Consider the following 56,604-nt stretch of genomic DNA (forward strand, 5'->3'; position numbering starts at 1 on the left):
CGTCCTCGACCTCGCCCGCACGCGCGGCGACGGCGGCGTGCAGGAGCAGCTCTCGACCTTCTTCAAGGCCCCGATGGTCAAGAACGGCCATGGGCCGGAGCACGCCTTCGGCAAGCAGGAGCAGATGCTCCGCGACTGGCTGGGCGTGCACTAGGCCTCGTCGCGACCAAGGGGCGGCTTCCGGAGCGAGACGATGCCAAGCGAGAACCAGCCGCCTCCCTCCGGCGCTGCCCCCGAGGCGCTGCGCGACCTCCTGATCGAGATGAACGACCTCAAGCGCGTCCGCTCGGCGGGGCGCGAGGGGTCGATCGCCGAGCGGCTGTTCGCGCAGGGATGGGGCCTCCTCACCGGGGGCGCCGCGCCCGATGACGTCGCCCTCGACATCACCGCCGTCACCCTCGCGGCGACGCGCCTCTGCGATCTCGACGCGGCCTTCCTGACCGCGGCCGGGCTGTCGGAGGAGGCGGCCTCGGCGGTGCTGGTGGCTGGCTTCGACGCCGTCACCGGGGAGCTCGACCCGGCTCTGCGCGAGCGCCTGCGCGGGCGGCTCGCGCCGCGACCGGCCGGCAGGCCCGGACCGCTGCCGGGCTTCGTCGCCGCCCTGGCGCAGCAGCCGCGGGCGGGCGTCACCTGTCCCGGCCGCGCCCGGATCCTGCTGGAGCCGCCGGAGAACCACGCCGAGCACTGCCTCATCGTGGCGGTCTACGGGGTCTGCCTCAGCCCGTTCTACCGGGCCGACCCCGGCACCGTGTTCCTGGCCGCGATGGCGCACCATTTCCACAACGCCGCGATGCCCGATGCCGGCTTCACCGGCGAGATGCTGCTCGGCGACCATCTCGGGCCGATCATGGCGACCACCACCGCCTGGGCGCTGGCCGAGCTCGCCGAGCCCCTGCGGGGTCAGGTGGAGCGGGCCCGCGCGGTGCTGCCCGACGACGCCACCGCGGAGGGCCGCGCCTTCCACGCGGCGGATTGCATCGACCGTGTCCTCCAGATTGCCCAGCATCTGCGCGGGGCCTCGACCACGATGGGGATGGTGCTCGACGAGTGGGAGCTGGTCCATGCCGGCCCGGTGAAGGGCTTCCATGATCGTGTCCTCGCCGACATGCGCATCCCTTGATCGCCGGACCCCGCCGCCCATCTGCCCGGGCGGCTCCGAGAACCATGATCCCGTTCGAACTCCATTCGCCGGACACCGGCAACCCGCTGAAGGCCGACGGCCCGCACGCCTTGCGCGATGCGGAGACCGGCGCCCGCTGGCCCGTGATCGACGGCATCCCGTACCTGCGGATCAACCGTGAGGCCCTGGTCGAGCGGGTTCTGGCCCATCTCGACGCCGGCGAGCCCGACGAGGCGCTGGCCGCGCTGCTCGTCGATCAGGACGATTGGTGGAACGGGCCCCCGGCCGATCCCGCCGGGGTCATCCGCCTCATCAAGGAGCGCCGCACCGCGACGCTGCGTGACGCGGTCCAGGGTCTCGGCTGGGGCCGCGTCGGCGACTATTTCCTGCATCGCTGGAGCGATCCGACCTTCCTGGCCGGCCTGTCGCTTCTGGAGGCGCACTGGAACGAGCCCATCTGCGTCTTCGAATTCGCCTGCGGCATCGGCCATTACCTGCGGGAATTGCAGCGGCGCGGCTGCAAGGTCGCCGGCGCCGACGTGGTCTTCGCCAAGCTCTGGGTCGCGCGCCACTGGGTGGTTGACGAGAAGGCGCAGCTCGTCTGCTTCGACGCCGGCTCGCCGCACTGGCCCATCCCGGGCGCGCCGGTCGACCTCGTCGTGTGCAACGACGCCTTCTACTTCCTCGACGACAAGGCGGCCCTGCTGGAGAACCTCCGCCAGAATGCCGGCGACGACGGCTGGCTGGCGCTGAGCCACATCCACAACCGCGACTGCCCGGGCTTCTCGGCCGGCCGGGCGGTGACCGCCGAGGAGATCGCCGAGTATTTCCCCGACGCCCTGGTCTACGACGACGCGGAGCTCACGCGGGCGCTGGTGGAGGCGCGGGCGCCTGGCCCGCAGGAGCCTGGGGCCTTGCGAACCTGCGAGGCGTTCTCGGTGGTATGCGGCCCCGGCATGCGCCCGGCGCCGCGCGCTCTGGTCGACGGGCTGACCCTGCCGAAGCCCGGCACGGTGCTGCGGCTCAACCCGCTCTATGCGCCCGAGGGGGACGGCTACGTCATCCGCTGGCCCTCGGAGCGCTACGAGGCGGAATACGCCTCCCGGGCCACCTACCCGCTGCGCTCGCCCGGCCCCGAGCATCTGACCTTCGACGGCACGCTCGATAGCCCGGAGACGCAGCGTATCCGGGTGCGCGAATTCGTCGACCTGCCGGAGCGGTGGTGATGGACGCGGTCGGCTGGGGCATCGTCGGCTACGGCTGGGTCGCGCGCGACTACATGGAGCCGGGCATCCGCGCCGCCGGGCACCGGCTGGTGGCGGTCTGCGATCCGAACCCGGAATGCCGCGCCGCGGCCGAGCGGGCGGGCGCCCGCAGCCATGCCGATCTCGCCGGTCTCATCGCCGAGCCCGGGGTCGAGGCGGTCTACGTGGCGACGCCGAACCATCTCCACCGCGGCGCCGTCGAGGCGCTCGCCGCCGCCGGCAAGGCGGTGCTCTGCGAGAAGCCCATGGCGGCGACGCTCGCGGACGCGGAAGCCATCGCGCGTGCGGTCGAATCGCAAGAAATCTTCTACGGCACGGCCTTCGATCAGCGTCACCACCCGGCCCATCGGACGATCCGCGCCCAGGTCGCGGCCGGGCGGCTCGGCACCGTCACCACGGTGCGGATCGTCTACGCCTGCTGGCTCGGGCGCGACTGGTCGGAGGCCGGCCAGCCCAACTGGCGGATCGATGCCGCCCAGGCCGGCGGCGGCGCCTTGATGGACCTCGCCCCGCACGGGCTCGACCTCGTGGATTTCCTGCTCGACGAGCCGATCGCCGACCTCGCGGCCCTGACCCAGAGCCGGGCCCAGGACTATTCCGTCGATGACGGCGCCCTGCTGATCGGGCGGACCGCGGGCGGCGCGCTGGCGAGCCTGCACGTCGCCTACAATTGCCCCGACGCGCTGCCCCGCCGCCGCCTGGAGGTGGTCGGTACGAAGGGGATGCTGATCGCCGAGAACACCATGGGCCAGACGGCCGGCGGATCGCTGTCCTTCATCGACGGCGCCAGCGGGCGCGTCGAACCGCTCGTCTTCGACGCCGACAGCTCCCCCTTCACCGAGCAGGTGCGCGCCTTCGGCTCGGCCCTGCGCCGGCCCGAGGAGCGGGGGGCGTACTCGGCCGCACGCGATCTCCACACGATGCGACTCGTCGCCCGCGCCTATGGGCAGGGGTAGCGACCGCAGGACAGGATGAGCAGACACCGGACAGCTACCTATCCAATCCAAGCCGCACCCTCATCCTGAGGTGCCCGCGCCAGCGGGCCTCGTGGGAGGGCTCCAGGAAGCGCTGTGCCGTCCAGAGCCCTCCTTCGAGGCCTTCGCTACGCTCCGGCAGCTCAGGATGAGGGGATGGGCAGGACGAAGGTGAGCAGGCGGTCCGAGGAACACGGGAACACGACGTGAGCAACGCAGACGGCTTCCACGACCAGGACGACCGCGCCCGGCACGCGCGGATCAAGGCGCCGCGCCCCTATCGCTTCGGCGCCAAGCGGCCGATCGAGGGGCTGCCCGAGACCCTGCCGGATCCCGTGCGCGCCTATCTCGACGTCCTGCCGGAAGGGCGCATCGTCGGCTTCCCGCTGGCGCCCCTCGACCGCACCGGCATCCCGGTCTGGTTCGTGGCCCTGTTCCTCGACGACCCGTTCTTCGTGGGCGCGATGCCGTCGGGCATCGGCTACGGCGCCACCGACGACGAGGCGCTGATCGGCGCGGTCGCCGAGATTGCCGAGAACCTGATGCCCTCGCTCGCGGTGCTGCCCCGGGCCAAGGAACGGGCGAGCTACACCGACCTCGCCCGCGTCTACGGCGCCAAATCCGTCGCCGACCCGCTGACCCTCTGCCTGCCCGCCGGCTCCCCGGTGGGCCGGGACACGGTGCTCGAATGGACGCCCAGCGTCCGGCACGCCACGGGCGAGATCGTGCTCATGCCGCTCGACGTCGCCGCCACCGACTATTTCGAGCTGTCCGAGGGCTACAAACCCTTCACCAACCTGATCACCAACGGTCTCGGCGCGGGGCCCGACGTGCCCTTTGCGCTGGGCCACGGCGTCCTTGAGCTGCTCCAGCGGGACGGCAACGGCCTGCTGTTCCGGGCTCTCGACCAGGGCGTGATGCTCGACCTCGACGGCATCGGCCCGGAGAATGCCGCGATGCTGGCCCGGCTCAAGGAGCTTGGCATCCACGCGCTGCCGAAATTCGCCACCGACCAGTTCGGCCTCACCAACCTCTACGTCGTCGGCTACGACGCGGATCCGGCGCGCACCCCGGCACCGATCGCCCTGTCGGCCTGCGGCGAGGCCTGCGATCCGGACCGGGAGCGGGCCCTCCGCAAGGCGCTGCTCGAGTTCCAGGCCGCGCGGGTGCGCAAGACCTTCGGCCACGGCCCCCTCGACATGGCCGCCACGGTGACTCCGCCGGGCTACATCGACGCCTTCATCCAGAAGGCGCTTCCGAGCCTCGATCTCGAGGAGAGCCGCGCCCTGCAGGCGATGCTCGAATGGATCGAGATGCCCGCCGCCGACCTGCGCGGCGTGCTGGCCGACACCGTCTATTCGGAGCGGAGCACCAAGCGCTTCGCGGACCTGCCCTCGACCCCGGCCGCGGACGGGCATGCCAGGGGCAAGATCGCCTGCGACCGGCTTACGGAGGCCGGGTTCGACGTCCTCTACGTCGACTGCACGCCCCCGGGCGGCGGGGTCGGCGTGGTCAAGGCGATCGTGCCGGGGCTCGAGGTCGAGACCATGAGCTACTACCGGATCGGCGAGCGCAACACGAAGAAGCTCATCGACCGCGACCACCCGCTGATCAAGTTCGGCACCGAGAGCGAGACCCTGCGGCCGGTCCGCCTGACGCCGGAGGCCCTGGAGCGTTTCGGGGGGCAGCCGCTGTTCGACGTCGCCCTGGCCGAGCGGATCGTCGGGCGGCACTATCCGCTCTATCGCGAGCCGGAATCGCACCACGCGCCGTTCCGCCTCGCCCAGCGTCAGGGGAGGGCGGCATGACGCTCCGGTTCGCCTACAACACCAACGGCGCGGCCAACCATCGCCTCGACGACGCGATCCACCTGATCAAGGCCGCGGGCTACGACGGCGTGGCCCTGACGCTGGACATCCACCACCTCGATCCGTTCTCCGAAACCTGGGCGGCGGAGGCCGGCCGGGTGGCGAGCCTGCTGGAGAAGCTGGAGCTGAGCTGCGTCATCGAGACGGGCGCCCGCTTCCTCCTCGACCCCACCGCCAAGCACGAGCCGACGCTCGTGACGGCGGATGCCGCGGGCCGCGCCCGGCGGGTCGGCTTCCTCAAGCGGGCCATCGAGATCGGCGGCATGCTGAGCGCCGAGGCGGTCTCGTTCTGGGCCGGCGTGCCGAAGCCCGGCGTCGATCCCGGCGAGGCCCGGCGCTGGCTGGCCGAGGGGCTGCACGAAGTCGCGGCCTTCGCCACGGAGGCGGGGGTCGTCCCCTGCCTGGAGCCGGAGCCCGGCATGCTGATCGAGACCCTCGACGATTACGCGGCCCTCGACGTGCCGGGGCTGAAGCTCGCCCTCGATACCGGCCACTGCCTCGTCACGGGCGAGCGCGAGCCGGCGGCGGCCGTGCGTGAATTCGCCGACCGGATCGGCACCGTGGCGATCGAGGACATGAAGCGCGGCAGCCATATCCACCTGCCCTTCGGCGAGGGCGACATGGACGTGCCGGGCGTCCTGGAGGCGCTGGAGGCGATCAACTTCGGCAAGCTGATCTGCGTCGAGCTGTCCCGCGAGAGCCACCGGGCCGACGTGATGATCCCGCAGGCGCTCGACTACCTCCGCGGCTGCCGGCGCCCCGGTCCGGTTCTGGCCGGCGAGCAGGAGACGCGGCGGCAATGGCAGTGAGAGACGAGCCGGGGCGAGACGGGACGCCGGCGCGGGAGAGGGGGCCACGCGGCGCCTCTCCCGGTTTGCGCGAAGGGGCGGCACGATGAGAATCCTCTTCCTCAGCCGCCGCTACTTTCCCGCCATATCGGGCATGAGCGTCTACGCGCAGAACCTGCTGCGCGAGTTGGTCGGCGCCGGCCACGACGTGACGATGATCTCGCAGTACCGGGGCGACGCCTTCGGCACCCGCGTTTACGGCGGCGGGCCGCCGCCGCCGGTGCCGGGTGTGCGGGTGATCGGCCTGGAGCAGCTCGGCGAGCAGACGTCGGGCGATTTCGAGCGCGACATCGCCACCATGGTGGACGCGATCGCCCAAGAGCACGCCCAGAACCCCTTCGACATCCTGCACGCGCAGTACGGCTACCCGACCGGCTGGGCGGTGCTGCTGGCCGCCCGCAAGCTCGGGGTGCCAAGCGTCGTCTCGATCCAGGGCGGCGACGGCCACTGGGTCGGCTCCTGCTGCGAGACCCACCGGGTCGCCATGTGCGAGGTGCTGGCTCACGCCAACGCCCTGCTGATCGGCGGCGCCTCCTTCGTGGACGAGGTCTGCGAGCGCCTGGGCTCGGACCCCGCCCGCTTCACGATCGTGCCCGGCGCGGTCGACACTGAGCGCTTCGCGCAGGGGACGCCCGACGGGCTGCCGGCGCCCCATGGCGGGCCGGTGCGGCTGTTCTACCATGGCCGGGTCGACCGCCGGAAAGGCGTGCTCGATTTCATCGAGGCCCTGGCGATCCTGCGCCGGCAGGGCACGCCCTTCGCGGCCACGATCTCCGGGATCGGGCCCGACGTGGACCCGGCCAAGGCGCTTGCCGCGGAGCACGCCTTCTCCGAGCGCGAGATCGCCTTCACGGGCTATGCCGAGTACGGCTCCGTGCCCGACCTCTACCGCCGCGCCGACGTGTTCGTCTCGCCGACCTACGCGGAGGGGTTCTCGAACACGATCCTGGAGGCGCTGGCGGCCGGGCTCGCCACCGTCTCGTGCCACGCGGTCGGCGTGTCGGACTGCCTGCGCGACGGGGAGAACGGGCTGCTGGTGAATCCGGGCGACGTGCCGGCGCAGGCCGCCGCGCTCACCCGGATCATCACGGACGCGGCGCTCCGCCGCCGCATCGCGAGCGCCGGCCTCGAGGAGTGCCGGCGGGTCTATTCCTGGCACGCGGTCGGGCGGCAGATCATGGAGGTCTACGCGCGGGTGCGTTCCGAGACGCCGGCCACCGACTTTGCGACGGACCTGCCCGACGATCCCAGCTGCCGGTTCCGCGCCGAGCCACACCTGCTCTGACGGGACTTCGCACTTGGGCCGTCCCATCCGGGGTCTCGTCCTGAAATGCGCCCGCGACGCGCAGGCCGCAAAGGCGCCCTCGCGCCGGCACTGCGCTCCGGCACCTCGGGATGAGGCTCGGGATTGGAGCATCCCCCCAGCCGACAGGCTCTGAACCATGCCGATCGCCCTCGCCCTGTCCCCCCATCTCGATGATGCGGCCTTCTCCTGCGGCGGCCTCCTGGCGGGCCTGGCGCAGGACGGCTGGCGCGTGGTGATGGCGACCCTGTTCACCGGCAGCGTCGCCGACCCGACGGGCTTCGCCCTCGCCTGCCAGCTCGACAAAGGCCTGGCGCCGGAGGTCGACTACATGGCCCTGCGCCGGGCCGAGGATGTCCGCGCCGCCGCCGCGCTCGGCATCGCGCCGCCCGTCCACCTGCCGTTCCGGGAGGCGCCGCACCGGGGCTACGGCGCGCCGCCGGAGCTCTTCTCCGAGACCCGCGCCGACGACGGCATCGCGGGCGACCTCGCCCCCGCCCTGGCGGATCTGATCGCCGCCGAGCGGCCCGACCTGATCCTCGCCCCCCAGGCGATCGGCGGCCATGTCGATCACGTCCAGGCGGTCCGGGCGCTGCGCGGGCTCGCCGTGCCGTCACCGATCCTGTGGTGGCGCGATTTTCCCTACACGGTGCGGGAGGCCGCGCCGAAGGCGCCGCTGGCCGCGCTGTTCGCGGGGCTTCCCGAGCCGGTGATGCGCCTCGATCCGGAGGCGCAAGCCCGCAAGCGCGCCGCCTGCGCGGCCTATGCCAGCCAGATCGGTTTCCAGTTCGGCGGCCTGGCCGGCCTCGACGCGCGCCTCGCCCGGGAGGAGGGCCTCGAGCGCTTCCGCCTGTCCGGCCCGCTCGGCGTGACCGTCCCCGGGCTCGATGCCGGCTGAGCCGCAGGCGCCGAGGGCCCTGGCCGATCCGGACGCCCTCGCGGCACGCCGCGCCCTGATCGGCAGCCCCCACATCGCCCCGATCCGGGCCCTCGCCGCGCGCATTGCGGCCGAGCGTGGCGCCCCGGTCCCGGCGCCCGACCCCCTGGATGGCGGCGTCGACGCCCGGATGCTGCTCCTCCTCGAGACGCCGGGCCCGGCGGTGCTGCGCACCGGCTTCGTGACCCGCGACAGCGCGAACGGCACCGCCGCGAACCTGTTCCGCTTCCTCGCCGAGGCCGGCATCGCCCGCGCCGACACGCTGATCTGGAACGCCGTCCCCTGGCTGATCCACCAGGAGGGCGCACGCAACCGCGCGCCCCGCCGCGCGGAGGTCGCGGCCGCCGCGCCCTATCTGGCCCCGCTCCTCGACCTCCTGCCGCGCCTCGCCGTGGCGGTGCTGGCCGGCCGCTTCGCCGGCGAGGCGGCCGGCGCTCGCGGTGCTCCGCCCCGACCTGCCGGTCATCCGGGTGCCGCATCCGAGTCCGACCTATGTCTGCACCGCGCCGGAGGTGCCGGCCCGGATCCGGCGGGGCCTCGCCGAGGCGGCGGCGCGGCTCGGGCGGATGCCCAGCTGAGGATAGAACGCCTGTCCCGGCGGCCGCTTCCCTGGTCTTGGGCGCCGGTTCGGCCTACATGCGGGGCAACGGGCCGCGGTCCGGGAGTTTCCGGCTCGGGCTGACGGCCTTCGGCCGGGCCGCGCAGCCGGAAGGGCGGACGCCGATCGGCATGAATTTTCAGGGACAGCACCGGAGCCCGGCCGAGCCGGTCGAGCCGGTTGAGCACGATGCCGCCGCGGACGCGAAGCGGAAGGTCCGGCGCAGCCGCTATGCCTGGATCGGCACGGGCGCCAGCATCGTGCTGTTCGCGGTCTCCCTCGGCGTCCTGTGGAAGCTCGTCCAGAGCGTGAGCTGGGCGGAGGTGCGCAGCGCCATCGCGGCCGCGACCGCCGAGCAGCTCGGGCTCGCCTTCCTGTTCGTCGGCGTCAGCTACGTGTTCCTCACCGGCTACGACGCGCTGGCCCTGCGCCAGCTCAAGATCAAGGTGCCGTACCGGATCACCGCGCTCGCCTCGTTCACGAGCTATGCGGTGAGCTTCACCCTCGGTTTCCCGCTGCTCACCGCCGGCACGATCCGCTACTGGATCTATGCCCGGCAGGGCCTGTCCACCGCCAAGATCGCGGCTCTGACCGTGATCGCCGGCTTCACCTTCTGGCTCGGCATGGGCGTGGTGCTGGGTCTGAGCCTGATCATCGAGGCGGGCCAGCTCGCCGGGCTCGCCTTCACGTCGATCCGGATCAACCAGGGCGTCGGCCTCGCGGCGCTCGCCCTCGTGCTCGGCTACCTCGCCTGGGTCTCGGCCAAGAAGCGCAGCATCACCGTCAAGCACTGGCGCCTGGAACTGCCCGGGGCCTCCGTCTCCATCGGCCAGATGATCGTCGGGATCGGCGACGTCTGCGCGGCGGCGGCCGTGCTCTACGTTCTGCTGCCGCAGGAGACGACGCTCGGCTTCACCACCTTCCTGGCGATCTACGTGCTCGCCGCCATGCTGGGCATCGCGTCGAATGCCCCCGGCGGCATCGGGGTGTTCGAGGCGACGGTCCTGCTCGCCCTGTCGAGCCTGCCGCGCAACGAGGTGCTGACCTCGCTGCTGCTGTTCCGGGGCTGCTACTACGTCGTCCCGTTCGTGACCGCCCTGGCGATGCTCGGCCTGTACGAGATCGTCAAGCGGGCGGGCGGCGCGCGCGATCCGGGGCCTCCGGAGGGCACGGCCGGCCCGTCCGGCCGGGCGTGGCGCGACGAGTCCGAAACCCGCTGATCCGCCGCGCCTGCCATGTCCGGTCGCCTGCGCAGCTCCCCCGCCTGGACCGGCGCCGCGATCGCCGCGGGCCTGCTCGGGCTCGCCACCGCGCTGGCCGGGCGGCTCGATCTCCCGCTGATCCTGACCGGGCTCGTGGCCGTCTGCCTGGGCGGCTGGCTCGGCGGCCGCGGCCGCGAGGCCCCGGTGCCGCGTCCGGCTGCAACCACGCAGCGCCACGCCGTCGCCGAGGCGCTCCTGGCCCACGTGCCGGATCCGGTGATCCTGGTGGACCGGCGCACCCTGGTGGTGGAGGCGAACCCCGCCGCCCGGGCCCTCCTGCCGGCCCTGCACCACGCCCGGCCCCTGTCCTTTGCGCTCCGCGACCCGGAGGTCCTCGACGGCGTCGAGGCGGTGCTGAGTTCCGGCCTGCCGCGCCGCGTCGCGCTGTCGACCCGGGTGCCCCTGGAGCGGACCTTCGAGGTCCAGATCGGCGCCCTTCCGATGCCCGACGGATCCGGCGTCAGCGCGCTGCTGTTCCTGCGCGACCTCACCTCGGCCCGGCGTCTGGAGGCCATGCGGGTCGACTTCGTCGCCAATGCGAGCCACGAGCTGCGCACGCCGCTGGCCACCCTGATCGGCTTCATCGAGACCCTGCAGGGCCCCGCCCGCGATGACGCGCAGGCCCGGGAGCGCTTCCTGGAGATCATGCGCGTCCAGGCCCTGCGCATGACGCGGCTGATCGACGATTTGCTGTCGCTGTCGCGGATCGAGCTGCGGGAGCACGTGGCCCCCACCGCCGTGGTCGATCTCGCGGCGCTGGCCCGCCAGATGGTCGACGCCCAGGGCCCGCCCGCCGAGGCGCGGGGCGCCACGATCCGCCTGGAGGAGGGCGCCGGCCCCTTCGCGGTCCCCGGCGATTCCGACGAGCTCGCCCGGGTGATCGAGAACCTGATCGAGAATGCCGTCAAATACGGCGGCGGCCGGATCAGCGTCGGGCTCGCCCGCGAGGACGATCCGCGGCTCGGGCCCCGGATCGTCCTGTCCGTGGTCGATGATGGGCCGGGCATCCCGCCCGAGCACATCCCGCGGCTCACGGAGCGCTTCTACCGGGTCGACGTCGCGTCGAGCCGCGCCCGCGGGGGCACGGGCCTGGGGCTCGCCATCGTCAAGCACAGCCTCAACCGCCACCGCGGACGCATCGCCATCGAGAGCGCGGTGGGGGAGGGGACCACCGTGCGGGTCAGCCTGCCGGAATACGGCACCGCCGCGCTGCCGCCCCCGGCCGATCAGGCCGGCCCGGCATAGGGGCCGATCCCGAGGCCGTCCTCGACGCGCCCGATCCAGGCGCGGATGGCCCCAAAGCCCGCGAGGTCGAAGCCGCCCTCATGGGCCATGCGGGTGTAGGCGACGAGCGCCACATCGGCGAGGGTCAGGGCCTCGCCCGCCAGGAAGGCGGAACAGGCCAGCGTCCGCTCCATCAGCCGCAGGGCGTCGGCGCCCCGCTCGGCGAGCTTCGGGTCGAGATCCTCCGGCGCCCGCCTGAGGTAATGGAGCTGGTAGCGGCGGACTGCGATGTAGGGCTCGTGGCTGTACTGCTCCCAGAACATCCACTGCAGCATCCGGGCACGGGGCAGGGCCGCTTCAGGGATCAGCGCGGAGCCCTCCGCGAGATAGACGATGATCGCGTTCGACTCCGACAGCACGGCGCCGTCGGGCAGGACGACGATCGGCACCCGCCCGGCGGGGTTCAGGGCCAGGAATTCGGGCGTGCGGGTCCCGCCGCCCGGGACATCCACGTCGCGCCAGACCGCCGGGATGCCGAGATGGGCCGCGACCCACTTGACCTTGAGGCAGTTCCCGGAGCCCGGGTCGCCATAGATCGTCAGCGGTTCGCTCATCCGCGCCCTCGTCGCTCCGGCATGCGGGAAGCTTGGCCGGGCGCGAGCGATTCGACAACGGGCGAAGCGGCTCGCCATCGCCCGGATCTGTCCGATATCCGGCCCGCGCGCCCTTGACCTTCCCATGATGGGAAGCCCCATCTGACCCGGCATGGATGCTTCGAACCGGATCACCGCCATGTCGAAATCCGTCGCCCTGACCCTGCCCGTCACGGGCATGTCCTGCGCCTCCTGCGTCGGTCGCGTGGAGCGCGCCCTCGCGGCGCTGCCCGGCACCCGGGACGTGGCGGTGAACCTCGCCACCCAGCGCGCCAGCCTCGTCCTCGATGGGGGCACGAGCCTGGAGGAGGTCGCGACGGCGCTGGCGGAGGCCGGCTACCCCGTCCCCGAGACGCAGAGCCTGCTGGCCGTGGACGGGATGTCCTGCGCGAGCTGCGTGGGCCGGGTCGAGCGGGCGCTGGCCGCCGTGCCGGGGGTGACCGGAGCCAGCGTCAACCTCGCCGCCGGACGGGCCGCGATCCGGCATCCCGAGGGCGTCGTGTCGATGGACGATCTGGTGACGGCCGTGGCGGCGGCCGGCTACGACGCCCGCCCGGTCGAGGCCGGCCAGCCGGCCGACCCGTCGGCCCGTCAGGCGGAGGAGGGCCGCGCCCTGCGCCGCGACCTGATCGCGGCCGCCGTGCTCTCGGCGCCCGTCGTCGTCCTCGACATGGGCGGCCACCTTCTTCCCGGGCTGCATGGCGGCCCGGTGACGGCCCTGGTCCAGGCGATCCTCGCCACCCTGGTCCTCGCAGGGCCGGGGCGGCGCTTCTTCCTGCGCGGCGTCCCGGGCCTGCTGCGCGGCCATCCCGACATGAACGCCCTGGTCGCCCTCGGGGCCGGGGCCGCCTACCTGTACTCGCTGGTCTCGACCCTGGCGCCCGACCTCCTGCCGGCGGGGGCCGCGCACCTCTACTTCGAGGCGAGCGTTCTGATCGTCACGTTGATCCTGCTCGGCCGGACCCTGGAGGCCCGGGCCAAGGGGCGCACCGGCCAGGCGATCGCCCGGCTGATGGACCTGACCCCGAAGGCCGCCCGGATCGTCCGCGACGGCGCCGAGACCGAGGTACCCCTCGACGCCCTGCGCCTCGGCGACGTCGTCCGGGTGCGTCCGGGCGAGCGGGTGGCGGCGGACGGCGCCGTCGTCTCCGGGACCAGCCATGTCGACGAGAGCATGGTGACCGGCGAGCCCGCGCCGGTGCGCAAGGGGCCGGGCGATTCCGTGGTCGGCGGCACCCTCAACGGCCGCGGCAGCCTCGACCTGCGGGTCGAGGCCGTGGGCGGCGCCACCGTGGTCGCGCAGATCGCCGCCATGGTGGAGCGCGCCCAGAGCGGCAAGCTGCCGATCCAGGCCCTGGTCGACCGCGTCACGGGACGGTTCGTGCCGGCGGTGATCGGGATCGCCGCGGCGACCTTCCTGGCGTGGCTGCTCCTGGCGCCGGCCCCTTCGCTGGGGCCGGCCCTGGTCAACGCCGTGGCGGTGCTGATCATCGCCTGCCCCTGCGCCATGGGTCTGGCGACGCCCACCGCCATCATGGTCGGCACCGGACGCGCGGCGGCGCGCGGCGTGCTGTTCCGCGACGGCGCCGCGCTCCAGGGCCTGCGCGACGTGCGGGTCGTGGCCCTCGACAAGACCGGTACCCTGACCGAGGGCCGCCCCCGGCTCACCGAGATTGTGCCGGCTCCGGGCATCGCCGAGGCCGAGGCCCTGGCCCTCGCGGCCGCGCTGGAGACCCGCTCCGAGCACCCGCTGGCCGGCGCCGTGGTGGCGGCCGCCCGCGACCGCGGCCTCGCCATGCCCGAGCCGGACCGCTTCGAGGCAGTGGCGGGCTTCGGAATCTCCGGACGGGTCGCGGGCCGGGCCGTGGCTGTCGGCGCCCCGCGCTACCTGGAACGGCTCGACGTCGCCCTGAACCCGGATCTCGCCGCCCGCGCCGAGACGCTGGCCAGCCAGGGCCGCAGCCCGGTTCACCTCGTCCTCGACGGCCGCCATGCCGCGATCCTGGCGGTGGCCGATCCCGTGAAGGCGGGGGCCCGTGCGGCCGTGGCGGCCCTGAAGGCGCGCGGCCTCGTGGTGGCGATGGTCACGGGCGACGATCCCGTCACCGCCGCCGGCGTGGCGCGGAGCCTCGGCATCGACGCGGTGGCCGCCGGGGTATTGCCCGGCGGGAAGGTCGAGGCCGTCCAGCGGTTCCGGGCCGAGCACGGGCCGGTGGCCTTCGTGGGCGACGGCATCAACGACGCGCCGGCACTGGCGGAGGCCGATGTCGGGCTGGCCATCGGCACCGGCACCGACATCGCGGTCGAAAGCGCCGACGTGGTGCTGATGTCGGGCGACCTCGAGGCCCTGGTCGAGGCCCTGGCGCTGTCGCGGGCGGTGATGGCCAACATCCGCCAGAACCTGTTCTGGGCCTTCGCCTACAACGCCGCCTTGATCCCGGTGGCGGCCGGCGTGCTGGTGCCGTTCGGCGGCCCGGCCCTGTCGCCGATCCTGGCCGCGGGCGCCATGGCGTTTTCCAGCGTGTTCGTCCTCGGCAATGCCCTGCGGCTGCGCCGGGCCGGCGCGGCGCCCGCGCTCAACGCGAGGGCGGCATGAGCGCGGCGAGTCTGACGATCGGCGAGGCGGCGCGCCGCACCGGCGTCTCGGCCAAGATGATCCGCTGGTACGAGGCGACCGGCCTGCTGCCGCCGGCCGCGCGGTCAGAATCCGGCTACCGCCATTACGGCGACGCCGACCTCCACACGCTCCGCTTCATCCGCCGCGCCCGCGACCTCGGCTTCAGCGTCGACGCGATCGCGGATCTGCTGGCGCTCTGGCGCGACCGCGCCCGGCCGAGCGCGGGGGTGAAGGCGATCGCGCAGGAGCAGATCGCCGATCTGCGCCGCCGCATCGCCGAGATGGAGGGTATGGCGCGGACGCTGGAGCATCTGGCGGAGGCCTGCTGCGGCGACGAGAGGCCGGATTGCCCGATCCTCGACGATCTCGCCGCGGACGACCATCCGCCCGAACCACGGCGGCGCAGCCGCGGGCTGGCGGGGCGGGGACCGGCGCGGGGGTCGGCCTGAGCGGACCAGAAGGCGCACTGGGCCGCCGGCGGAGGCTCGGTGGCGCGCGACGATCCCGGCTCGCCTCCCTCACAAAACGGGGCGATCCGTTGAATCCCCCTGCGAGGTCGGTGCGCGGCGCTCCCGGTTCGGGTGGGTGATCCGGACGGCCGGGCTCTGCGCGTCGTCCGGATCGGGCCCTGGGCGCCGCGCATGCGCCAAGCGCGGCCGTTGACGGCGGCGCTGGCCCCGGCTTTGCTGGTCCGGCCCACCCCAAAGGCCACGAAAGCCCCGACCCGATGCCCGTCCTCGAACGGATCCGCGACTTCGCCGACACGATGACGGCGTGGCGGCACGACCTGCACGCCCATCCCGAGCTGCTCTACGATGTCACCCGCACCGCCGGCTTCGTGGCCGAGACGCTGCGGTCCTTCGGCTGCGACGAGGTGGTCACCGGCATCGGCCGCACCGGGGTGGTCGGCGTGATCCGGGGCAAGGGCTGCGCCTCCAACCGCGCCATCGGCCTGCGCGCCGACATGGATGCCCTGCCGATCCAGGAGGTGCGCGACCTGCCCTACCGCTCCACCGTGCCGGGCAAGATGCACGCCTGCGGCCATGACGGGCACACGACCATGCTCCTCGGCGCCGCCAAGTACCTCTCTGAGACCCGGGACTTCGACGGGGCGGCCGTGCTGATCTTCCAGCCCGCCGAGGAGGGCGGGGGCGGCGGCGAGGCCATGGTCGAGGACGGCCTGATGGAGCGGTTCGGCGTCGAGTCGGTCTACGGGATGCACAACATCCCCGGCATGGCGATCGGCACCTTCGCGATCCGCCCGGGGCCGATCATGGCCTCCACCGACCGCTTCACCGTGACCATCGAGGGGCGGGGCGGGCACGCGGCGCTCCCGCAGAACGCCATCGACAGCGTGCTCGTGTCGAGCCACGTGATCATCGCCCTGCAGAGCATCGTGTCGCGCAACCTCGACCCGGTGCAGCAGGCGGTGGTCTCGGTCTGTGCGCTCGAGGCCGGCGAAGCCTTCAACGTCCTGCCGCAGACCGTGACCATGCGCGGCACCATGCGCACGCTGTCCCAGGCGGTGCGCAGCCAGATCAAGGGACGGATCGAGACCCTCGTGGCCGACATCGCCGGCGGCTTCGGCGCCCGCGGCCGGGTCGAGTACGGATCGAGCTATCCGGTCACCGAGAACCATCCCGCCGAGACCGACTTCATGGCCGATGTCGCCGAGGCCCTGGTGGGGCGAGAGAACGTCGATCGCGCGGTGGCGCCGATGATGACCGCGGAGGATTTCTCCTACATGCTCGGCCGCCGCCCCGGCGCCTACATGTTCATCGGCAACGGCGACAGCGCCTCGCTCCATCACCCGCATTACGATTTCAACGACGCGGCTGCGCCGTACGGGGCTTCGCTGTGGGCGCGCCTGATCGAGACCGGCTTGCCGCTCACCGCCTGAGCGGGCTCCCCGCCGTCCCGACCCTCGCGGAGGCCGGATCAGCCCCCGTAGCGCGTCTTGAGCAGCGTGTAGGTCAGCCGCGCGGTCTGAACCTCGCCGCCCTCGGGCCGCCCGGGCTTGGTGGAGGGGTTCCAGCCGTAGAGATCGAAATGGCCGTGCGCCTTGGTGTTCGGTGCGAAGCGGCGCAGGAACAGGGCCGCGGTGATCGCCCCCGCGAACGGCCCGCCGGACACGTTGTTGAGGTCGGCCACCTTGGAGTCGAGGAGGCTCGCGTAGGGCGCGTGCAGCGGCATGCGCCAGACCGGATCGATCGCCGCCCGGCCGGCCTGTGCCACCGCTTCGGCCAGCGCATCGTCCTCCGTGAAGAAGGCGGGCAGGTCCGGCCCGAGGGCCACCCGGGCGGCGCCGGTGAGGGTCGAGAAGTCGAGGATCAGGTCGGGGGAGTCCGCGTCCGCGAGGGCGAGCGCGTCGGCCAGGATCAGCCGGCCTTCCGCATCGGTGTTGCCGATCTCGACGCTGAGCCCGGCCCGGCTCGGCAGCACGTCGCCGGGGCGGAAGGCGCTGCCCGATACGGCGTTCTCCACCGCGGGGATCAGCAGGCGCAGGCGCAGGCGCAGGCGCGCGCCCATGACCATGTCGGCGGCGGCCAGCGCTGCGGCGGCGCCGCCCATGTCCTTCTTCATCAGCAGCATCGCGGCCGACGGCTTGATGTCGAGGCCGCCGGTGTCGAAGGCCACCCCCTTGCCGACCAGGGTCACGCGCGGCGCATCCGCCGGCCCCCAGGTCAGGTCGATGAGCCGTGGTGCCCGGGGCGAGGCGGCGCCCACCGCGTGGATCAGGGGATACTCCGTGGCGAGCGCCCCGCCCTGCGTGACGGTGACGGAGGCGCCGTGGCGCGCGCCGAGCGTCCGGGCCGCCGCCTCGATCTCGGCGGGGCCGAGATCGTTGGCCGGCGTGTTGACGAGATCGCGGCCCATCGCCACCGCGGCGGCGATCCGCTCCACCTCGGCCGCGTCGATGCCGGCCGGCGCCACGAGCCGGGCTTGGCTCCCGCCGCCGGAGCGGTAGCGGCCGAAGCGGTAGCTCCCCATCAGCCAGGCGAGCGCCGCCTCGGCGGGCTCGGGCGCGTCGTCCAGCCGGAACACGCCCTCCGGCAGCAGCCCCGGCAGCTTGCCGACGAGCAGCCGGTCGTGGGTCGCCGCCTCCGGATCGCCGAGGCCGAACAGAACCCGCGCGAGGCTGCCGTCGGGGCCGGGCAGCAGTGCGAGGCCGCCCGCCTTGGGCTTGAAGCCGATGGCCCGGGCGAAGCTCCGCTGGGTCGGTTCCAGGCCGGCTTCGACCTTTGCCCAGCTCCCGGTCGTGACCAGGCTCACCGGCACGGCCTGCGTGTCGCCGGGCAGGAGCCCGAGGGTCGTCGCCGGAATCTCGGCCTGGGTCATGTGCCTCTCGCATGCCGTCCGGATAGGCGGCTTAACCGGTGGTTAGGGTTAACGCTCTATCACCGGCCGGCCGGGAGCGTGAAGCGCGTGCCATCGCGTCCAGGCCAAATGCCGGCGGAGCGTACCATGATGACGGCCCTGATCCGGGTCACACGATCCCAGGCCAATGCCGGTGGCCGCGCCGCTCTGGTGGCGGCCGTCGTCGCGCTGGGGCTTGCCGGCTGCAACACCCGCTCTCCGGAAACGACCGGCTCGATCGGCTCGCTCGAGGGCACACCGGCCGCCGCCGCGGTGCCCGCGCGACAGGACATCGACCGGCTGGCCGAGCGGTTCAACGCCGATCCCACCGACGGCCGCACGGCGATCGCCTATGCCCGCGCCCTGCGGGCCACCGATCAGATCAGCCAGGCCTCGGCGGTGCTGCAGCAGGCGGCCCTGCGCAACCCGCGCGACCGGGTCCTCCTCGGCGCCTACGGCAAGTCGCTGGTCGAGGCGGGTCGATTCCGCGAGGCGATCGACGTGCTCGCCAACGCGCATACGCCCGCCAATCCCGACTGGCGCATCCTGTCGGCACAGGGCTCGGCCTCCGCCCAGCTCGGCGAGCAGGAGCGTGCGCAGAGCTTCTACGAGGCCGCCCTCAAGATCCGGCCGAACGAGCCCTCGCTCCTGTCCAATCTCGGCCTGTCCTACGCGCTGTCGCGCAATCTCGATCTCGCGGAGCAGACCCTCCGGCAGGCCGCCGACCAGCCCGGCGCCGACGCGCGGGTGCGGGCGAATCTCGCCATGGTCCTGGGCCTCAAAGGCCGCTTCGCCGATGCCGAGGCGGTCCTGCGCCGCGACATGAGCCCCGAGGAGGCGGCCACGAACGTCGCTTCCCTGCGCCGGCTCGCGGCCCAGCCCAATCGGCCCAAGTCGCTGTCCGGCCTGGGGGCGCCGGGCCAGGGGTGACGCGACGGCCCATCGGCCTGATACTTCGGTCCGATCTGCGCCGAAACCCGTGGCGGCCGGTCACCCCGCCGGTCCGGGCCCGCCCTCAGTGTTCGCGACCGACGATGCACCCGACGCAGAGGTCGCCTGACCCCATGCGCGGAACGGGACGGCGCACGCACCCGCTCACCGCCCTCGTGCCCGCTCCGCACCGTGCCCGACAGGAAAACGCACCTGTCACGACGACCCGGTAGCGGCCAGATTCGAAAAGTTCTATATCCCTCCCCGGCTGCGCCGCGCGGCATCACGGGCGTCCAAATCGCCCCCGCGCATCGTCCTGCCCGGGCACTCCCGGGGCGGCGCGCGCCCGTCGGGCGCTACACAGGCCGAACACGGATCTCGTAGCGCAGGTCTTGCCTGCGCGTGTTCGACAACCCGCAGCGAGGATAGAACCAGCCGTGCCCTCACTCGACAGCTTCAAGGCCCGCCAGACGCTCGAAGCCGGCGGCAAGACCTACACCTACTATTCCATCCCCGAGGCCGAGAAGAACGGCCTCGCCTCGGCCACCGCGCTGCCCTTCTCCATGAAGGTGATCCTGGAGAACCTGCTGCGCTGCGAGGACGACCGCTCGGTCAAGAAGGCCGACATCGCGGCCGCCGTCGGCTGGCTCGACCAGAAGGGCAAGGCCGAGGTCGAGATCGCGTTCCGCCCCGCCCGCGTGCTGATGCAGGACTTCACCGGCGTGCCGGCGGTGGTCGACCTCGCCGCCATGCGCGACGCCATGGTGGCGCTGGGCGGCGACCCGCAGAAGATCAACCCGCTGGTGCCGGTGGATCTCGTCATCGACCACTCGGTGATCGTCGACGAGTTCGGCACCCCGAAGGCGCTGGCCGACAACGTTGCCCTGGAATACTCGCGCAACGGCGAGCGCTACACCTTCCTGAAGTGGGGCCAGTCGGCCTTCGACAACTTCTCCGTGGTCCCGCCGGGCACCGGCATCTGCCACCAGGTGAACCTGGAATACCTCGCCCAGACCGTCTGGACGAAGTCCGAGGACGGGTCCGAGGTGGCCTATCCCGATTCGCTGGTCGGCACCGATTCGCACACCACCATGGTCAACGGCATGGCCGTGCTGGGCTGGGGCGTCGGCGGCATCGAGGCCGAGGCGGCCATGCTCGGCCAGCCGCTGTCGATGCTGATCCCCGAGGTGGTGGGCTTCAAGCTGTCGGGCAAGCTGCCCGAGGGCACCACCGCCACCGACCTCGTGCTCACCGTCACCCAGATGCTGCGCAAGAAGGGCGTGGTCGGCAAGTTCGTGGAGTTCTACGGCCCCGGCCTCGACGACATGGCGGTCGCCGACCGGGCCACGATCTCCAACATGGCCCCGGAATACGGCGCCACCTGCGGCTTCTTCCCGATCGACCAGAAGACCATCGACTTCCTGAAGGTCACCGGCCGCTCCGACGACCGGATCGCCCTGGTGGAGGCCTACGCCAAGGCGCAGGGCATGTGGCGCGACGCCCAGACCCCCGATCCGGTCTTCACCGACACGCTGGAGCTCGACATGGGCGAGGTCCGGCCCTCGCTCGCCGGCCCGAAGCGCCCGCAGGACCGGGTGCTCCTCGACGGCGCCAAGCCGGGCTTCGCCGGCTCGATGGAGACCGAGTTCAAGAAGGCCGCCGACATCGCGCGCCGCTACCCCGTCGAGGGCACGAACTTCGACCTCGGGCACGGCGACGTGGTGATCGCGGCGATCACAAGCTGCACCAACACGTCGAATCCCTCGGTGATGATCGGCGCCGGGCTTCTGGCTCGCAATGCGGTGGCCAAGGGCCTGCGCTCCAAGCCGTGGGTGAAGACCTCGCTCGCGCCCGGATCGCAGGTGGTCGGTGAATATCTCGAAAAATCCGGCCTGCAGGACCCCCTCGACGCGCTCGGCTTCAACCTCGTGGGCTTCGGCTGCACGACCTGCATCGGCAATTCCGGCCCGCTGCCGGAGGCGATCTCCAAGGCCATCAACGACAATGACATCGTGGCCGCGGCGGTGCTCTCGGGCAACCGCAACTTCGAGGGCCGCGTGAACCCCGACGTGCGGGCGAACTACCTCGCTTCGCCGCCCCTCGTGGTCGCCTACGCGCTGGCCGGCTCGATGCAGATCGACATCACCACCGAGCCGCTCGGCCTGGGCTCGGACGGCAAGCCGGTCTACCTCAAGGACATCTGGCCGTCCTCGGCCGAGGTGCAGCAGTTCATCGAGGAGAACATCACCTCGGCGCTGTTCAAGTCTCGCTACGCGGACGTGTTCGGCGGCGACCAGAACTGGAAGGACGTCGAGGTCACCGAGGCCGAGACCTTCGCGTGGAACCCGGGCTCCACCTACGTGCAGAACCCGCCCTACTTCGTCGGCATGGAGAAGACCCCGAAGCCGGTCGAGGACATCGCGGATGCCCGGATCCTCGGCCTGTTCCTCGACTCGATCACCACCGATCACATCTCGCCGGCGGGCAACATCCGCGCGGCCTCGCCGGCCGGCGAGTACCTGCAGTCGCATCAGGTGCGCGTGCAGGACTTCAACCAGTACGGCACGCGGCGCGGCAACCACGAGGTGATGATGCGGGGCACCTTCGCCAACATCCGCATCAAGAACCAGATGGTGAAGGACGCCTCCGGCGGCGTGGTCGAGGGCGGGTGGACGCACTTCCAGCCCTCCGGCGAGAAGATGTTCATCTACGACGCGGCGATGAAATACGCCGAGCAGGGCACGCCGCTCGTCATCTTCGCCGGCAAGGAATACGGCACCGGCTCGTCGCGCGACTGGGCGGCGAAGGGCACGAAGCTGCTGGGCGTCCGCGCCGTGGTGGCCGAGAGCTTCGAGCGCATCCACCGCTCGAACCTCGTCGGCATGGGCGTGGTGCCGCTGGTCTTCCAGGGCGACACGAGCTGGCAGTCGCTGGGCCTGAAGGGTGACGAGACCGTCACCATCAAGGGCCTCGCCGGCGAATTGAAGCCCCGCCAGACGCTCACCGCGGAGATCAAGTCCGCCGACGGTTCGGTGAAGCAGGTCCCGCTGACCTGCCGGATCGATACCCTCGACGAGCTGGAATACTTCCGCAACGGCGGCATCCTGCCCTACGTGCTGCGCTCGCTCGCGGCCTGACCATGCACCGGGCGGTCCTCGGGCCGCCCCCGCGACCGATGAGGCGGCGTCCCCCGGGCGCCGCCTTATTTGTTTCTCAGGGCGATCATTTCGCTTGCGCACAACCTTGTTTCGCGCGCGTGTCGCCCCATAACCGGGCTTCCGCATCCAGGATGGGACCCCGATGAAGCACCTCAGCAAGACCCTCGCCGCCGCCGGCCTGACCGCCCTCCTGTCGAGTGCGGCCTTCGCCGCGCAGGTCGAGCGCGTCCGCGGTACCGTCGACAAAGCCGACGGCAGCACGCTCACGATCAAGACCGACGACGGCAAGACCGAGACGGTGGATGTCGCGGGCGCCAAGTTCGCCTGGGTGGTCCCGTCGAGCCTTGACCAGATCAAGGACGGCGTCTTCATCGGCACCGCCACCAAGGGCGAGAACCCGATGACCGCCCTGGAGGTCGTGCTCTTCCCCGAGTCGATGCGCGGCACCGGCGAGGGCCATTATGGCTGGGACGCGATCACCGATCAGACCGCCGGCGCCGGCGCCAAGGTGAAGAGCGCCATGACCAACGGCACCGTGAAGGCCGAGACGTCGGGCGCGCCCAAGGTGAAGAGCGCCATGACCAACGGCACCGTGAAGGCCGACAAGGCGGCCTCCGGCGGCGAGCGCACCCTGACGGTGAGCTACGGCAAGGACGGCTCCAAGGAGATCGTGGTGCCCTCCTCGGCGCCGATCGTCGCGTTCGAGCCCGCCGACAAGGCGATCCTGACGCCCGGCTCCAAGGTCTTCGCCGTGGTCGCCAAGGATGGCGCCAAGGCCGACGGCAAGCTCATCGCGGTCGGCAAGGACGGCCTGACCCCGCCCATGTAAGGCCGGACGGCCCGCCCGACGCACTCCGTCGCGCGGGCCGATCAAGGGCCTGGGGGCGACGTTCGATCTTCGCCTAGCAGCCGCGTCGCGGAGGCCTTCGGCCCGCCGGGAGGCGGTCAATCGGTCCGGCCTCGACGCGCGGGGCGAAAGTCCATTCGCCGGGAAGGCCCATACAAACGGCGCGGGAACGGATTAAAATTGCTTCCTCAGCGTGCCACGCGCTGGTGCCGTGCACACAAATCGCGCATCTTCCGCCGCCGAGCGGCCCGTCAACGAGGCTGCGGCGGAGGAATCCAAGATGGGCGCTGGAGTGGCGGGCGCGATCGCGCCTGAGAGAATCCCGAATCTGTTGTCGCGCGAGCGGATCGTCGCCAAGCCGGGCTTCAACCGATGGTTGGTCCCGCCGGCGGCGCTGGCGATCCATCTCTGTATCGGGATGGCCTACGGCCTGTCGGTGTTCTGGCTGCCGCTGACCCGGGCGCTCTCCGTGGGTCAGCCGGCTCCTGCCGCCTGCCCCGACATGGGCGTGATGACGGCCCTGTTCACGACCACCTGCGACTGGCGGGTGAGCGACCTCGTCACCGTGTTTTCCATCGGCATCGTCGTGCTCGGCCTCTCGGCCGCCCTGTTCGGTGGCTGGCTGGAACGGGCCGGCCCGCGCAAGGCCGGCATCGCGGCGGCCCTCTGCTGGGGCGGCGGCTTCCTGATCGGCGCCTTCGGCGTCTACGTCCACCAGCTCTGGCTGGTCTGGCTCGGCATGGGCCTGATCGGCGGCATCGGGCTGGGCCTCGGCTACATCTCGCCGGTGTCCACGTTGATCAAATGGTTCCCGGATCGCCGCGGCATGGCCACCGGCATGGCGATCATGGGCTTCGGCGGCGGCGCGATGATCGGCTCGCCCCTGGCGGACAGCCTGATCAAGAGCTTCCGGACCGCGGATTCGGCCGGTGTCTGGCAGACGCTCGCCGTGATGGGTGTCGGGTACATCCTGTTCATGCTGGGTGGCGCCTTCGGCTACCGGGTGCCCCCGGCCGGCTGGCGCCCGGACGGCTGGACCAACCCGACCGCCAAGAACGCCATGATCGCCTCGGGCCACGTCCATCTGCGCGACGCGCACAAGACCTTCCAGTTCTGGATGATCTGGCTCGTCCTGTTCCTCAACGTGTCCGCCGGCATCGGCGTGCTGGCGCTGGCCTCGCCGATGCTCCAGGAGATCTTTGGCGGCGAGCTGATCGGCCTGCCGGGCACCGGCTTCTCCGCCCTCGACGCCGGCCAGAAGGCGCAGGTCGCCGCCATCGCGGCGGGTTTCGTCGGCCTGCTCTCCCTGTTCAACATCCTGGGCCGGTTCTTCTGGGCCTCGATGTCGGACCGGATCGGCCGGAAGGGCACCTACGCGATCTTTTTCGCCCTGGGTGGCCTCCTGTATGCGGCCGCGCCCTGGGCCGCCGGCATCGGCTCGCAGGCGCTGTTCGTCGCGATCTTCTGCGTGATCCTGTCCATGTATGGCGGCGGCTTCGCGACGGTCCCGGCCTACCTCGCCGACGTGTTCGGCACGCAGTTCGTGGGCGCCATCCACGGGCGCCTGCTCACCGCGTGGTCGATGGCGGGCATCGTCGGGCCCTTCGTCATCACCAAGATCCGCGAGGCGCAGGTCGCGGCCGGCGTGCAGGGGGCGGACCTCTACGGCCGCACCATGTACGTGCTCGCGAGCTTCCTGGCGGTCGGGTTCCTCTGCAACCTGCTGGTCCGGCCGCTGGCGCAAAGGTGGTTTATGTCCGATTCCGAGCGGGCCTCCCTGGATGTCCGCTCGGGCGCCACGGCCTCCGGGCCGTCGGGCTCCTTCGGCATCGGCCGCGGCGGCTTCAGCCCCGGCGCCGGCCTGGCCTGGGCGGTGGTCGGCATCCCGATCGTCTGGGGCATCGGCATCACCCTGTCCAAGGCGTTCATCCTGTTCCGCTGAACCCGATCGCTCGGTTGTGGCAGGCACGGCGGGTCGCTAGGTTTCCGGCGCCTCGCCGTGCCGGGATGCCTTCGTCGTGATCGACAAGTTGGACTTCCTGCTCGCGCTCGCCCGCGAGCAGCATTTCGGGCACGCCGCCGAATCCTGCGGCGTGACCCAGCAGACCCTCTCGGCCGGCGTGAAGCAGCTGGAGAACCGCTTCGGCGTGCAGCTCGTGCTGCGCGGCTCCCGCTTCCAGGGCTTCACGCCCGAGGGCGAGCGGGTGCTGGAATGGGCACGGCGCATCGTGGCCGATGCCCGGGCCATGCACGAGGAGGTCACCGGCCTGCGCCGGGGCCTCACCGGACACCTGCGCATCGCCGCCATCCCCACGGCGTTGCCGATGATCGTCAATCTCACAACGCCCTACCGCGAGCGCCACCCGGACGTGCGGCTGACGGTCGAGTCCGCCACCTCGACCGACATCTTCTCGCTGATCGAGAACCTGGAGGCGGATGCCGGCCTGACCTACCTCGACAACGAGCCCCTGGGGCGGGTGGTCTCCGTGCCGCTCTACCGGGAGCGCTACCGCCTCGTCACGGCGATCGGCGGCCCCTTCGACGGCCGGTCCAGCGTCACCTGGGCCGAGACCGGCAGCCTGCCCCTCTGCCTGCTCACGCCGAACATGCAGAACCGGCGGATCATCGATCATCAGATCCGGGAGGCGGGTGTTGACCCCGCCGCAACGCTCGAATCGAACTCGATGATCGTGCTTTTGACCCATGTCCGCACCCTGCGCTGGGCCTCGATCATGCCGGAGATCCTGGTCGATGCGCTGGGGCCCATGGAGGGCGTGCGCACCATACCGATCACCGCCCCGGACCTGGAGCACACGATCGGCCTGGTCGCTCCGCGGCGCGAGCCGTCCACACCGATGGTGACGGCCCTCGTAGCTATCGCGCGGTCCCTGGCGCGGACGCTCGATCCGGATCTGGCCGCGTCGGGGACCGCCTGAGCGGTCGGCTCCGTGCGCGGACCGGGGCGGGGCGTTCCAGGAGCCATCGGCGGGCCGCGCCGAGGGCATGCACCGGCAGCGTCAGGACAAGCCAGATCGCCAGTACCGCCCCGGTGATGAGGATCGCCAGCAGGATCCGCTGCATCGAACCCGCCCTCCGCCAGCCGGGCTGGCCGAAACCGCGGGCCGGAAATCGGCCGGCGAATCGCGCAGCGTCCGGGACGAGTGAGGGTTAACGAGTCGTGCTGGCGCCAGGCTGTCGGCCGCTCGGGCGGCGGCCGGACAGCTGCCGGGAACGCGCGCCATCGTCGCGCGAGGCGGTGCCGAACAGAAAAAGCCGCCCCGTTTCCGGAGCGGCTTCCCGTCGGCGGTCAGGCTGCGATGCAGCCAGCGACCTTACTTGATCTTGGTTTCCTTGAAATCGACGTGCTTGCGCGCGACCGGGTCGTACTTGCGCATCGTCAGCTTCTCGGTCTGCGTGCGGGAGTTCTTCTTGGTGACGTAGAAATAGCCCGTGTCGGCGGTGGAGACGAGCTTGATCTTGACGGTGACGGCCTTGGCCATGGCGCGGCGCTCCTGCAGGGTGCGGCATTCCGCGTGAGCGAAACGCAAATGGCCGGGAGAGCCCGGCCGAATACGGGCGGGTGAATGCCCGATCGGGCCCGGCAGGTCAAGAGCGTGGGCCCGATCGCTCCGTCGCGGCGAGCCAGCCGGCGAAGGCCAGGAACAGGGCGAGCAGCGCCAGGGCGAAGCCGTGCGGCGGCACGAGGTCGAGCCCGCCGCCGATCACCGGCGGACCCAGCATCAGACCGACATTGTAGAGCACCACGAAGGCCGCGTTGGCCCCCGCGAGATCGTTCGCGGGGGTGCGGTCGCCGAGCATCGCGAGGCCGACCGTGTAGAGGGTGCCGGCAATCCCGCCCCAGACGAGAAGGAGCAGGCCGAACGCCACCGGGTTGCCGGCCGCGAATGGGATCAGGGCCGACCCCGCGGCGCCCGCGAGGCCCGCGCCGAGCAGCACCGCGCCGCGGTCGAGACGGTCCGCGAGCCAGCCGAACGGGATCTGGAACAGCACGTTGCCCAGCGCGATCAGGCTGACGAGGCCGGCCGCTCCTTGCGCGTCGTAGCCGAGGCGCAGGCCGTACAGGGGCAGGATGGCGAAGATGCCGGTCTCCACCGCGCCGTAGGCGAGGGCCGCCGCCAGGGCGCCGGGGGCGAGCCGGACGTATCCGAGGATGCCGCGGCCGGAGCCCGTCTCGATCGTCGGCGACAGCCCCCGGGCCAGAAGGATCGGCAACCCGCCGGCCAGCATGAGGACGGCTCCCGTCGCGTAGGGCGCCGGTCCCTCGGTCCCGACCAGCGCCAGCAGGAGCGGCCCGACCGCGAAGCCCGCCGCCAGGACGGTGGCGTAGATGCCCATCACGAGGCCGCGGCGCTCCGGCGGGGCGGCGGCGTTGATCCAGTACTCGGAGAGGACGAACAGCGCGCCGAGCGTCATCGAGAAGACGAAGCGCAGGGGGAACCACAGGGCGAGGCCCGGCAGGAGCGGGAACAGGGCGAGGCTGACCGCTCCGACGACGAGCGCCAGTCCGAGCAGAGGCGCGACGCCGATGCGTGCTGCGAGCCGCGGGACGAACGGCACGGTGCAGATGCTGGCGATGCCCGCCACCGCGGTGTTGAGCCCGATCAGCGTGCTCGACGCACCGCGCCGCTCCATCTCGATCGAGAGGAGCGGGATCGACAGGCTCAGGCCGATGCCGACGACGGTGACGCAGGTCACGGCCGCCGCGATCGCCGCCACCTCCTCCGACCTGATCCCGCGCGGCTGGTTCTGCTGCAAGCCGTCTGGACGGCTCACAAGGCCACCCGCTCGCGCCGCCCGTAGCGCTCGTAGTGGAAGGGAATCATCCGGTGGGGCACGAAATCGGCAGCGATCTGGGCCTCCAGGTCGTCCAGGATCGCGCGGGTTATGTACGGCAGGTCGAGCTTGCGGGCGGCGTCGAGCCGGACCCAGGCCAGTTCGGTGAACTCGGCGTCGGCCTGAATCCGTCCCGGCTCCTCGGCCGCCACCCCGCGGCGGTCGATCGCGAAGAAGCGCGTGTCGAACCGGCGCACGCGCTTCGGCGGGGTGATCGCGCGGGCCACGAGATGGAGCGCTTCGAGATCGGGGAGGACGCCGTGGCGGCCGAAGCCCTCCCAGCCCGCCGGGGGATCCTCGGGAGCGCCGTGCTCGGTCGTGCCGAGCAGCAGGCCGGTCTCTTCGTAGGTCTCGCGGATCGCGGCGAGCGCCAGGGCCCGGCCGAGATGGTGCGGCGGCCGGGAGACCTGCCGGGTCAGCGCCGCCTCCGCGTAATCGGGAAGCGCCCCGGCCACCGGCATGTGGCGGTCGCCGAGTTCGATCCGGCCGCCCGGGAAGACGAACTTCCCCGGCATGAAGGCGAGGTTCGGGTTGCGACGGCCCATCAGGACCTTCGGGCCGCCCTTTCCGCGCCGGTCGATGACGATCATGGTCGCGGCGTCCCGCGGCCGCAGGCGCGCAGCGGCCGGCTTGCCCTCAGGAGCTGTGGCGATCTCGGGCTCCTGCTGCGGCAGCGGCAAGGTGCGTCTCCTCCGGCCCCGGGGCGGGGCGGCTCCGCGGTAGCGTGGCGAAGCCGTGCATGCCAAGGGCGTATTGCAGTCCGACGACGGCGCCCTTCACCGGCTGGAGCAAAACCAGCGCGAACAGGAGCGTGAAGATCGGCCAGACCCCCATCTCCACCCAGAGAGGCACGTCGTAGGCGCTCTCGGTCTCCAGGATCAGGTAGCCGACGATGTGGGCGACGATGAAGATCACCACGTAGGGCGGCAGGTCGTCGGCCCTGTGGTGGTGCAGCTCCAGGCCGCACACGTCGCATTCCGGCCGCACCTTGAGGAAGCGGCCGAAGATCCGGCCCTGGCCGCAATGCGGGCAGCGTCCGACGAAGCCCCGGGCCAGCGCGGGGATCAGGCGGGTGCGGGCCGGGATCGCATCGGCGGTCATGGAATCGGTGTACATCGGCCGGGTCAGCGGCGCGAGCCGCGGTGGCGCGACCCGGTGTTGCGGATGCCGGGGGGGCGGCCGGGCGGCGCGGGCTTGAAGGGCCGGCCGCCGGATTTCTTGCCGGGCCCGGCGTTCCGGGCGCCGGAGCGGGTCCGACCCTCGCTGAGCAGCTCGAAGCGCAGAGCCCCGGCCACGGGCGCGGCCTCGACGAGCCGGACCTCGACACGATCGCCCAGGCGGAACGTCTCTCCGGTCCGCTCCCCCACCAGGGCGTGGCGGCCCTCCTCGTGGCGGAAATAGTCGGCGCCGAGCTGCGACACCGGCACGAAGCCGTCGGCGCCGGTCTGGTCGAGCTTGATGAACAGGCCGGCCCGGGTCACGCCGGCGATCTGGCCCGCGAAGGTCGCCCCGACCTGATCGGCGAGGTGATGGGCGATCAGCCGGTCGATGGTCTCGCGCTCGGCCGCCATGGCGCGGCGCTCCGCAGCCGAGATCTGCTCGCCGATCTGCGCCAGCTCGCCGAGGGAGACGTCGCCCGCGAGCCCGTCCGAGCCGAGCCGGCAGGCGGTGATCAGCGCCCGGTGCACGATCAGGTCGGCGTAGCGCCGGATCGGCGAGGTGAAGTGCGCGTAGCGGCGCAGGTTCAGGCCGAAATGCCCGAGATTCTCGGGGGCGTAGACGGCCTGGGCCTGGCTGCGCAGGATCACCTCGTTGAGGAAGACCCCGTGCTCGGTCTCGGCCGCCGTGGCGAGGATCCGGTTGAACAGGGCGGGGCGCAGCGCCCCTTCCTTGGGCAGCTTGATGCCCACAGAGGCCAGGACCTCGCCCAGCGCCCGCATCTTCTCCAGGGCGGGCTCGTCGTGGACGCGGTAGATCAGCGGCTGGCGGGCGTGCTCCAGGGTCTCGGCGGCGGCGACGTTCGCCTGGATCATGAACTCCTCGATCAGCCGATGGGCGTCGAGGCGCTCCGGCACGATCACCCGGTCGACCGCGCCCTCGGGGCTCAGGAGAACCTTGCGCTCGGGCAGGTCGAGGGCGAGCGGGCCCCGGCGGTCACGGGCCGCGCGCAGGGCCGCATAGGCCGCCCAGAGGGGGCGGAGCGCCGTCTCCAGCAGCGGCCCGGTCGTGTCATCCAGCTGCCCGTCGATGGCTCGTTGCGCCTGCGCGTAGGCGAGCTTGGCCCGGGAGCGCATCATCACCCGGTGGAAGCCGTGGCGGCGCATCTCGCCGTCGGCGGCGATGACCATGCGCACGGCGAGCGCCGGCCGGTCCTCGCCCTCGCGCAGGGAACAGAGATCGTTCGAGATCCGCTCGGGCAGCATCGGCACGACCCGGTCGGGGAAATAGACCGAGTTGCCCCGCTCCAGCGCCTCGCGGTCGAGGCTGGAGCCGGGGCGGACATAGGCCGCCACGTCCGCGATGGCGACGGTGAGGATGAAGCCGCCGGGATTGGCCGGATCCGGATCGGCCTCGGCCATGACGGCGTCGTCGTGGTCCTTGGCGTCCGGCGGGTCGATGGTGAGGAGCGGGCGGTCGCGCCAATCCTCGCGGCCCTTCAGCGTGGCGGGCTCGGCGGCATCCGCCTCGGCCAGGGTCGTGTCGGCGAAGACGTGCGGGATGTTGTGAAGGTGCAGCGCGATCAGGCTGACGGCCTTCTCGGACCCGAGTGAGCCGAGCCGCTCGCGGACCCGGCCCCGCGGCAGGCCGAAGCGGGTCTCGCGCTCCAGGGAGACGCTGACGAGGTCGCCGTCGCGGGCCTGCCCTTCTTCGCCGGGCGGGATCAGGATCTCGCGCCCCTGCGAGCGCTTCTCGACGGGCACGATCCGGCCGCCTTGCGCGCCGGCCCGGTAGACGCCGATGATCTCGGCCTTGTTCTTCCCGATGACCTTGACGACCCGGCCGGTGTAGCCGCCCTCGGCGTCGCGCTCGACGCGGATCAGGGCGCGGTCGCCGATGCCCGGGGCCGGCCGGCTGCCCTTGCGGGGGCCGCGCGGCTGCGTCAGCACGATGGCCGGCGGCTTGCCCGTGCCGGTCCATTCCACCGGTATCGCCAGGAAATCGCCGTGGCGGTCGCGGGAGCGGATGTCGGCCAGCACGACCGGCGGCAGATGGCCCGCCGGGGCGAGGCCGCCGCGGCCACGGTCGAGGGCGCCCTCCGCCTCGATCTCCTTGAGGATGCGCTTCAGGTCGATCTTGGCGGCCCCCTTGATGCCGAAGGCCTGGGCGATCTCCCGCTTGCCGACGCGTTCCTTCGACTCGGCCACGAAGGCGAGGATCTGCTCGCGGGTGGGGAGGGGCGGAGGAGCATCGGGCTCGGCCGCGGGGGCGGTGGTGCGTCGTGCCAAAAGGGGGATGCCGAACGGTTCTACGGTAGACGGGACCCGCGTGCGGGCGCGGGACCGAGGCGTCGGTCCTGTAGGACTAACATGGGGGCCCCGCCCGCCCGCGGCAACGCCGCCCCGGCTTTCCTCAACAGGCGCGATCAGCCGGTCGAGGCGCTCGTCCGGATGCGTGCCACGGCTTGGTCCATGTCGAGACCGGGTGCGAGCAACTCGTCCAGGGTGAAGGGACAGGCGCGCGGCAGGGTCAGGTTCACCCGTCCTTCCTGCGGCGCCAGCTCCGGCGTCTCGGCCTTCCGGATGGCGAGCGTCCAGGCGCCGTCCATCCGCAGGCTCTCCGGCTCGGGGGGATCGTCCGCGAGGGCCCTGAGCTTGGCGCGACCCGCATCGCGGCACGCGCGGCTCAGGCCGTCGTCGGAGAGAAGGGCGGCCTTGATCAGCTCGGCCAGGGCATCCCTGACTCGTTCGACGCTCGCGTTCATGGGTATCCGTCCCGAAGATCGCGGGTGCGTGGCAAGCCGGATGCCAGCGCGCGCGTCATCCCGTCGCCGATGGTCTCCCGCGCTCCGCCGGGTGTAGAAGGCGCGGATGATCCCGGTCCTGACCCGCCACACTGAGGCCGTGCCGCTCTATGTTGCCGCCTGCGCCGAGTTGCGCCTGCGCGGCTTCGAGGGCGATCTGACGCTGTCGGACGCCGACCGCACGGTCTTCTCCACCGACAACTCGATCTACCAAGTGGCGCCGGGGGCCGTGGCCTTTCCCCGCAGCCGCGACGATCTCGTGCGCATCGCCAAGCTCCTCGAGGATCCGCGCTTTTCCGAGATCGTGATCCGGCCCCGGGGCGGGGCGACCGGTACCAACGGCCAGTCGCTGGGCCACGGCCTCGTGGTCGACACCTCGCGGCATATGAACCGCATCCTGGAGATCGACGTCGCGAACCGCTTCGTCCGGGTCGAGCCGGGGGTTGTGAAGGACCAGCTCAACCGGGAGCTCGCCAAGCACGGCCTGTTCTTCGCCCCGGAACTCTCCACCTCGAACCGCGCCACGATCGGCGGCATGATCTCCACCGATGCCTGCGGGCAGGGCTCGTGCCTCTACGGCAAGACCCGGGACCACGTCCTGGCGCTGACCTGCGTGCTCACCGACGGCACGGTCTGGACCGCCGAGCCCCTCGACGCGGAAGGCCTCGAAGCCGCCAAGGGGCGCAACGACCGGGTCGGGGCGATCCACCGCACCATCGATGCCGTCGTCACCGCGAATGCGGCACTCATCGCGGAGCGCTTTCCCAAGCTCAACCGCTGCCTCACCGGCTACGACCTCGCCCATCTGCGCGATCCGGCGGGGCGGTTCGACCTCAAGAGCGTGATCTGCGGCTCCGAAGGAACCCTGGCGCTGATCGCCGAGGCGCGGCTCAACGTGCTGCCGATCCCGAAGGCCGCGGTGCTGGTCGCGCTGTCCTACGTCGATTTCGATGCGGCGCTCCGCGACGCGCAGGCGCTGCTGCCCTTCGGTGCCGCCTCGGTGGAGACCATCGACTCCACGGTGCTGGCGCTCGCCCGCAAGGATCCGATCTGGGCCGAGGTGCGGGCCTTCTTTCCCGACGATCCGGCCGGACGGCCGGTGGACGGTATCAATCTCCTGGAATTCGTCGGCGACGACGCGGCCTCCGTGGAGGCCGCCCTGGCGCGGCTCACCGGCCTGCTGGAGGCCGAGCGCGGCACCGACACGAAGCGCCTCGGCTTCACCATCGCCCGGGGCGACGCCATCGAGCGGCTCTGGACCATGCGCAAGAAGGCGGTGGGCCTCCTCGGCGCCGCCCAGGGCGATGCCCGCCCGATCCCCTTCGTGGAGGATACGGCCGTCCCGCCGGAACGGCTCGCCGATTTCATCGCGGAGTTCCGGGCGCTCCTCGACGGCAAGGGGCTGCGCTACGGCATGTTCGGCCACGTCGATGCCGGCGTGCTGCATGTCCGGCCGGCCATCGACCTGAAGGATCCGGACCAGAACGGCCTGATCCGCGAGGTCACGGAAGGCGTGGTCGCGCTCACCGCCAAGTATGGCGGCCTGCTCTGGGGCGAGCACGGCAAGGGCTTCCGGTCGGAGTTCGTGCCCGCGACCTTCGGGCCGCTGATGCCGGCGCTGGAGGCGGTCAAGCGCGCCTTCGATCCGGGCGACCGGATGAACCCGGGCAAGATCGCCTCGGCCAAGGGGGAGGGGCTGACCCGGATCGACGGCGTGCCGCGCCGGGGCGAGCAGGACCGCACCATCCCGGCAACGGTCCGGCGGGGGTTCGACGAGGCGCTCCATTGCAACGGCAACGGCGCCTGCTTCTCGTTCGATGCCGACGAGGCCATGTGCCCGTCCTGGAAGGCGACGCGGGAACGTCGGCATTCGCCCAAGGGTCGCGCCTCGCTGATGCGCGAGTGGCTGCGCCGTGCGGCGGAGGCGGGGATCGACCCGGCCGCCGAGCTGGCGCGGCAGCGCGCCGGGTGGCTGCACGACGTGGCGGCGACCTTGCGGAGCGGTATCCGCCGCCGGTCGGAGGCCGACGATTTCTCCCACGCCGTCAAGGAGGCGATGGATGGCTGCCTCGCCTGCAAATCCTGCACGGGGTCCTGCCCGATCAAGGTCGATGTGCCGACCTTCCGGGCCAAGTTCCTGGCGCTCTATCACACGCGCTACGCCCGGCCGCTGAAGGATCACCTCGTGGCGGCGTTGGAGCCGCTGCTGGCGCTGGCAGCCCGGATGCCGCGCCTGAGCAACGTCGTCCTGACCAATCCGGTGGCCCGGCTGCTTCTGGCCCGGGCCGGGCTGGTGGCGATCCCGGCCCTGTCGCCCGTCGCTCTCACGGAGCGACTGGCGGATCTCGGGGTCGCCGTCGCGACGCCGGACGCCCTGGCCCGGCTGGATGCGCAGGAGCGGGCGCGGGCCGTGCTGGTGGTGCAGGACGCCTTCACCACTCATTTCGACGCGGACGTCGTGGCCGATAGCTGCGCACTCCTCATCGCCCTCGGCTTCCGGCCCTGGCTCGTGCCCTACCGGCCGAACGGCAAGCCGCTGCACGTGCACGGCTTCCTGGCGCGGTTTGCCGCCGTCGCCCGGTCCAATGCCGCGATGCTGCGCGATCTCGCCAGGCACGGCGTGCCCCTGGTCGGGATCGATCCGTCGATGACGCTGACCTACCGGTCCGAATACGCGCAGGCGCTGGGCGACGATCTCCCGAAGGTCCATCTCCTCCAGGAATGGCTGGCCGCCCGGCTCGACCGGATCGCGCCGGGCCAAGGCGGCCGCACGATGCGGCTGCTGCCCCATTGCACCGAGCGCACCAACGCTCCGGGCGCGGTGCGGGACTGGCAGGCCGTGTTCGCCCATCTCGGCCTGCGGCTCGAAGTGCCGGCCGCCGGCTGCTGCGGCATGGCGGGGACCTACGGGCACGAGGCGCGCCAGCGCGCCACCTCCGAGGCGATCTACGGCCTGAGCTGGGCCCGCCACGTGGCCGAGGCGCCCGGCTGCACCCTGCTGGCGGACGGATATTCCTGCCGGTCCCAGGCCACGCTGGTCGACGGCGTGCGGCTGCGACACCCGGCCCAGGCGCTCCTCGAGCATGTCCGTGCGGATGCCGGCGGCGCTGCGGCCTTCCATCCCGCCCGCGCCGCGGCTGCGGCGCCATGAGATCTGCCATGAACGTCGCTGTCGTCGGGGCCGGCGCTGTCGGCTGCTATTACGGGTTTCTCCTGGCGCAGGCCGGCCACGCGGTGACGCTGATCGGACGCCCCGCCCTGGTCGAGGCCGTGGGGGCGGCCGGGCTGGTGCTGGAGCGCGCGGCCGGGACGGCCTCGGTCCCCGTGCGGGCGACCGAGGCCGGCGACGGCGTGTCCGGCGCCGACCTCGTGCTGGTCTGCGTGAAGTCCGGCGATACCGAAGCGGCGGGTGCGATGATCGCAGGCCATCTCGATCCTGCCGCGACGATCCTCAGCCTCCAGAACGGCGTCGACAACGCGGAGCGGCTCGCCGCCGTGCTGGGCCGGCCGGTCGTGCCGGTGGCGGTCTACGTCGCCACCGCGATGGCCGGCCCCGGCCATGTCCGGCACAACGGGCGCGGCGACCTGATCCTCGGCGCCTCGGAGACGAGCGACCGTATCGCCGCCGCTTTCACGGCAGCCGGCATCCCCACCACGGTCTCGGCGCGCGCGGTCGACGCGCTCTGGGCGAAACTGATCACGAACTGCGCCTACAACGCCCTCTCGGCCCTGACGCAGCGTCCCTACGGTCGCCTGCTCCAGGGCGAGGGCGTCGTCGCAGCGATCACGGACGTGGTTCGGGAATGCGTCGCCGTCGCCGAAGCCGACGGGGTGTCGGTGGCCCCCGACATCCTCGACACCGTGCTGGATCTCGGTGTCACCATGGCCGGGCAGCGTTCGTCCACCGCCCAGGACCTCGCCCGCGGCCGGGCCAGCGAGATCGACCACCTCAACGGCTTCGTCGTGCGCAAGGGCGCGGCGCTCGGCATTCCGACACCGGCGAACCGGTTGCTGCACACGCTGGTCAAGCTCGCCGAGCAGAAGGACTGACGTTGCTCTCCGGCGCCCGGACCGTCACCCCGAGCGCAGCGACGCAGCCCGGTGCGCACTGGACCGGCTACGCCCGTGCGGCGGCGTTGGCCTTGCGGGTCGCGGCGGCCTTCCTGGCGGAGGCGGAGCGTTCCGCGGCCGTCCGCCCGGCCGAGGCCTTGCCGCCGGATTCGCCGCCCTTGTGGGCGGCCGGATGTCCGGTGGCCTTGCCGCGGCCCGAGCCGCCCGGCTTCTTGCCGCCGCCGTCGTCCTTGTTGACGGTGGCCCAGGCCCGGGCCTCCGCCTCCTTCTCCGGCACTCCGCGGGCCTCGTAGGACTCGGCGATGTGCTCGGCCTTGCGCTTCTGCTTGTCGGTGTACTTCGATTTGTCGCCCTGGGACATGGGCCGTCTCCCGAAGCTCAGCCCACCCCGGTCGGACCGTCGAGGATGGCGCGCACGCGGCGGACCAGCTCCGTGCGCCGGTAGGGCTTGTTCAGGAGATCAAACTCCGAGCCGCCGATATCGGTTCGCTCCAGGCTCGCCTCCGCGTAGCCTGTGGCGAGCAGCACCTTGAGCTTGGGCTGGCGGCGGCGGGCCTCGCGGGCCAGCAGCACGCCGTTCATGCCGCCGGGCATGATCAGGTCGGTGAAGAGCAGATCGATGCGCTCGCTCGAATCCAGGATCTCCAGGGCCTCGCGGGCATTGCTCGCCACCAGCGTCGTGTAGCCGAAGTCCCGCAGGATGGTGCGGGCGAGTTCGGCCACGTCCTCGCGGTCGTCGACGATGAGGATCGTCTCGGAGCCCTGCCGATCAACGGACCGCAGCGAAACCTTGGCAGGGGCATTGACGTCGCCGTCGGTCGCGGGGAACGACAGGCGCACCGTCGTGCCCGCACCCACCGCCGACTCGATCTGCGCCGCGCCGCCCGACTGCTTGGCGAAGCCGTAGACCATCGACAGGCCGAGCCCCGTCCCCTTGCCCTCCTCCTTGGTGGTGAAGAACGGGTCCATCACCCGGGCGAGCACGGCCGGCGGGATGCCGGTACCCGTGTCCTTGATGGCGATGCTGACATAGCGCCCGTCGCGCAGCGGACCGAGCTCCCGGCCGCGGGCGGCGACCTCGCTGTTCTCCGTGGAGATCCGGACGGTGCCGCCCTCCGGCATCGCGTCGCGGGCGTTTATCAGGACGTTCAGGATCGCGACCTCGGCCTGGGTCGGATCGACCCGGCAGTTCCAGAGGTCCTCCGCAAGATCGAGTTCGACCTTCACGGCCTCGCCGACGGAGCGGGCGACCATCTCGCCCATCCCCTCGATCAGGGTGTTGAGATTGACGGCGCGCCCGTCCAGCCGCTGCTTGCGGGCGAAGGCCAACAATTGCTGCGTCAGCGTCGTCGCGCGCTCCGCAGCCTGGCGGATGTTCTCGGTGGCGCGGCCGAGCCGGGCGCGGTCGGCATCGGGCTTCTCCAGCCCGGCCGCCAGGATGTCGACGTAGCCGACGATCACCTGGAGGAGATTGTTGAAGTCGTGCGCGATGCCGCCCGTGAGCTGGCCCAGCGCCTCCATCTTCTGAGCCTGACCCAGCGCCTCCTCGGCGTCGCGGCGACGCGAGACGTCGAGCTGAGAACCGAAATAGTACACGAGCTCGCCGTCGGCATTGTAGACCGGCGAGACGAACAGGGCATTCCAGAAGGTCGAGCCGTTCTTGCGGTAGTTCAGGATCTCGGTGGCGAACTCGCGCTTCTCGGCGATCGCGGCCCGGACCTGCGCGACGCTCTCGCGGTCGGTTTCGGGGCCCTGAAGGAAGCGGCAATTGCGCCCGATCAGCTCTTCCGGCGTGTAGCCCGTCATCGCCAGGAACGCCCGATTGGCGAAGATGATCGGGTTGTCGGGCTGGCGCGGATCGGTGACGATCATCGGCATGCGCGTCGTCTCGACCGCCGCGAAGAAGATATCGCTGCGGCGGTCGGTCAGGTCACTCGGCGCGCTGTCCCTGATCGGAGGGCTCGGCCCGGAGGGCGGTGTTTCTGGGGTCTCAGACATGCGCGGTGATGTTCAGCCTCCGGGACGTAAAAGCATTTTGCGCGCGCCCGATCACGAAAAGCGGACGGAACACTAGCGGTCGAGAGCGCGATGTCGACGGCCCGTCCTCAGAGGTGGTGTCGCACGGCGCGTCATGCCACTGCCGGCTGCGCCGAACCGGAACGCGCAGTCACGGGTGCCGGGACGAGCCGGGTGGGTGCGGATTCCTGACAGGCGCCGAGCACAGCCGAGAGCGCCTCGTTCAGCGATGTCACGAGGAAGTCTGCCGAGGTTGCCCGGCGCAGCCGTTCCAGGGTCGCCGGATCGCGCTCGCGCCAGAAGCCCACGAGGATGCGCACGCCCGGCACCGCCGCACGGGCCTGCCGGACGGTGAAGCGGATCTGCGAGAGGCTCACCGGCTCGAGATACGAGAAGCAGATCAGCGCGAGCCCCTCCGGATTGTCGGGACGCTCGCCGGCGCGGATCGCGGCCATCGAGAGAATCTGCGAGGCCAGCCCGTGGCGGGCGAGGATCTGGCTCAGCATCAGCGTCGCCGCCTCGTCGAAGGGGCCGCGGCTCGACACGCACAGCACCGGCGTCTCGCTGCGCCAGTTGGGGGCGAGATCCTCGCGCTCGAGGACGATGCCGGCCACTTGCCGGTCGGGCCCGATGGCGGCCAGCGCCGCCGCAGTCTCGGTATCGGGCCCGCGCCCGGAGCCTCGACGGCTTCGCCGGGTCATCGGAGCGGTCCCGAGGCGGTCGACGACCGTGCGGATCGCCGCCCCGACCTCCGCCTGCCGCTCGCGGTCCAGGGTGCCGCGCGAGAGATCCTCCTGCGCGAGCAGCAGGCCGGCGAGGGCGACCTCGTCGTAGTAGGTGACGAGGGCGCGCTCCTTGAGGAACTGCCAGCCCTGGTCGATCGCCTCGACCGGATCGCCGGCCAGCATGCGCTGGTAGAAGATCTCGGGCGGCGACAAGGCTGGCTGATCGCCCAGCAGGACGTCGAGGTACCAGAGGCGCTCCACGTGCCGGCCAAGGACCACGAGGCACACGGTGAGCGGCGTGGCCAGGACGAGGCCGATCGGCCCCCACAGGAACGTCCAGATCGTCGCCGCGAGGATGACGGCGACCGGCGAGAGGCCGGTGGAGTGGCCGTAGAGGAGCGGCTCGACCACGTGGCCGCAGATCGGCTCCACCACCAGGAACAGGACCGCGGTGGCGATCACCATGCCCCAGCCGGGATCGACGGCGGCGGCGAGGATCAGCGGCAGAAGGGCGCTGATCGCCGCGCCGATATAGGGCACGAACCGCAGGATCGCCGCGAGGACACCGAACAGGGTCGGGCTCGGGACGCCGATCATCCAGAGTCCGAAGCCGATGACGAGGCCGAAGGCGATGTTGAGGGCGAGCTGGGCCAGGAAGAAGCGGCTGAGCCGGCTCGTGGCATCGTCGATCGCCGCCGTGGTGCGGCGCAGGTCGCCCGAGCCGCCGGCGAGCCGGATAGCCCGGTTTCGCAGATCCTCCCGCTGGAGCAGGATGAAGATCGTGAAGATCAGGATCAGGCCCGTCGTGGCCAGCGGGTGCAGGATCGGGCCCGCGAAGGTCTGAAGCGTGTCGACCACGCTGGCGCGGGCGGGCGTGAGTTCCACGGTGAGGGGATGCGTGCGCGATCCCGGCTCGCCGCGGACTTCCGCGGCCGGGGGCGGCTGCAGGGTGGCGCTGAGGTCCTGCACCATGTCGACGATCCGCGACAGGGTGCCGGTCCCGGCCGTCGCCCCGCGCAGATCCTTGATCTTGGTGCGCATCACCTGCGTGTAGCGCGGCAGGTCCGAGGCGAGCTGGGACGCCTCGCTGGCGATCAGGCTGCCGATCCCGAACAGGGCGCCGAAGACGATCACCACCACGAGGAGGACCGCCGGCGCACGCGGCACGCGCAGCCGCCGCAGGACCCGGACGGCCGGCACCAGCACGAAGCTGAGGAGGATCGCCAGCGTCACCGGAACGAGGATCTCGCGCCCGAGATACAGGGCCGCCAGCGTGGCGACCACGAGAAGGATCGAGGCCAAGGCCACGAAGACCGGCAGGCCCTGCCGCAGGCGCTGGGCAGTGACGGGATCCTCGCTCACGGACACGCTCCACTCACATCAGGTCTCGGGATCGCAATTCGCGCGTCCGCGGTCGGGTCAGCTCGCCGGGGCGGTCTCGCCCAGGGCGGTGCTGATCTGGCTGAGAAGCTTCGAGAAATCGACCGGCTTCGGGTGGTAGTCGTCGCAGCCGGCCTGGATCGCCTTGTCGCGGTCGCCCGACATGGCGTGGGCGGTGAGCGCGATGATCGGGATCGCCCGCGTGTCGGTGCCCGACTTCAGCGTCCGGGCGACCGACCAGCCGTCCAGGACCGGCAGGTTCATGTCGAGCAGGATCACGTCGGGCTGACCCGAGCGGGCTTGTCGGACCCCGGCCTCGCCGTCATGCGCGAGGATCACCTCATACCCGCGCCGCTTGAGGCGGCGGGACAGGAAGTCCCAGATCTCTTCGTGGTCCTCGACCAGCAGAATCTTCGCCATCAGAACTCATACCCCCGGCTCGCGTCGTGCCGGACGGCAGCTCAACGCGCGGCATCGCACAATCGCCCAACGTTCCTGCCCCGATTCCGGTCCCTGGAGAAGGGCCGCTTCGGTGCGAGGTTGACCCGTCCTCCGGCCGGTATGAGCGTGTGCTTCGGCGAATCGACAATCCTCTGAGGGGGCGGAGCCACCAATATGCCTGACATCGAGTTCTTTCATTCGCCCAATACCCGCTCGTCAGGGGTGCGCGTCCTGCTCGAGGAACTCGGTGTCCCGTACCGGCTGCACGTGCTCAACATGCGCGCCGGCGAGCACCTCGAAGGGGCCTACCGTGCCGTCAATCCGATGGCGAAGGTGCCGGCGATCCGCCACGGCGAGGCCGTGGTGACCGAGCAGGCGGCCATCTACCTCTACCTCGCCGACCTGTTCCCCGAGGCCGGGCTCGCCCCGGCGCCCACCGAGCCCGACCGGGCCACCTATCTGCGCTGGATGGTGTTCTACGGCTCCTGCTTCGAGCCCGCGGTGATCGACCGGCACCTAAAGCGGGAGCCGGGCCCACGCGCCATGTCGGCCTATGCCGATTACGACAGCGTGATCGCCCGGGTGAAGGAGGCACTGACTCCGGGGCCGTACCTGCTCGGCGAGCGCTTCAGCGCCGCCGACATCCTGTGGGGCGGCGCCCTCGGCTGGACGACGGGCTTCGGCCTCGTGGAGCCCGCGCCCGTCCTGACGGCCTATGTCGAGCGCATCCAGTCCCGTCCGGCCGCCCGGAAGGTCGCGGCGGAGGATGCGCAGCTCGCGGAGGCGCATCAGGCGGCCGCCTCGGCCTGAGCGCCGCCGGGCTCGGGCGGCGGCGATCCCCCGCACCGGATCCGGCGTTCGACGCGCACGGATCTGTCGCGCAACGGGGTTCCGCTCCGGCGGGGGAGATGCGATGTCGCGAGTCTGGTTTGGCCCGCGTCGCGCAGCGTCCCTCATGACCGACAGCACAGAGCCGGCTCTCGTCCCCGCCGCGACGTTGCAGAAGTCGCCGCCGACGTCGATCCCGCGTCTCATCGTCGTCCTGGCCTGTGCGGGGTTCGGCAGCACCTTCGCGCTCCGCTCGGTCGAGCCTCTCGTCGGCGTGCTCGCCCGGGATCTCGCGAGCGACGCCCACACGGTGGCGCTCCTCTCCACCGCCTTCGCGCTGCCTTACGCCTTCATCCAGCCGGTGCTCGGCCCGATCGGCGACGCGCTCGGCAAGGAGCGGGTGATGAGCACCTGCCTCGCGGTGCTCGCCGTCGCCCTGACCCTGTGCAGCATCGCCCCCGATATCGGCAGCCTGTTCGGCCTGCGCATGCTGGCGGGGGCGGCGGCGGGGGGCTGCATTCCGCTGTCCCTGGCGCTGCTGGGTGACCGGGTGCCGATGGAGGGCCGTCAGGTGGCGATCGGCCGGTTCCTGGTGGCGGTGATCCTCGGCCAGCTTTCCGGCTCGACCTTCGCGGGCCTGATCGAGGCGGCGATCGGCTGGCGCGGTGTCTTCGCGGTCACCGCGGCGGTGGCGGCCATCGCCTGCGCGGCGACCGTGTTCGGGTTCGACCGGACCGGCCGGCCCGCCGCGCGCCGTCCGGCCTTCGGTGAGGCGGTGACCCGCTACCGGACGATCCTGCGCAATCCCCGGGCGCGGGTGCTGTTCTCGGCGGTGTTCATCGAGGCCATCGCGATCTTCGGCGTGTTTCCGCACCTCGCCCCGCTGATCGAGGCCCGCGGGGAGGGGGGACCGCGCGAGGCCGGCCTCGTCCTGGCGGGGTTCGCGGTCGGCGGCCTGCTCTACTCGGCCCTGGTCGGGCTGCTGGTGCGGCTGCTCGGCCTGCCGCGCATGCTCATCGGCGGCGGCCTGATCTGTAGTGCGTCCCTCACCGTCGTCGGGCTCGCCGGCACGTGGCAGGTCGATTGCGCCGCGCTCACCGCCATGGGGCTCGGCTTCTACATGCTGCACAACACCTACCAGACGCAGGTCACCGAGGTGGCGCCCAAGGCCCGCGCCTCCGCGGTGGCGCTCCACGCCTTCTCGTTCTTCTGCGGGCAGGCGCTCGGCGTCGCGGTGATCGGGCAGGCGCTGCTCCGGTTCGGCCAGCTCGGCGCGCTCCTGGGATGCGCCGTCACGATCCTGGCGCTCGGGATCGGCACCGCCATCGCCCTGCGGCAGAAGCCGGCCCCGGTGGCGTTCCCGGGCTGAGCACCCTCAGGGCCGCTGCAGCGCCAGCGCCTTGAGGTCGAAGCCCGGATCCGCCGCCTGATCCGGGCTCAGCGGCGTTCCGGCCGTGAGCAGCCGCCGGGCTATCATGTGGTCGCCCGCCCGGTCGACGGATTCGACGGCGCTCAGGCGTCCGTCGCGGAATCGGAAGACCGAGAAGGCGGAGCCGGAGCCGCGGACCACGCTGGCATCCGTGGGGCCCGCCAATCCGGCGATCTGCAGCTTGTGCCGGCCCTGGTCGCTCCAGAACCAGGGCAGCGCGCCGTAGGCCGCCGGCTTGCCGGTGAGCCGCGCCGCCAGGCAGCGCCCCTGGTCGATGGCGTTCTGCACGGACTCGATCCGCACGGTGCCGTCCGGCGTGAGCCCGTGAGCGAAGGGACTGGGAAACCGGGCGCAATCGCCGATCGCCGAGATGGCCGGATCGGGTGTCGACAGAAACGCGTCGACCCGCACCCCATCCTCGGCCGGCAGGCCCGCTTCCAAGGCGAGCTCCCGGTTCGGCAGCACCCCGATGCCGACCAGGACGAGGTCGGCGGGCAGTTCCCGGCCGTCCGCGAGGGCCACGCCGACGGCACGGCCGTCCCGCCCGAGGATCGCCGTCACGCCGGCCCCGAAGGCGAAGCGCACGCCCATCGCCTCCTGTGCACCGCCGAAGAACGCGCCCATCTCGGCCGAGACCGCCCGGGCCATAGGCCGCTCGGCCGCCTCGATCACCGTCACGGAGAGGCCGCGCCCGGCCGCGACGGCGGCGAATTCGAGCCCGATGAAGCCCGCGCCCACCACGACGATCGCCCGGGCCGCCTCGATCTGCGCCCGGAGCGCGTCGGCATCCGCGAGGCCGCGCAGCTGGCGCACGCCGTCGAGCTCGGCTCCGGGCACGGGCAGGGGCCGGTTGCGGGCGCCGGTGGCGATCACGAGGTGGGCGTAGGGCAGGTGCTCGCCGTCCGACAGCTGCAGAAGACGTGTTGCCCGGTCGATCGCGACGGCGCGGAGCCCCGGCCGGTGCGCGATGGCGTGCTCGGCGAAGAAGCCGGGGGGGCGCAGGAACAGGCCTTCCTGGTCTGTCTTGCCGGCGAGGTAGGCCTTCGACAGGGGCGGACGCTGGTAGGGAAGGGCGGCCTCGTCGCCCACCAGGGTGATCGGATCCCTGAACCCACCCTCGCGCAGGGAGGCGGCGAGTTGGAAGCCGGCCTGGCCGGCGCCCGCAACGACGATTCCGACTGGACTCACGCCTTGGCTCCCGCCGGCACGAGACCGCTCTGCGCGACGCCCGGCAGGCTGCGCGCACCCTCCGACATCAGATAGGACCAGACCGCGGAAGCGGCCGGACCCAGCACCTTGTCGGCGCGCCGGACCGCGTACCAGTCGCGCCGGATCGGCAGTCCCTTGACGTTCAGGAGGACGAGGCGGCCGCTCTCCAGCTCGGCCGCCACCGAGTGCACCGAGAGCAGCGCGATCCCGAGCCCGGCCATCACCGCCTGCTTGATGGTCTCGTTCGAGCCGGTGTCGATGTCCAGCGGCGCCCGCTTGACCAGGACGCCGCTCATGAACTCCTCGAAGACCATGCGCGTGCCCGAGCCCTCCTCTCGCAGGAAGAACGGCTGGTCGGCGAGATCCTCGCGGTTCAGCCCGGTCTTGCCCGCGAGGGGATGGCTTGGCGGGGCGATCAGCACGATCGGGTGCGGTCCGAAGGTCGCCGCCTCGATCGGGAAGTCCCGGGGCGGGCGGCCCATCAGGGCGAAGTCTATCTCGTAACCGCGCAAAGCCTCCACGGTCTGGCCGCGGTTGCGCACCGACAGGCTGATCTCGACCCCGGGATGCTTCTTGACGAAGCCCGCGATCACCTGCGGGGCGAAGTACTTGGCGGTGGAGACGACGCCCAGCGCCACGCGCCCGCCCTCGGCGCCCCGCAGGGTGCGCAGGCGGTCGGTGCAGGTCTCCAGCACGGTGTTGATGCTGTCGATCGCCCAGAGCATCTCGCGGCCGGCATCGGTCGGCTTGAGGCCGCCCGGCGTCCGGTCGAACAGCAGCAGCCCGGCCTCCTCCTCCAGCTGGCGGATGCGCGCGTAGAGGGCGGCCGAGGTGACGTTCAGCTCCTGCGCCGCCCGGGTCATGGTGCCGAGTCGGGCCACGGCAGCGACCGCCTGAAGCTGCTTGAGGGAGAGATTGCGCATGGCGGACATCTCGTTTTTTTCGTCCTATGACACAAGATCGCACAGAAATCTTGAAGGCCGCGCCGCGGGTTCCTGTCGATCCGGAGACACAGACCGCTATCTTGGCGGCCAAGCGGCCGCTACAGAGCCGGCGCGGAAGGCGCGATCCCGACGGACGGGATCCGAGCAGGAGGAGTAGGCCGATGGCAATTTCAGCGGCGATCGGGACGCCCCTCGAGACCTGTCTTGCGCAGGCCGTGGACGCCAATCCGGCGCTGAAGGACACCGCCGCGGTGATCGCGGCCGTGGCGCGCTCGGCGGTGGAGATCAGCGAGCGGATCGGGCGTGGTGCGCTCGGCGGCGACCTCGCGGCGGCCGGCGAGCACAACAGCGACGGCGACGTCCAGAAGGCCCTCGACGTCATCGCGCACGAGAGCGTCACCGCAGCCCTGCGCGGTGCCCCGGTCGCCGAGGTCGCGTCCGAGGAGGCCGAGGAGGTGATGCGGCTGAACCCGGACGCGCCGCTCGCCGTCGCCATCGACCCCCTCGACGGCTCGTCCAACATCGGCGTGAACATGGCCGTGGGCCTGATCTTCGGCATCCGGCCGTCGATCAAGGATCCGGCGAATCCGCTCGCCTCGTTCACGACCCCCGGCTCGACGCAGATCGCCGCGGGCTTCGTGACCTACGGCCCGGCCACCGCGCTGATCCTGACGCTGGGGGAGGGCACCCAGTCCTACGTGCTCGACCGCGCCGAGGGTACGTTCAAGCTGACGAGCCCGGCCATGTCGGTGCCGGCCTCCACCAAGGAATTCGCCATCAACGCCTCGAACGCCCGGCACTGGGATGCCCCGGTGAAGGCCTATATCGAGGATTGCCAGCGCGGCACCGAGGGCCCGCGCGACAAGGACTACAACATGCGCTGGCTCGCCTCCCTGGTGGCCGACATCCAGCGCGTCCTGACCCGCGGCGGCGTTTTCCTCTACCCGGGCGACGCCCGGAAGAACTACGCCCGCGGCCGCCTGCGGCTGCTCTACGAGGTCGCCCCCGTGGCGATGCTGGTCGAGCAGGCCGGCGGCACGGCCACCGACGGCCAGACGCGGATCCTCGACCTGGTGGCCACCGGCATCCACGAGCGGGCGCCCCTGGTCTGCGGCTCCACCGAGGAGGTGGCCTGCGTCGCGACCTATTACGCGGGCGGCAAGCCCGATGCCGGCCGCTCGCCGCTGTTCGGGCAGCGCGGTCTGATGCGGTCGTGAGGCACAGCACGAAGTCCGGACGGTAATGTCGGCGCGACACCCCATCATCTCGGTGACCGGCTCCTCCGGGGCCGGGACCACCTCGGTGCGCAACACCTTCGAGCAGATCTTCCGCCGCGAGGACGTGCGGGCGGTCTTCATCGAGGGCGACGGCTTCCATGCGTTCGACCGCGACACGATGCGGGCGATGATGGCGAACGAACCGACGCTGTCCCACTTCGCGCCGCGCGCCAACCTCCTGCCCGAGCTGGAGGCGGTCTTCCGCAGCTACGCCGAATCCGGGACCGGCCGCACCCGCCACTACGCCCACGATGCCCACGACGCGCAGGCCTTCGGCATCCCGGAGGGCAGCTTCTCGGACTGGGAGTCGTTCCCGCCGGATTCGGACCTGCTGTTCTACGAGGGCCTGCACGGCTGCGTGGCGGATCAGGATGTCGACATCGCCCGCTACGCCGACCTGAAGATCGGCGTCGTGCCGGTGATCAACCTCGAATGGATCCAGAAGCTGCACCGGGACCGCTCGTTCCGCGGCTACTCCACCGAGGCGGTGACCGACGTGATCCTGCGGCGCATGCCCGATTACGTGCAGACCATCTGCCCGCAATTCTCCTTCACCGACATCAACTTCCAGCGGGTGCCCACGGTCGACACCTCGAACCCGTTCATCGCCCGCTGGATCCCCACCGCCGACGAATCGATGGTGGTCATCCGCTTCAAGGATCCGAAGGGGATCGACTTCTCGTATCTCGTCTCCATGATCCACGACAGTTTCATGAGCCGGGCCAATTCCATCGTGATTCCCGGCGGGAAGCTGGATCTGGCCATGCAGCTGATCCTGACGCCGATGATCATGCAGCTCGTCGAGCGCCGTCGCAGGCTGGCCTGAACAATCCCGAAAGCCTCCCATGCTCCCACCCGTCATCGCCCCCTCGATCCTGTCCGCCGACTTCTCGAAGCTCGCCGAGGAGACCCGCGCCGTGGACGCGGCCGGCGCCGACTGGATCCATCTCGACGTCATGGACGGGCACTTCGTGCCCAACATCACCTTCGGGCCGCCGGTGGTGAAGGCTCTGCGCCCGCATACGCAGAAGTACTTCGACGTCCACCTGATGATCGCGCCCGCCGACCCGTACCTCGCGGCCTTCGCGCAGGCCGGGGCCGACGGCATCACCGTCCATGCCGAGGCCGGGCCGCACATCCACCGCTCGCTCCAGACCATCCGCGACCTCGGCAAGCGCGCCGGCGTGGCGATCAATCCGGGCACGCCGGCCGCCCTGGTCGAGCCGGTGCTCGACCTCGTGGACCTCGTGCTGGTGATGACGGTCAATCCCGGCTTCGGCGGCCAGAGCTTCATCAAGAGCACGATGGAATCGGTGGCGCGGGTGCGCGCCATGGTGGCGGGCCGGGACATCCGCATCCAGGTCGACGGCGGGATCGACCCCGAGACCGTCAAGGCGGCGAGCCGCGCCGGGGCCGACACGTTCGTCGCCGGCAACGCGGTCTTCGGCGGCGGTCCGGGCGCCTATGCCGAGCGCATCGCGGCGATCCGCGCGGGCGCGGAGGGCGCCTCCGGTCGCGACCTGTCGTGCTGAGGGCGCTGATCTTCGACGTCGACGGGACCCTCGCCGAGACGGAGGATCTGCACCGGCAGGCGTTCAACCGCGCCTTCGCGGAACTCGGCCTGCCCTGGCGCTGGGACGAGGCGCTCTACGCCGACCTGCTGACCGTGATGGGGGGCAAGGAGCGGCTCGCCCATTACATCGACACCCGGCACGCAGCCGAAGCCGAGGCGCTCCACGCGCTGGCCCCCGAGATCCACGCCCGCAAGACGCGCGCCTACGGCGAACTGGTGGCAGCGAGCGGCCTGCCGCTGCGCCCCGGGATCGCCCGGCTGATTGCCGAGGCCCGGGCGGCGGGCCTGCGGCTCGCCGTGGCCACCACCACGAGCCGGCCGAATGTCGACCGGCTCCTGGCCGCCAACTTCCCGCCGGACGCGGCACCCTTCGACGTGATCGCGGCCGGCGACGAGGCGAACCGCAAGAAGCCCGCCCCCGACGTATTCCTCCTGGCGCTCGCCGGCCTGGACATCCCGGCCTCCGAGGCGGTGGCCTTCGAGGATTCGGCCGCCGGCATCAGCTCGGCCCGGGCCGCGGGACTGCCGGTCCTGGCGACACGGAGCCGCTACACCGAGAGCCACCCGCTCGACGGTGCCTTCTCGGCGGTCTCGGATCTCGGCGAGCCGGAACGGCCGCACCGGCACATCGCGGGCGTCGAATGGCCGGGCGGGGTCGTGGACCTGGCGAACCTGATCCGGGTGCACGCGACCCTGGACGATCAGAGCGCGCCGTTCCAGGCGATGGGCACCAGCCGGTAGCCCGGCCCGTTCCGCTCCACATGGCCGAGGGACGGGAAGGGGAAGTGGTAGCCGACCACGAGGGCCTTCTCGGACGCGGCCATGTCGTAGAAGCGGTGGCGCGTCGCCTGCGCCTGATCGGCATCGTAATCGTACATCACGTGCCAGTCCGGGTGCTGCAGGAAGAAGGCCGGAATGTTGGTCACGTCGGACTGGATCAGCAGCCGGTCCGCCCCCGAAGCGATCGCGAAGGCCGTGTGGCCGGGCGTGTGGCCGGGCGCGGCGAGGGCGGTGATCCCGGGTGCGACCTCCTCGTCCCACGCGAAGGTGCCGATCCGGTCCTTCAGGTCGCCGAGCACCCGGCGGGTGTTGGCGAAGTAGCCTTGCGTCACCGGGTCGGCGGCCTGGGCCATGTGGGCGTCGCTCATCCAGAATGCCCAGTCGGGCGCGGCGGCCCGGATCTCGGCGTTCGGGAAGGCGAGGCTCCCGTCCGCCCTCTTGAGGCCGTTCGTGTGGTCGGGATGGAGATGCGAGAGCAGCACGAGGTCGATCTCCTCGGGTCTGATCCCAGCCGCCGCGAGGTTCGCCGCGAGCCGGCCGACGGGCGCGCCCGGCACCGGACCGTTGCCGGTATCGATCAGGATGAGCTTCGCGCCGGTGTTGATCAGCGTCGGGTTGAACGGCACCGTCACCTGGCCGGGCGGCATGTAGGCCGCCTGCGCGGCGCCGAGTGCCGCGTCCCGGGGAACATTGCGCACGAAGCGGTCCGGCATCGGGAAGCTGCGCGCCCCGTCGTTGAGGATCGTGACCTCGCAGCTGCCGACGCGGGTCCGGTAGAAGCCCGGCGCCTGCGATCCGCCGAAGGGCGCCGCGGCGCGGGCGCCGCCGCCGAGACCCAGGACGGCCCCTCCGGCGAGCGCACCCCGTACGAGGTCGCGGCGGTTCGTTGCCGGCATCGGATCCTCCCTAAAGCCCGGTGCCGCCTGGGGCGCCACACAGCGCGTTCCGCAAGGTTTGCGCAGCCCCGAGGCTGCGCGATGGGCCTGCCTAAACCGGTATCCTAGCGTCTGCCCAGCCGGCGGTCGGCGCGCGCTTCCGCCCGCCCATGCGCCTCGGTGGCGAACAGCATCGTCCCGGCCACGATGCCGAGCGCCGCCGCGATCCCGAACTTGAGCCAGCGCGGGTCTGCCGCGGCGACGTGGCCGGTCGCCCGGGCATCGAAGCGGCCATGGGCGCCGGGATCGGTGTCCACCGGGTCGTAGAGGTTGTCGGGGCGGTTCGTCTGCGCCTGCACGCTGGTCATCTCCCCACGATAGCCGTGCCGGGCGAGGTAGCCGTCGATCCAGCCCGGGATCAGCATGTTTCCGATGATCGCCTTCCAGGCCGAAGCCCCGATCCACAATTCCCGCGGCGCGTCGTGCGCCGCCCGGAACACGTGCCGGGCGATCGCCTCCGGCTGATAGATCGGCGGCACCGGTTCGAGCTTGCGCGGCATCCGCGACCGCGCCCAGTCGAACTGGGGCGTGTTGACCGCCGGGAGCTGGACCATCGTCAGCCGCACCCGACTGCCGTCGTGGAGCAATTCGCTGCGCAGCGAATCCACGAATCCGCGCACGGCGGCCTTGGCGGCACAGTAGCTCGCCTGCAGCGGGATCGACCGATAGGCGAGCGCCGAGCCGATATGCACGATCGTGCCCCGGTCGCGCGGCACCATGTGGCGGAGCGCCGCCAGGGTCCCGTGCACCTGCCCGAGATAGGTGACTTCGGTGGCGCGTCGGAACTCCTCGGGGTCCGTCTCCTGCACGGGCGCGTAGACCGTCACCATCGCGTTGTTGACCCAGACGTCGATGCCGCCGAACGCCTCGGCCAGCGCGTCGGCGGCCTGGGCGACGGCCTCCGCGTCGGCGACGTCGGCCGCAAACGCCAGCGCCCGGCCGCCCGCCCGTTCGACATCGCGGATCGTGCCCCTCAGCCCGGCCTCGCCCCGGGCGATCAGACCGACATTCCAGCCGTGCCGGGCGAATTCATGCGCCACGGCGCAGCCGACGCCGGCGCTCGCGCCCGTGACCATGACCGTGCTGCGTCCGTTCCGGCTCGACATCGGGCTTCCAGCTCAGGGAGAAGTGCAGCGCCAACGCCCGAGGCGGGCATTCTTTCCGCGATCACGGGATTGCGAAGCCTGCGCGCCCCTGTCCCCCTGCGCGGTGCCGAGCGGCGGCGGCCGCGTTGCTTCGTCCGAAGGCGGCGGCCTATATACGGCGCGACCTCACAGCCGCGACGGCGGGGTCCCGGACGCCCGCCCTCGCCAACGAACAAAAGTCTGAACCGTCATGGCAGGCCATTCGCAGTTCAAGAACATCATGCACCGGAAGGGCCGGGTGGACGCAGTCCGCTCGAAGGTGTTCGGCAAGCTCGCCCGCGAGATCACCGTGGCGGCCAAGCTCGGCACGCCCGACCCGGCGATGAACCCGCGCCTGCGCGCCGCGATCCTGGCGGCCCGCGCCGAGAACATGCCCAAGGACAATATCGAGCGCGCCATCAAGAAGGCCGCCGGTGCTGACGGCGAGAACTACGAGGATATCCGCTACGAGGGCTACGGGCCCGGCGGCGCCGCCCTGATCGTCGAGGCGCAGACCGACAACCGCAACCGCACCGCCTCGGACGTCCGCTCGGCCTTCACCAAGTCCGGCGGCAGCCTCGCCGAGACCGGCGCCGTCGCCTTCATGTTCGACCGCGTCGGCGTGATCGCCTACCCGGCTTCCGTGGCCGATGCCGACACGATGCTGGAGGCCGCCATCGAGGCCGGCGCCGACGACGTCAGCTCCGGCGAGGACGGCCACGAGGTCGTCTGCGCCCAGGATTCCTACGGCGAGGTCACCAAGGCCCTCGAGGCGCGCTTCGGCGAGCCGAGCCGCACCGGGCTGATCTGGAAGGCGCAGAACACGATCGACGTCGACGACGAGACCGGCGAGAAGCTCATCCGCCTCGTCGAGGTGATCGAGGATCAGGACGACGTCCAGCACGTCTACGTCAACTTCGCCCTGTCGGACGCGCTGGTGGCCAAGCTGCAGGCCTGAGCGGGGCCAAGCCGCGGGCGCCGCTCAGGCGCCTGCGGCTGCCAGTTCCGCTCCGAAGCGGTCCTGCGCGTAGCGCTCCACCGAGAAGGTGTCGTCGGGCAGCTGGACCATGAAGCGCTCGGCCACCTCGGTCAGCACGATGTCGGGCCGGACGCGCTCGATATACGGCCAGTCCAGGGAGGTGCTCCAGATGAAGTGCACCTCGCGGAACGTCTCGGCCAGCATGATCGTCAGCATGTACGGCATGACGTGCGAGAAAGAATCGCCGAACAGCGCCAGCCGGCGCGGATCGGTGGCCTTGGCGTTCCCGTAGATCACGTGCGCGCCGACATGCAGCGTGTGCAGCAGGCCGGCCTTCTCCCGGGCTTCGACGATCGGGCTGCCATAGGTCCGGACCGCGTCCTGCTGCATCAGGACGGTGCGTGAGCGCGCCCGCCGGGGCGGGTCGAAGGCGCTGCCCAGATCGCCGTCGTGGTCGTTCTCGAAGGACGGCCGCTCCCGCAGATCCGGCCGGGGCTCGGCGCCCAAAGCCCGGCAGATCTCCGCGTAGGCGAGATAGCAGCCGTCTGCGGACCAGTGGGTGTCGGTCCGGCAGTAGAGATCGGCCGTATCGCGCTGCGCCCGCATCGGCGTCACCAGATCGATGCAGGTCTGGCGCCAGCGCGTCCGTCGGCGCCAGGCCGCATAGAGGCCGAAGGGCCCGCGGAAGCGACCCGGCGGGGGCTCGTTGTGCAGGAGCCGATAGGCCGGCGAGGCGCTCGGCCGGATGGTCAGCCCGTCGAGCCGGTGATCGTAGATCATCAGCTTCTCCGGGGCGACGACGTGGCGGTACAGGATTCCCTGGGCGCGCAGGCGCCGCTCCCGCATCGTCACGAGGCTGCGCCACTGCCAGATCAGCTCCGTGGTCTCCTCCGGCCGCTCGTACTGGCCCAGCACGTCGTTGCGCCCGGTCTTCAGGAACAGCCATCCATCCTGGCCGACATGGATGTGGTCGGGCGTGCTCGGAGCCATGGCGCACTCGTGAAATGGCCCCCCGCTCGAACGGCCGCCCGGGACAGCGGATTCGGCAGCAAGGAGCGGGATGCCGGCACGGCGGCGGACGGACAGAGTGCTGCGCGCGTCCTCCACCGCCCGGTAGGCCCCCTCATGCCCCTCCCCAACGCCCACGCCAAGCCGCATAGTGCCGCCGCCATGAACCACGGTCCAAGGTCAGACCTCCGCGACGCCGAGCGCTGGGCGGCCCTCGCCGCCCGCGACGCGCGGGCCGACGGCACCTTCGTGTACGCGGTCCGCACCACGGGTGTGTATTGCCGCCCGAGCTGTGCCGCGCGGGCAGCGCGGCCCGAGAATGTCAGCTTCCATCGAACCTGCGCGGAGGCCGAGGCTGCCGGTTTCCGCCCGTGCCGGCGCTGCCGCCCCGACGAGCCCGGCCTCGCCGCGCGCCGGGCCGAGGCGGTCGTCCGCGCCTGCCGCCTGATCGAGTCGGCCGAGACGATGCCGTCGCTCGCCGAACTCGCCCGTACCGCCGGCCTGAGCGCCTACCACTTCCACCGGGTGTTCAAGGCTGCCACCGGCGTGACGCCCAAGGCCTATGCCGCCGCCCACCGCGCCGCCGTGGTGGCCCGGCGGCTGCCCGGCGCCGCCTCGGTGACGGAGACGCTGTACGAAGCCGGCTACGGTGCGGCGAGCCGCTTCTATGCGGGGGGCGCGCCACGCCTCGGCATGGCGCCGGCGGCCTATCGGACGGGGGGCGCCGGTCTGCGCATCCGGTTCGGCATCGGCGCCTGCACGCTCGGCGCGATCCTCGTCGCCGCCACGGAGGCGGGCGTCTGCGCCATCCTCCTCGGCGACGCGCCCGAGCCGCTCCTGCACGATCTTCAGAGCCGCTTTCCCGCCGCGGAGATCGAGGGCGGCGACCCGGCCTTCGAGAGCTGGATGGCGCAGGTCATCGGTCTCGTGGAGGCGCCGGGCAGCGGCCTCGACCTGCCGCTCGACATCCGCGGCACGGCCTTCCAGCAGCGGGTCTGGGCAGCGCTGCGGAAGATCCCGGTCGGGTCCACGGCGACCTACGCGGAGATCGCCCGGGCGATCGGTCTGCCGACGGCGATGCGCGCGGTCGCGCAGGCCTGCGGGGCGAATCCGGTGGCGGTCGCCATCCCCTGCCACCGGGTCGTGCGCTCGGACGGCGCCCTGTCGGGCTATCGCTGGGGCGTCGCGCGCAAGCGCGCGCTGCTCGACCGGGAGGCGGAGGGCTGAAGCCCGGCATCGCGCGCGAAGACGATGGTCGGCCTAGCGCCGGCCGCCCCCCGGGCCGCCGAACCCGCCGCCAAAGCCGCCTCCACCGGGGCCCGGACCTGGACCCCCGGGGGGACCGCCGAATCCCCCGGGGCCGCCGGGGAACGCCCCCGGAGCGGCCGGCGGTGCGCCGCCGAATCCGCCGCGGGGCGCCCCGAATCCGCCGGGACCCTCCGCCCCGGGGACGACCGTGCCCCCCGGCCGGGTGTCGATCGCGGGGCCGCGCGGCTCGCCGATGCCGCCAGGGCCGCCGATGCCGCCCTGCCGGCCGCCGGGCTCGGCTCCGAAGCGACCGGGCAGCTCATCGGGGAGATTGCGCAGGTCGAGCCGGTCGCGTTCCCGCTCGAACCGCGGGGCATCCGGCTGTTGCGGCTCGGGCGCGATGCGGTTCTCGATCCGCAGCCGCTCCACCGTCAGGTCGCCGTCCCGCGCGATGGCTGCGGTCAGCACCGCCTTCACGCTTCCGGCGCGGGGAACGCGCGCGCCCGGGCGCCCCGCAACGGCATAGCCCGCGCCGACATCGAAGCCGCTGCCGGACCGGCCGATATAGGCCTCGATTGAGACCTGCTTCAGCCCCGGCGGGAATGGCAGGCCGACCTGCGCGGCGTTGGTCACGGTGAGGACGCCGTTCGCCGCCGTGCCCGTCACCAGAGCGCGACGGCCCGTCGGGAGTGTGTCGGCCCCCGCAATGCGCAGGCCGCCGATCCCGAGGCCGCCCGCGATCCGCTGCACCGGCCCGGCGACGCGGTCGGGCCCGGAATCCCGCGCCTCGATCAGGCTCGCCACGATCACGCCGTCGGGCCGCCGCAGCCCGCTCACCGCGACCCGCGCCCCCGGCTTCCAGGCGCCGGTGAGACCCGCCGTCGAGACCCGCTGGCCGAGGACCACCAACCGCCCCGGCGCGACCGATTCCACCGGCCCGACCACCTCGCTGGTCACGTCGATCCGCCCCGTGGCGAGCCCGGCGCCCTCCGGCCGGGCCATCACGTGGACCACCTGCCCGATCTTAAGGTCGGCCGACTTCGCCGCCGTGCCGTCGATGCGCACCTCGACGTCCGGCGGATAGGCGATGCGCAGGTCGTTGACGATGATCGAGCCGAAGCGGCGGATCGTGCCGATCACGCCGGTGCCGCCGATCCCGCGGTCGCCCTCGCCGAGGGGCCCGTTGCGGGGCTCGTCGGTCCGCATCATGCCGGTGCCGCCGATGCCCTGGTCGCGCGGCGCCTCCTGCGGCCGGACGGGGCCCGGCAGAAAGGTCGCGGCGCCCGCGAGCAGGCGCAGGACGAACCGGCGGTTGGGCAAGGCGCGCACCGGCCGGCCTCTCACCGCTCGTCCTTGGGGTGCGCTGAGGGCGCCGCTTCCGTGTAGACGTAGAGACCGAAATTCCACCGATGCGTGCCGCCGGGATCGGTCTGGCAGGCGGCGTGCGCTTCCCGGTTGGCCTGCTGCAGCGCCTCCATGGCGATCTCGCGGGCGCGCGCTTCGAGCTTGATCGCGAGGTCCTTGGACAGGCCGTCGTAATGGACCGCCCGCTCCAGGAAGCGCGGCGCGTCGCCGACGATGTTGGCGACGGCGGCCGCGATGTGGTCGTGCAGGTTGCGGCCGAAATAGTAGAGCTGCGGCCCCTCGGCGCCGTCGCCCCGCGGTACGTAGGCCGCCTCGGCGAGAACGATCCGGTCCTGTGGATCCGTGAAGGCGAGGCCCCGGTCGAGCCACTCGTCCAGGACTGCCCGTGGCCGCAGATCGCGGGTCACGCCCGAGACCAGGGTCTCGAAGGAGGGGGCGTTGCCGTCGGCGGTCCGCGGCAGCGGCAGGGGATGACCCTGCGGGTCGGTGAAGGCCGGATCGGCGATCCAACGGGCGATGATCCGGCTGGTGCGCGAGACGACCGCCGGCACGGCACTCACCGGGGCGCCGGCCCCGCGCAGGCGCCGCACCTCCTTGCGGTGGATGCCGGTGAGCAGCGAGACGCGGCTGTCGGTCTGCTCCTTGCCGGTGAGGGCGAAATCGTACTCGGCGACGTTCACGTAGAGCTCGCGCAACAGGTCGGTCAGCGCAGGGAAGGTGATTCCACGGGCCACCAGCAGGCGCACGAGGGGGCGCAGCAGCCGCGCCAGCGGCGCGTGCAGGCTCGCGCCGTCCCGCGGAGTATCGGCAGTTTCAGACATGATCGCATGGTGGCGGTTCGTGCCGTGGGATACAATCCCACTGCGTGCGGCGGCGCACCTCGATCCGCTGATTTCGAATTGACGTGGGATTTTTGCACACGTACATCGACGGCGTGGTCAAATTTCCCACGTCAAAGGAGGAGCACAGGACCATGACCGTTCCGACACGCCGACTGGTCCTGGAGACGCTACCGCCCCTCACCCTGCCTCCGGCCTCCGGGTTCCGCCCGCGGCAGAACGACCCCCTTCCGCGGCTCCGGCGCATCGTCTGCGTCGCCGCCGCGCTCACGCTGCCCGTCCTCGGTGTGGCTGTCGCGGAAACGGTCCACCGCGCCGCTGCACCGAAGGCGCCGCAGGCCGCCGCTCCCGTCATCCCCTCAGGCGGGGCGGCGGCACCTGCCGCTCTCGGCGTGCCCAAACGCGCCCTCCGGACCATGAGGACCGCGATGCAGACGCCCGGATACCGGGAGGACCGGTCATGACCACCCTGTCCAGCCTTCGCACCGCGCATCCGGCGCCGACCTGCGGCGGAGCAGCCATCCTCGATCTCGCACTCTGCCTGATTCTGGCGGTGACCGTCGTCGGCCTGCTCCTCTTGACCCTGTGATCCTGCGGCTCCGCCGCCTTCCACGACGAGATGTCCATGACGCTCAAGATCCACGCAGCCCTTACGGG

At 71.8% G+C, this 56,604-nt stretch carries 50 protein-coding genes and 1 pseudogene (2 of these 51 only partly in view); 32 read left to right on the forward strand and 19 right to left on the reverse strand.

Annotation, left to right across the window (positions count from 1 at the left end):
* The 11 genes and pseudogenes from PQI07_RS14190 to PQI07_RS14240 form a co-directional block, all read left to right on the forward strand.
* A protein-coding gene (locus PQI07_RS14190) for an inositol-3-phosphate synthase (protein WP_043381133.1) crosses the window boundary here: on the forward strand, positions 1-154 show its 3' portion. It extends 1,037 nt beyond the left edge of the window; only the last 154 of its 1,191 coding nucleotides appear in the window; its start codon lies off the left edge, out of view; its stop codon occupies positions 152-154.
* Positions 155-193: 39 nt separating this feature from the next.
* Entirely contained in the window at positions 194-1,120 is a 927-nt protein-coding gene (locus tag PQI07_RS14195) for an HD domain-containing protein (protein ID WP_043348083.1), read from the forward strand.
* A gap of 44 nt (positions 1,121-1,164) precedes the next feature.
* Positions 1,165-2,346 carry a class I SAM-dependent methyltransferase gene (locus tag PQI07_RS14200; RefSeq protein ID WP_274926824.1) on the forward strand — a complete coding sequence of 394 codons (1,182 nt, stop codon included), beginning with the start codon at positions 1,165-1,167 and terminating at the stop codon, positions 2,344-2,346.
* Positions 2,346-3,341: a Gfo/Idh/MocA family protein gene (locus PQI07_RS14205; RefSeq protein WP_274926825.1), complete on the forward strand. Its 996-nt coding sequence runs from the start codon at positions 2,346-2,348 to the stop codon at positions 3,339-3,341. Before PQI07_RS14200 ends, PQI07_RS14205 begins: the two co-directional genes overlap by 1 nt.
* 224 nt (positions 3,342-3,565) lie before the next feature.
* Positions 3,566-5,167 carry a YcaO-like family protein gene (locus PQI07_RS14210; RefSeq protein WP_053609049.1) on the forward strand — a complete coding sequence of 534 codons (1,602 nt, stop codon included), beginning with the start codon at positions 3,566-3,568 and terminating at the stop codon, positions 5,165-5,167.
* The gene (locus tag PQI07_RS14215; RefSeq protein ID WP_179697089.1) at positions 5,164-6,036 is read left to right on the forward strand and encodes a sugar phosphate isomerase/epimerase family protein; all 873 of its coding nucleotides are present in this window, start codon (positions 5,164-5,166) and stop codon (positions 6,034-6,036) included. Before PQI07_RS14210 ends, PQI07_RS14215 begins: the two co-directional genes overlap by 4 nt.
* A gap of 85 nt (positions 6,037-6,121) precedes the next feature.
* Positions 6,122-7,360 (forward strand): glycosyltransferase family 4 protein, encoded by a 1,239-nt coding sequence (locus tag PQI07_RS14220; RefSeq protein WP_043381124.1) that lies wholly within the window; start codon positions 6,122-6,124, stop codon positions 7,358-7,360.
* 157 nt (positions 7,361-7,517) lie between these two features.
* Positions 7,518-8,276, forward strand: a complete 759-nt coding sequence (locus tag PQI07_RS14225; RefSeq protein ID WP_053609052.1) for a PIG-L deacetylase family protein — start codon at positions 7,518-7,520, stop codon at positions 8,274-8,276.
* Positions 8,266-8,893: pseudogene (locus PQI07_RS14230) on the forward strand (uracil-DNA glycosylase). The gene PQI07_RS14225 and the pseudogene PQI07_RS14230 overlap by 11 nt, the downstream one beginning before the upstream one ends.
* 151 nt (positions 8,894-9,044) lie before the next feature.
* A complete protein-coding gene (locus PQI07_RS14235) occupies positions 9,045-10,133 on the forward strand; it encodes a lysylphosphatidylglycerol synthase domain-containing protein (protein ID WP_043350479.1) in 1,089 nt (362 codons plus the stop codon).
* Between the two features lie 15 nt (positions 10,134-10,148).
* A complete protein-coding gene (locus tag PQI07_RS14240; protein ID WP_078947064.1) occupies positions 10,149-11,420 on the forward strand; it encodes an ATP-binding protein in 1,272 nt (423 codons plus the stop codon).
* Here the strand turns inward: PQI07_RS14240 and PQI07_RS14245 are convergent.
* Positions 11,402-12,013 carry a glutathione S-transferase family protein gene (locus PQI07_RS14245; RefSeq protein ID WP_274926826.1) on the reverse strand — a complete coding sequence of 204 codons (612 nt, stop codon included), beginning with the start codon at positions 12,011-12,013 and terminating at the stop codon, positions 11,402-11,404. The two genes, PQI07_RS14240 and PQI07_RS14245, sit on opposite strands and share 19 nt — an antisense overlap.
* A gap of 178 nt (positions 12,014-12,191) precedes the next feature.
* Here PQI07_RS14245 and PQI07_RS14250 point away from each other — a divergent pair, with 178 nt between their 5' ends.
* The 3 genes from PQI07_RS14250 (at position 12,192) to PQI07_RS14260 (ending at position 16,569) form a co-directional block, all read left to right on the forward strand.
* The gene (locus tag PQI07_RS14250) at positions 12,192-14,648 is read left to right on the forward strand and encodes a heavy metal translocating P-type ATPase (RefSeq protein ID WP_274926827.1); all 2,457 of its coding nucleotides are present in this window, start codon (positions 12,192-12,194) and stop codon (positions 14,646-14,648) included.
* Positions 14,645-15,118: a Cu(I)-responsive transcriptional regulator gene (gene cueR, locus PQI07_RS14255; RefSeq protein ID WP_179697082.1), complete on the forward strand. Its 474-nt coding sequence runs from the start codon at positions 14,645-14,647 to the stop codon at positions 15,116-15,118. Before PQI07_RS14250 ends, cueR begins: the two co-directional genes overlap by 4 nt.
* Positions 15,119-15,396: 278 nt before the next feature.
* Complete coding sequence (locus PQI07_RS14260) at positions 15,397-16,569, forward strand: M20 aminoacylase family protein (protein ID WP_043381111.1); 1,173 nt, start codon at positions 15,397-15,399, stop codon at positions 16,567-16,569.
* Between the two features lie 38 nt (positions 16,570-16,607).
* On the opposite strand, the gene PQI07_RS14265 is transcribed toward PQI07_RS14260, so the two are convergent.
* Entirely contained in the window at positions 16,608-18,008 is a 1,401-nt protein-coding gene (locus tag PQI07_RS14265) for a leucyl aminopeptidase family protein (RefSeq protein ID WP_274926828.1), read from the reverse strand.
* A 129-nt stretch (positions 18,009-18,137) separates the two neighbouring features.
* On the opposite strand from PQI07_RS14265, the gene PQI07_RS14270 reads away from it, so the two are divergent.
* The 5 genes from PQI07_RS14270 to PQI07_RS14290 all read left to right on the forward strand — a co-directional run bounded on the left by PQI07_RS14270 (position 18,138) and on the right by PQI07_RS14290 (position 25,897).
* Entirely contained in the window at positions 18,138-18,956 is an 819-nt protein-coding gene (locus PQI07_RS14270; RefSeq protein WP_446720978.1) for a tetratricopeptide repeat protein, read from the forward strand.
* Between the two features lie 437 nt (positions 18,957-19,393).
* Positions 19,394-22,093 (forward strand): aconitate hydratase AcnA, encoded by a 2,700-nt coding sequence (acnA, locus tag PQI07_RS14275; protein WP_053609056.1) that lies wholly within the window; start codon positions 19,394-19,396, stop codon positions 22,091-22,093.
* A gap of 163 nt (positions 22,094-22,256) precedes the next feature.
* Positions 22,257-22,943 carry a hypothetical protein gene (locus tag PQI07_RS14280; protein ID WP_043356887.1) on the forward strand — a complete coding sequence of 229 codons (687 nt, stop codon included), beginning with the start codon at positions 22,257-22,259 and terminating at the stop codon, positions 22,941-22,943.
* A gap of 298 nt (positions 22,944-23,241) precedes the next feature.
* Positions 23,242-24,903 carry an OFA family MFS transporter gene (locus tag PQI07_RS14285; protein WP_052083660.1) on the forward strand — a complete coding sequence of 554 codons (1,662 nt, stop codon included), beginning with the start codon at positions 23,242-23,244 and terminating at the stop codon, positions 24,901-24,903.
* 76 nt (positions 24,904-24,979) lie between these two features.
* Complete coding sequence (locus PQI07_RS14290) at positions 24,980-25,897, forward strand: LysR family transcriptional regulator (protein ID WP_043381106.1); 918 nt, start codon at positions 24,980-24,982, stop codon at positions 25,895-25,897.
* Positions 25,898-26,293: 396 nt separating this feature from the next.
* Here PQI07_RS14290 and rpmG read toward each other — a convergent pair whose 3' ends face one another.
* From rpmG to PQI07_RS14320, 6 genes are all read right to left on the reverse strand, one after another.
* The gene (rpmG, locus tag PQI07_RS14295; protein WP_020092568.1) at positions 26,294-26,461 is read right to left on the reverse strand and encodes a 50S ribosomal protein L33; all 168 of its coding nucleotides are present in this window, start codon (positions 26,459-26,461) and stop codon (positions 26,294-26,296) included.
* A 106-nt stretch (positions 26,462-26,567) separates the two neighbouring features.
* Positions 26,568-27,755, reverse strand: a complete 1,188-nt coding sequence (locus tag PQI07_RS14300) for an MFS transporter (protein ID WP_236952716.1) — start codon at positions 27,753-27,755, stop codon at positions 26,568-26,570.
* Positions 27,752-28,495 carry an NUDIX hydrolase gene (locus PQI07_RS14305; protein ID WP_274926830.1) on the reverse strand — a complete coding sequence of 248 codons (744 nt, stop codon included), beginning with the start codon at positions 28,493-28,495 and terminating at the stop codon, positions 27,752-27,754. Before PQI07_RS14305 ends, PQI07_RS14300 begins: the two co-directional genes overlap by 4 nt.
* Positions 28,452-28,916, reverse strand: a complete 465-nt coding sequence (locus PQI07_RS14310; protein ID WP_274927723.1) for a DUF983 domain-containing protein — start codon at positions 28,914-28,916, stop codon at positions 28,452-28,454. Before PQI07_RS14310 ends, PQI07_RS14305 begins: the two co-directional genes overlap by 44 nt.
* Before the next feature lie 23 nt (positions 28,917-28,939).
* Positions 28,940-31,261, reverse strand: coding sequence for a ribonuclease R (gene rnr, locus PQI07_RS14315; protein ID WP_274926831.1), 2,322 nt, complete (start codon positions 31,259-31,261; stop codon positions 28,940-28,942).
* Positions 31,262-31,398: 137 nt separating this feature from the next.
* On the reverse strand, positions 31,399-31,737 hold the full coding sequence (locus PQI07_RS14320; protein ID WP_043355289.1) for a hypothetical protein: 339 nt from the start codon (positions 31,735-31,737) through the stop codon (positions 31,399-31,401).
* 106 nt (positions 31,738-31,843) lie between these two features.
* On the opposite strand from PQI07_RS14320, the gene ydiJ reads away from it, so the two are divergent.
* A complete protein-coding gene (ydiJ, locus tag PQI07_RS14325) occupies positions 31,844-34,927 on the forward strand; it encodes a D-2-hydroxyglutarate dehydrogenase YdiJ (RefSeq protein WP_274926832.1) in 3,084 nt (1,027 codons plus the stop codon).
* Positions 34,928-34,935: 8 nt separating this feature from the next.
* Positions 34,936-35,826: a ketopantoate reductase family protein gene (locus tag PQI07_RS14330; protein ID WP_274926833.1), complete on the forward strand. Its 891-nt coding sequence runs from the start codon at positions 34,936-34,938 to the stop codon at positions 35,824-35,826.
* A 67-nt stretch (positions 35,827-35,893) separates the two neighbouring features.
* Here PQI07_RS14330 and PQI07_RS14335 read toward each other — a convergent pair whose 3' ends face one another.
* The 4 genes from PQI07_RS14335 to PQI07_RS14350 form a co-directional block, all read right to left on the reverse strand.
* Positions 35,894-36,208 carry a hypothetical protein gene (locus PQI07_RS14335; protein WP_043355295.1) on the reverse strand — a complete coding sequence of 105 codons (315 nt, stop codon included), beginning with the start codon at positions 36,206-36,208 and terminating at the stop codon, positions 35,894-35,896.
* A gap of 17 nt (positions 36,209-36,225) precedes the next feature.
* Complete coding sequence (locus tag PQI07_RS14340) at positions 36,226-37,845, reverse strand: hybrid sensor histidine kinase/response regulator (protein ID WP_043381097.1); 1,620 nt, start codon at positions 37,843-37,845, stop codon at positions 36,226-36,228.
* A gap of 131 nt (positions 37,846-37,976) precedes the next feature.
* The gene (locus PQI07_RS14345; RefSeq protein ID WP_053609062.1) at positions 37,977-39,950 is read right to left on the reverse strand and encodes an AI-2E family transporter; all 1,974 of its coding nucleotides are present in this window, start codon (positions 39,948-39,950) and stop codon (positions 37,977-37,979) included.
* 57 nt (positions 39,951-40,007) lie between these two features.
* On the reverse strand, positions 40,008-40,388 hold the full coding sequence (locus tag PQI07_RS14350; protein ID WP_043355299.1) for a response regulator: 381 nt from the start codon (positions 40,386-40,388) through the stop codon (positions 40,008-40,010).
* 195 nt (positions 40,389-40,583) lie between these two features.
* On the opposite strand from PQI07_RS14350, the gene PQI07_RS14355 reads away from it, so the two are divergent.
* Positions 40,584-41,219, forward strand: a complete 636-nt coding sequence (locus PQI07_RS14355; protein WP_274926834.1) for a glutathione S-transferase family protein — start codon at positions 40,584-40,586, stop codon at positions 41,217-41,219.
* A gap of 145 nt (positions 41,220-41,364) precedes the next feature.
* A complete protein-coding gene (locus PQI07_RS14360) occupies positions 41,365-42,606 on the forward strand; it encodes an MFS transporter (protein WP_274926835.1) in 1,242 nt (413 codons plus the stop codon).
* A gap of 6 nt (positions 42,607-42,612) precedes the next feature.
* Here PQI07_RS14360 and PQI07_RS14365 read toward each other — a convergent pair whose 3' ends face one another.
* Together PQI07_RS14365 and PQI07_RS14370 are read right to left on the reverse strand one after the other, a co-directional pair.
* Complete coding sequence (locus tag PQI07_RS14365) at positions 42,613-43,854, reverse strand: NAD(P)/FAD-dependent oxidoreductase (protein WP_274926836.1); 1,242 nt, start codon at positions 43,852-43,854, stop codon at positions 42,613-42,615.
* Complete coding sequence (locus PQI07_RS14370; protein WP_043349301.1) at positions 43,851-44,798, reverse strand: LysR family transcriptional regulator; 948 nt, start codon at positions 44,796-44,798, stop codon at positions 43,851-43,853. Before PQI07_RS14370 ends, PQI07_RS14365 begins: the two co-directional genes overlap by 4 nt.
* A 182-nt stretch (positions 44,799-44,980) precedes the next feature.
* Here PQI07_RS14370 and PQI07_RS14375 point away from each other — a divergent pair, with 182 nt between their 5' ends.
* Genes PQI07_RS14375 through PQI07_RS14390 form a run of 4 tightly spaced genes read left to right on the forward strand, consistent with a single transcriptional unit; the run spans position 44,981 to position 48,410 of the window.
* Positions 44,981-46,036, forward strand: coding sequence for a class 1 fructose-bisphosphatase (locus tag PQI07_RS14375; protein WP_043381086.1), 1,056 nt, complete (start codon positions 44,981-44,983; stop codon positions 46,034-46,036).
* A gap of 25 nt (positions 46,037-46,061) precedes the next feature.
* Positions 46,062-46,922 (forward strand): phosphoribulokinase, encoded by an 861-nt coding sequence (locus PQI07_RS14380; RefSeq protein WP_043349274.1) that lies wholly within the window; start codon positions 46,062-46,064, stop codon positions 46,920-46,922.
* 19 nt (positions 46,923-46,941) lie between these two features.
* Positions 46,942-47,628 carry a ribulose-phosphate 3-epimerase gene (gene rpe, locus PQI07_RS14385; RefSeq protein WP_043349271.1) on the forward strand — a complete coding sequence of 229 codons (687 nt, stop codon included), beginning with the start codon at positions 46,942-46,944 and terminating at the stop codon, positions 47,626-47,628.
* Positions 47,622-48,410: an HAD-IA family hydrolase gene (locus PQI07_RS14390; protein WP_043349270.1), complete on the forward strand. Its 789-nt coding sequence runs from the start codon at positions 47,622-47,624 to the stop codon at positions 48,408-48,410. The genes rpe and PQI07_RS14390 overlap by 7 nt, the downstream gene beginning before the upstream one ends.
* Here PQI07_RS14390 and PQI07_RS14395 read toward each other — a convergent pair.
* Both PQI07_RS14395 and PQI07_RS14400 read right to left on the reverse strand, forming a co-directional pair.
* Positions 48,371-49,345 carry an MBL fold metallo-hydrolase gene (locus PQI07_RS14395; protein ID WP_043349267.1) on the reverse strand — a complete coding sequence of 325 codons (975 nt, stop codon included), beginning with the start codon at positions 49,343-49,345 and terminating at the stop codon, positions 48,371-48,373. The two genes, PQI07_RS14390 and PQI07_RS14395, sit on opposite strands and share 40 nt — an antisense overlap.
* Positions 49,346-49,449: 104 nt before the next feature.
* Positions 49,450-50,490 (reverse strand): SDR family oxidoreductase, encoded by a 1,041-nt coding sequence (locus PQI07_RS14400; protein WP_274926837.1) that lies wholly within the window; start codon positions 50,488-50,490, stop codon positions 49,450-49,452.
* Between the two features lie 229 nt (positions 50,491-50,719).
* Between PQI07_RS14400 and PQI07_RS14405 the strand changes: the two genes are divergently transcribed.
* Positions 50,720-51,466, forward strand: a complete 747-nt coding sequence (locus PQI07_RS14405; protein WP_043349263.1) for a YebC/PmpR family DNA-binding transcriptional regulator — start codon at positions 50,720-50,722, stop codon at positions 51,464-51,466.
* A 24-nt stretch (positions 51,467-51,490) separates the two neighbouring features.
* On the opposite strand, the gene PQI07_RS14410 is transcribed toward PQI07_RS14405, so the two are convergent.
* The gene (locus PQI07_RS14410) at positions 51,491-52,477 is read right to left on the reverse strand and encodes an alginate O-acetyltransferase AlgX-related protein (protein WP_274926838.1); all 987 of its coding nucleotides are present in this window, start codon (positions 52,475-52,477) and stop codon (positions 51,491-51,493) included.
* A 180-nt stretch (positions 52,478-52,657) separates the two neighbouring features.
* Here PQI07_RS14410 and ada point away from each other — a divergent pair, with 180 nt between their 5' ends.
* Positions 52,658-53,722 carry a bifunctional DNA-binding transcriptional regulator/O6-methylguanine-DNA methyltransferase Ada gene (gene ada / locus PQI07_RS14415; protein ID WP_274927724.1) on the forward strand — a complete coding sequence of 355 codons (1,065 nt, stop codon included), beginning with the start codon at positions 52,658-52,660 and terminating at the stop codon, positions 53,720-53,722.
* A 33-nt stretch (positions 53,723-53,755) separates the two neighbouring features.
* Here ada and PQI07_RS14420 read toward each other — a convergent pair whose 3' ends face one another.
* Together PQI07_RS14420 and PQI07_RS14425 are read right to left on the reverse strand one after the other, a co-directional pair.
* The gene (locus tag PQI07_RS14420) at positions 53,756-55,072 is read right to left on the reverse strand and encodes a DUF5666 domain-containing protein (protein ID WP_274926839.1); all 1,317 of its coding nucleotides are present in this window, start codon (positions 55,070-55,072) and stop codon (positions 53,756-53,758) included.
* 11 nt (positions 55,073-55,083) lie between these two features.
* The gene (locus PQI07_RS14425; protein ID WP_274926840.1) at positions 55,084-55,929 is read right to left on the reverse strand and encodes a DUF6502 family protein; all 846 of its coding nucleotides are present in this window, start codon (positions 55,927-55,929) and stop codon (positions 55,084-55,086) included.
* Positions 55,930-56,081: 152 nt separating this feature from the next.
* Between PQI07_RS14425 and PQI07_RS14430 the strand changes: the two genes are divergently transcribed.
* The 3 genes in view from PQI07_RS14430 to PQI07_RS14440 are tightly spaced (at most 36 nt apart) and all read left to right on the forward strand, a layout consistent with a single transcriptional unit that may run on beyond the window.
* Positions 56,082-56,411, forward strand: coding sequence for a hypothetical protein (locus PQI07_RS14430; RefSeq protein WP_043758875.1), 330 nt, complete (start codon positions 56,082-56,084; stop codon positions 56,409-56,411).
* Entirely contained in the window at positions 56,408-56,536 is a 129-nt protein-coding gene (locus PQI07_RS14435) for a hypothetical protein (RefSeq protein WP_257787384.1), read from the forward strand. The genes PQI07_RS14430 and PQI07_RS14435 overlap by 4 nt, the downstream gene beginning before the upstream one ends.
* A gap of 36 nt (positions 56,537-56,572) precedes the next feature.
* A protein-coding gene (locus tag PQI07_RS14440) for an outer membrane protein (RefSeq protein ID WP_043381071.1) crosses the window boundary here: on the forward strand, positions 56,573-56,604 show its 5' end (the start). It continues 709 nt past the right edge of the window; only the first 32 of its 741 coding nucleotides appear in the window; it begins with the start codon at positions 56,573-56,575; its stop codon lies off the right edge, out of view.

It is taken from the genome of Methylobacterium sp. 092160098-2, assembly GCF_028920805.1.
Classification (GTDB): Bacteria; Pseudomonadota; Alphaproteobacteria; order Rhizobiales; family Beijerinckiaceae; genus Methylobacterium; species Methylobacterium fujisawaense.

Coding starts and splice junctions, on each gene's coding strand:
- PQI07_RS14195 (WP_043348083.1), top strand. CDS start 194: ATGCCAAGCGAGAACCAGCCGCCTCCCTCCGGCGCTGCCCCCGAGGCG.
- PQI07_RS14200 (WP_274926824.1), top strand. CDS start 1,165: ATGATCCCGTTCGAACTCCATTCGCCGGACACCGGCAACCCGCTGAAG.
- PQI07_RS14205 (WP_274926825.1), top strand. CDS start 2,346: ATGGACGCGGTCGGCTGGGGCATCGTCGGCTACGGCTGGGTCGCGCGC.
- PQI07_RS14215 (WP_179697089.1), top strand. CDS start 5,164: ATGACGCTCCGGTTCGCCTACAACACCAACGGCGCGGCCAACCATCGC.
- PQI07_RS14220 (WP_043381124.1), top strand. CDS start 6,122: ATGAGAATCCTCTTCCTCAGCCGCCGCTACTTTCCCGCCATATCGGGC.
- PQI07_RS14225 (WP_053609052.1), top strand. CDS start 7,518: ATGCCGATCGCCCTCGCCCTGTCCCCCCATCTCGATGATGCGGCCTTC.
- PQI07_RS14235 (WP_043350479.1), top strand. CDS start 9,045: ATGAATTTTCAGGGACAGCACCGGAGCCCGGCCGAGCCGGTCGAGCCG.
- PQI07_RS14240 (WP_078947064.1), top strand. CDS start 10,149: ATGTCCGGTCGCCTGCGCAGCTCCCCCGCCTGGACCGGCGCCGCGATC.
- PQI07_RS14245 (WP_274926826.1), bottom strand. CDS start 12,013: ATGAGCGAACCGCTGACGATCTATGGCGACCCGGGCTCCGGGAACTGC.
- PQI07_RS14250 (WP_274926827.1), top strand. CDS start 12,192: ATGTCGAAATCCGTCGCCCTGACCCTGCCCGTCACGGGCATGTCCTGC.
- cueR (WP_179697082.1), top strand. CDS start 14,645: ATGAGCGCGGCGAGTCTGACGATCGGCGAGGCGGCGCGCCGCACCGGC.
- PQI07_RS14260 (WP_043381111.1), top strand. CDS start 15,397: ATGCCCGTCCTCGAACGGATCCGCGACTTCGCCGACACGATGACGGCG.
- PQI07_RS14265 (WP_274926828.1), bottom strand. CDS start 18,008: ATGACCCAGGCCGAGATTCCGGCGACGACCCTCGGGCTCCTGCCCGGC.
- PQI07_RS14270 (WP_446720978.1), top strand. CDS start 18,138: ATGACGGCCCTGATCCGGGTCACACGATCCCAGGCCAATGCCGGTGGC.
- PQI07_RS14280 (WP_043356887.1), top strand. CDS start 22,257: ATGAAGCACCTCAGCAAGACCCTCGCCGCCGCCGGCCTGACCGCCCTC.
- PQI07_RS14285 (WP_052083660.1), top strand. CDS start 23,242: ATGGGCGCTGGAGTGGCGGGCGCGATCGCGCCTGAGAGAATCCCGAAT.
- rpmG (WP_020092568.1), bottom strand. CDS start 26,461: ATGGCCAAGGCCGTCACCGTCAAGATCAAGCTCGTCTCCACCGCCGAC.
- PQI07_RS14310 (WP_274927723.1), bottom strand. CDS start 28,916: ATGACCGCCGATGCGATCCCGGCCCGCACCCGCCTGATCCCCGCGCTG.
- PQI07_RS14320 (WP_043355289.1), bottom strand. CDS start 31,737: ATGAACGCGAGCGTCGAACGAGTCAGGGATGCCCTGGCCGAGCTGATC.
- ydiJ (WP_274926832.1), top strand. CDS start 31,844: ATGATCCCGGTCCTGACCCGCCACACTGAGGCCGTGCCGCTCTATGTT.
- PQI07_RS14330 (WP_274926833.1), top strand. CDS start 34,936: ATGAACGTCGCTGTCGTCGGGGCCGGCGCTGTCGGCTGCTATTACGGG.
- PQI07_RS14335 (WP_043355295.1), bottom strand. CDS start 36,208: ATGTCCCAGGGCGACAAATCGAAGTACACCGACAAGCAGAAGCGCAAG.
- PQI07_RS14340 (WP_043381097.1), bottom strand. CDS start 37,845: ATGTCTGAGACCCCAGAAACACCGCCCTCCGGGCCGAGCCCTCCGATC.
- PQI07_RS14350 (WP_043355299.1), bottom strand. CDS start 40,388: ATGGCGAAGATTCTGCTGGTCGAGGACCACGAAGAGATCTGGGACTTC.
- PQI07_RS14355 (WP_274926834.1), top strand. CDS start 40,584: ATGCCTGACATCGAGTTCTTTCATTCGCCCAATACCCGCTCGTCAGGG.
- PQI07_RS14360 (WP_274926835.1), top strand. CDS start 41,365: ATGACCGACAGCACAGAGCCGGCTCTCGTCCCCGCCGCGACGTTGCAG.
- PQI07_RS14370 (WP_043349301.1), bottom strand. CDS start 44,798: ATGCGCAATCTCTCCCTCAAGCAGCTTCAGGCGGTCGCTGCCGTGGCC.
- PQI07_RS14375 (WP_043381086.1), top strand. CDS start 44,981: ATGGCAATTTCAGCGGCGATCGGGACGCCCCTCGAGACCTGTCTTGCG.
- PQI07_RS14380 (WP_043349274.1), top strand. CDS start 46,062: ATGTCGGCGCGACACCCCATCATCTCGGTGACCGGCTCCTCCGGGGCC.
- rpe (WP_043349271.1), top strand. CDS start 46,942: ATGCTCCCACCCGTCATCGCCCCCTCGATCCTGTCCGCCGACTTCTCG.
- PQI07_RS14395 (WP_043349267.1), bottom strand. CDS start 49,345: ATGCCGGCAACGAACCGCCGCGACCTCGTACGGGGTGCGCTCGCCGGA.
- PQI07_RS14400 (WP_274926837.1), bottom strand. CDS start 50,490: ATGTCGAGCCGGAACGGACGCAGCACGGTCATGGTCACGGGCGCGAGC.
- PQI07_RS14405 (WP_043349263.1), top strand. CDS start 50,720: ATGGCAGGCCATTCGCAGTTCAAGAACATCATGCACCGGAAGGGCCGG.
- PQI07_RS14410 (WP_274926838.1), bottom strand. CDS start 52,477: ATGGCTCCGAGCACGCCCGACCACATCCATGTCGGCCAGGATGGATGG.
- ada (WP_274927724.1), top strand. CDS start 52,658: ATGAACCACGGTCCAAGGTCAGACCTCCGCGACGCCGAGCGCTGGGCG.
- PQI07_RS14425 (WP_274926840.1), bottom strand. CDS start 55,929: ATGTCTGAAACTGCCGATACTCCGCGGGACGGCGCGAGCCTGCACGCG.
- PQI07_RS14430 (WP_043758875.1), top strand. CDS start 56,082: ATGACCGTTCCGACACGCCGACTGGTCCTGGAGACGCTACCGCCCCTC.
- PQI07_RS14435 (WP_257787384.1), top strand. CDS start 56,408: ATGACCACCCTGTCCAGCCTTCGCACCGCGCATCCGGCGCCGACCTGC.